Here is a 57671-nt window from a genome sequence, read left to right as displayed (position 1 = left end):
AGTCGACGACATCGACCTCTGGATTGGTGGCCTCGCCGAGGTGACGACGCCGTTCGGCGGTCTGCTGGGAACCACGTTCAACTACGTGTTCGAGAACCAGCTCACCGAACTGCAGAACGGTGACCGCCTGTACTACCTGGCGCGCACACCCGGCATGAATCTGCGCACCCAACTCGAGGGCAACTCGTTCGCCGAGATGGTCATGCGCAACTCTCCCGCCCACACACTGAAGGCGGATGCGTTTGCGACGGCCGACTGCAAGTTCGAGCTGAAGAACCTGGCTGGAACGGCCACGGGCTACGCAACATTCGGAAACACGGTCGCAGATGACGTGGATTCCGACTGTAACGAAACGGCTCTGTTGATTCGCATGCCCGACGGCACGATCAAGTACCGCGCTCGCAACAGCATCGACCCGGCCGGCATCAATGGCCAGAGCGTGTACAACGGTGCTCTCGGAGTCAACCGCATGTTCGGCGGCAACGACAACGACACCTTCTGGGGTGGTGCTGGCAACGACATCATCGAGGGTGGTGGTGGTGCCGATGTCGCACTCGGCGGTGAAGGCAACGACATCCTCACCGACCTTGGTGGTGACGACGTGTCCAAGGGCGGTCCCGGCAACGACGCGATCGATGCCGGCCCGGGTCTGGACATCATCATGGGTGGCGAGGGCAAAGACTTCACCAACGGTGGAGCCAATGCCAACGTAACCTTCGGTGGAGCCGGTGACGACTTCATCATTCTGGGTCAGGGCATCGATGAAGCCCTCGGTGACAGTGGCGACGACTGGTTGGAGGGCGGCGACCAGCCTGACCTATTGATCGGAGACAGCAGCAACCTGTTCTTCCTGGATAACTCGCAGAGGCCCGGTTCCGATATTTTCATCGGCCAGGGTGGCGACGACGACTACGACATGGAGGGCGGCGATGACATCGGTCTTGCTGGCCCCGGTATCGAAAAGGTCGCCGGCGGTTCTGGGTATGACTGGGAGATCGGGCTCGGGGACCCGCAGCCACAGGACGCGGACCTCGCGCTCCCGTTCCCGGCTCTCGGCATCCTTCAGATTGGAGTCCGCGACAAGTTCAATGAGGTGGAGGCGCTCTCCGGTGCCGGCCTCAATGACATCCTGCGTGGTGACAACATTGTTCCCAGTGCCGTCGGCGGCGGCGGCTTCATCGGCTGTGACGCGCTGGATCAGGACAGCCTGAACCGGATTGACGGTCTGGATGCACTGGTTCCGCCACTCGCAACTCCGTTGAGCGCGGTCGTCGCGCAGTCGGCATCGAACGACTGCCCGATCCTGACCGGCCCGAACGTCTGGGGCGACGGCAATATCCTCCTCGGCGGTGGCGGCAGCGACCTGATCGAGGGCCGTGGCGCCGATGACATCATTGACGGTGACGCCTATATCAATGTTCGGCTGAGCGTTCGGACCAACCCGAGTGACCCGCTGACAGAGATCGGCAGTGCCAGCGTCAACAATGCGGGGCAGACCGCCATGGCGAGCCAGTACCTGCGCGATGGTGCCGGTAATCTCACCGGGCAGACGCTGCAGGAAGCGGTCTTCGCTGGAGTTGTCGACCCCGGCAATATCGTGGCAGTTCGCGGGATCCTCTACGGAACGGGCGGCATCGACTCCGCGATGTTCTCGGGTCTGGCGAGTGACTACCAGGTCACCACGACCGGCGGCGACGGCACTCTCGGTTCGGCGGGATCGGTCACCACGGTTCTCGATAACCGCGGTACCGACGGCACAGACACCCTGCGCAACATCGAACGCCTGCAGTTCAGCGACACCGTGGCTCCGGGAACTCCGGTGATCGGTGCGGCTGTCGCCGGCAACGCCACCGCAACGGTCGCCTGGACCCCGTCCGCAACCGGCATCGTCACCAGCTTCGCGGTGAAGGTGCTCGATTCGGCCGGCGCCCAGGTGGGCGCGCTGCGCACCGCCCCCGGCACCGCAGTCAACCTGGTGGTCACCGGGTTGACCAACGGTTCCAGCTACACCTTCCAGGTGTCGGCGACCAACGCGGAGGGCACGAGCGCATTCTCCGCTTCGTCCAACGCGGTGACCCCGGCGGCTCCGGTGGTGCAGGTGGTTGGGGGAGCTCCGGTAATCGGAACCTCGGTCGCCGGTAACGCGCAAGTCACCGTCAACTGGGCCGCCCCGGCACCGGTCGCCAATGCGGCACCGATCACGGGCTACTCGGTTCGCACCTTCATCGGTGCGGGCACGACGCCCACGGGCACCACGACGGTGGCTAATGTCACCAGCGCGGTGATCGGGTCGCTGACGAATGGCACCGGGTACACCTTTGATGTCGCCGCGATCAACGCGGTCGGCACCGGAGCATTCTCGGCCCGGTCGGTGGCGGTCACACCGACCGCCCCCGTGGTGCAGGTGGTCGCCGGAGCGCCCGTGATCGGAACCTCGGTCGCCGGGAACGCGTCGGCGACCGTGAACTGGGCCGCCCCGGCCCCGGACGCCGCTGCGGCACCCATCACGGGCTACTCGGTGCGCACCTTCATTGGTGCGGGCGCGACGGCCACGGGCACCACGACGGTGGCTAATGTCACCAGCGCGGTGATCGGGTCGCTGACGAACCGAACCGGGTACACCTTTGATGTCGCCGCGATCAACGCGGTCGGCACCGGAGCATTCTCGGCCCGGTCGGTGGCAGTGACTCCGCGTGCGGAGTTCGTGCTCCCGACGGTGACCGCTCGGACCCCGGCATCGGGTGCTCGTTCGGTCAGCCAGACGAACAACCTGTCGGCAACGTTCAGCGAAGCGGTCACGGGAGTCAGCGGCACGACGTTCGTGCTCCGGCTCGGTACCACTGTAATTCCGGCAGTGGTCACCTACAACGCTACGACCCGGGTTGCGACACTGAACCCGAACGCAACGCTGCTCGCCGACCGCACGTACACGGCGACGCTCTCGGGCATTCGTGACGTGGCCGGCAACACGATGGTGTCCAGCTCCTGGAGCTTCATCACCGGCCCGGCTCCGACGATCACCACGAGGACTCCCGCTTCGGGAGCCACCGCGGTGGCCCGAAATGCCAACGTGACCGCGCTGTTCAGTGAGGACATCACCGGTGTCAGCGCGGCCACGGTTCAGATCACTCGGGTCTCCACCGGGGCGGTAGTCACATCGGTGGCGGCGTTCAATGCCACCACCAACGTTCTGACGATCAACCCCTCGGTGACCCTGAGCTCGAACGTTCAGTATCGGGTGACCATCACCGGTGGCAACACGAGCGTTCGAGATCTGATCGGGAACCCGCTGGTGACGAGTACGTGGACCTTCACGACCGGAACCGTGCTCTAACAGCGCCACCTGTTCCATCGCGGTAGTTCTCTCGCACTGGAGCCGGCCAGCGACTCACCTTGAGTCGCCGGCCGGTTCTCCCGTCAGACCGTCGTCGATAACGCCGGGTCCGGGCTGGCTCTGTTTCACGCTCGAGGTCGCCCAAGTTTTTCACAAGGACGCGTTGCTTCCATAGGAGGCATACCGCCCGTCGAATTGGAAGAGTGAGGGAAGTCATGAAATCATCGAAACTTGCCCTGGTGCCAGCCCTAGCGCCTGCCGTGGCTTGCCCCACTGAGTCTCGCCGCCACCGGCCATCCGCACGACGGAGCCGCCTCGGCCCCGTCGCCGGAGCTGCGATCACGGCGATCGTGGCCAGTGCCTTGGCGTTTGGGGCTGCGACCCCTGCATCCGCCGCGACACCCCCGGTTTTTCCGGACAACATCACCATCTTCCCCAATCGTGACTTCGTGTCGTTCTCGGGGTACGAGCTGAGCAAAGCGGGGCAGACGGCCACGGTCACAGTCACCCGCGGCGGCGTCCTCACCGGACAGGCGCAGGCCACGGTCGGCAGCGCGGACCCGGCATTTGAGGTCAACCACCCCGGCGGGGTCTGCTGGGGCACTGGCCCCGGCGCCCCGAACGTGACGCCGGACATCAAGGCCGGTGACGTCGTAGCAGTCGCCTTCAGCGGCGGCGGCAGCGACTCGGCCGTCACTCTGAATCCGACGGTGACCAGCTTCACCCACACGGCCGGCACGACCGAGGTGGTCGTCAATGGCACTCTGGACGCCGCGACTGCTGCATCCGGTCAGATGGAACAACGCATTATCGCCCCGGCACTGATCACCACAGACGTGGGTCGCCGCGATGTGCGTGCTGTCCCTGGGCCGCTCACCCCGGCCGTGACGGGGGGCTACTCGTCCAGCCTGTCGACCACCTCCACCACTTTCACCGCAACCTACGTTTTCGCCTCCGCGGGAAGCGCAGACATTGCGGCCGCCGGTGAGATGCGGGCGATGTCCTGGATGTCCGCGGACCTCGCCGGCAACCGGCAGGGACTGACGATCTCCGAGTTTGACCTGACCGGCGGCCCCGGTATGGGCGGCTGCCCACAGGGCCCGGCGAACACGGCGCCCAACGCCCCCGCCAACGTCAGTGGGATCCCGGGCGACGCCTCCCTCACCGCAACGTGGGACGCCGCGACCACCATCCCCGATGGCTCTCCCGTGACCGGCTACGTCGTGGAGGTTCAGACGGCGGGCGACCCCAACGCCGCCATCTTCCGGCGCACCGTCGGGACGGCTGCCACCTCGGTGGCCGTCAGTGGCCTGACCAACGGCACCCCGTACTCCATCCAGGTGTTCGCCACCAGCGCTGCGGGGCAAGGCCCTGCGGGCACCGGAGGCCCGGTTACCCCGTCCGCGGTTCCGACTACAGCGCCCGGCGCGCCGACCATTGGCGCTGCCACCGCAGGCGACGCATCCGCGACCGTGCGGTGGGCCGCGCCGACCGGTCCGGTGCCGAACAGCTACACGGTCGAGGTCAGTACGGGAACCACAGTGGCCAGCACGGTCACCTTGATTCCCGGTACGGCGACCAGCACCGTGGTTACCGGGCTCACCAATGGCACCTCGTACACCTTCCGGGTGGCCGCGGTGAATGTGGTCGGCACGGGTGCCTTCTCGGCACTGTCCAATGTGGTGACACCGGTTGCCCCGCCGGTCGCCGTTGTGGCCGGGGCGCCGACGATTGGAACCGCCACCGCTGGCAACGCCTCTGCGACCGTGAACTGGGCCGCCCCGGCCCCGGACGCCGCTGCGGCACCCATCACGGGCTACTCGGTTCGCACCTTCATTGGTGCGGGCGCGACGGCCACGGGCACCACGACGGTGGCTAATGTCACCAGCGCGGTGATCGGGTCGCTGACGAACCGAACCGGGTACACCTTTGATGTCGCCGCGATCAACGCGGTCGGCACCGGAGCATTCTCGGCCCGGTCGGTGGCAGTGACTCCGCGTGCGGAGTTCGTGCTCCCGACGGTGACCGCTCGGACCCCGGCATCGGGTGCTCGTTCGGTCAGCCAGACGAACAACCTGTCGGCAACGTTCAGCGAAGCGGTCACGGGAGTCAGCGGCACGACGTTCGTGCTCCGGCTCGGTACCACTGTAATTCCGGCAGTGGTCACCTACAACGCTACGACCCGGGTTGCGACACTGAACCCGAACGCAACGCTGCTCGCCGACCGCACGTACACGGCGACGCTCTCGGGCATTCGTGACGTGGCCGGCAACACGATGGTGTCCAGCTCCTGGAGCTTCATCACCGGCCCGGCTCCGACGATCACCACGAGGACTCCCGCTTCGGGAGCCACCGCGGTGCGCCGGGCCGCCAACGTGACGGCCACCTTCAGCGAAGACATCACCGGAGTCAGCACAACCACAGTGCGGATCACCCGGGTCTCGACCGGGGTCACGTTCAGCTCGGCGGCGGCATTCAACGCCACCACCAATGTGCTGACGATCGACCCCACGGGCAGTCTTCTCTCCAACACTCAATACCGGGTGACCATCACCGGCGGCAACACGAGCGTTCGAGACCTGGCCGGTAACGCGCTGGTGACGAGCACGTGGACATTCACAACCGGAACATTGTTCTAAGAGAAGTCTGATCGGCTTTCCCGGCCGGCGACTGGATTTCAGTCGCTGGCCGGTCCCCCACATCGCAACAGCTCACAGCCTTTGAGGAAGAAATGACATCACGCAGGGAAGTTCTCCAGTTGGGCGCCTTCGGAGCGCTCGGCGTCATCGGAATGAGTGGAGCCGATGACCCTCCGGTCTCGACCGTCCCGCTCATGACTCAAAGTCAACTCGCCCCGCAGAACATGCCGGTTCCGTACGCCGGCGTGTTCCGGCGGCCCCCGGAGCTCATGCCGTACCAGACGGGCTTCGATGATGGCGACCCGTCGCGCCCCTACGCCCGTTACGCGCTTACTCAGAAACTCGGCCAGGCACCGTTCGTCCCCGGGCTGCTCACCACGGTCGCCGGCTACAACGGTATCTTCCCCGGTCCGACCATCCGGCTCAACCGGGGCACCCGGAGCGAAGTGCGCATTCGCAACGCACTGCCGGCCTCCGGCCTGCTTCACTCGAGTGCGTTTCGCACCGTCACCCACCTGCACGGCTCGGCGTCGCTCCCGCAGTACGACGGGTACGCCAATGACTTCACCGCCGTTGGTAAGGTCAAGAACTATCAGTACCCGAACTGGCAGGCGGCGCGAACACTGTGGTACCACGACCACAATATGCATCTAACCGCGCAGAATGTGTACTCGGGCTTGGCGGGCATTTATCCTCTGCACGACCCATTCGAACGAGCTCAGCTGCCCCAGGGTGAGTTCGACGTGCCGCTCATGATCTCCGACGCTATGTTCAAGGTTGACGGCTCTCTCGGCTACAACGACAACGAGCAGAAGGGGCTGTGGGGTGACATCATCATGGTCAACGGGGTGCCGTGGCCCACGATGAAGGTCAAGCCCCGCATCTACCGCTTTCGGGTGCTGGTCGCCTCTATTTCACGCTCCTACCGGCCCACTCTCTCGACCGGCGAGCCGATCTACATCGTCGGCACCGATGGCGGCATGACGCCCACCGTTCAGGCGGTGCGTTCGTGGCGCCACAGCACGGCTGAGCGCTACGAGATTCTGATTGACTTCCGCAAATACCAGCCGGGGCAAGAGGTGGAGCTGCGCAACCTGAGCAACAAGAACAACGTGAACTTCACCCACACCAACAAGATAATGAAATTTCAGGTGGTGGCAGATTCCGGCTCGAATGCGGGGTCGATCTCGGCCATCCCCACCACCCTCGACGACGGCGGTGCGCCCCATCCCGATCTGGGCGGCCTCGCCACCATGGGACTCACGCCCGAGATGGCCAAGGTGAAGCGCCGCCTGGTGGTGGACCGAGGCAACGGACTGTGGAGAATCAACGGAATGACCTGGGCTGACGTGGAGAATTCGAATTTCACCAAACTGTTCGCCAATCCGCAACCCTACGACATTGAGCAGTGGACAATCATCAACGCCTCGGGCGGGTGGTTCCACCCGGTGCACATCCACCTCGTTGACGGCAAGATCATTGGGCGCAATACCAATGGAGGAAAACCGTTCGCCTGGGAGAAAGGTCCCAAGGACGTGTTCTATGTCGGTGAGAGCGAATCCGTCACGGTATTGATGCAGTTCGATACCCGGAAGGAGGCTGGCGGTCGCTATATGATCCACTGCCACAACCTCGTGCACGAGGACCACGACATGATGATTCAGTTCGCCGTGGGCGACTACCGGGTGAACGACCCGATCACCGCCGACGTTCCCGCGGTCGACAACACACCGATGGGGTCCTTCCCGCCGATCTACGGCCCGGGATTCCCGGCGGGAACATAGTGATCCAGGTGAAGCGCCTGGCCCCGGCGGTGCTGCTCGTTTTCCTTCTCAGCGGCTGCACCAACGAGGTCACGGCCCCTCCTTCTTCTCCGGAATCGATCGTCGCGATTGAGCCCGGCGCCGACCTTGGCAACGACAGGCCCGTTGTGACTTTTGACGGCCTCATGGTGCGTCGGAGAGTGGCGCTCGCGGTGCGGGCCGAGCAAAACGTCGACCTCCCGGCCCTGCGCGCCGAACTCGAGCGACGGGCAACGGATGCCAGCCTCACGTTGTCCGACATCCCCCCCGACGTACTCCCGGCAGGCCTGCTCGATCAGGCCGTGCCCGCGCTGACGATGTTGCTGCCCGACGGCACGACGACCACTCAAACGCGCGCTGTGATCGGGCCGGAAGCATCTCTCCCATCAGTATCGGCGAGCCGGGACTCGACCTTCTTCGTGGTCGATGTGCTCGTGCACGATCTTCGATTCGAGGTCCTGGCGGCTGACCCGGCGGCGGCAGCCGATGCGATCGCGACAGAGGGCATAGTATCTGACGCCCTCGGCAACTACAGCACCACCCTGGGCGCGGGACTCCTCCGGCTGAATTACCTTGGACCCCTGCTCAGCGATGACTTGGTCGAATCCGTGCGGGTCGGGATCGCCCGCGGCGCCGGCACCGACCACGTCGACGTTGCCGTCTGGCCAGAGTCGCTGACCGGAGTCGGGGTCGATATGGCCATAGAGCCCGAGCCGGCTCCCGCCGTCATCGCGAAAAGTATGGTGGAACACACAGCAGATCGCGCGGAGGAGATACCCACGCCGTTGCTAGGAACCTGGGCCATGTATGGGATCGGTCTTACGGTGCTGCTGGGCGTGACCGTAGCGATCGTGCTGGGCAGCGTTCCTCAGCGACGGCGTCGGTCGGCGGCTACCGGGCATGAACGGGTGCAACCCGATCCAAGGTCGCCATGACCGAGGTGCCACCACCCCTCCAGGAGCGCACCTCCAGGGAGCCGCCCGCGACCTGGATGGTGTCGCGCATGATGCGCAGACCAAGGTGATTCTCGGGTGCATCGGCCGACATGTCGAAGCCGCATCCATTGTCATGGATGAGCAAAATGGTGCGGTCCTGGTCCTGCATGAGCGACAGTTCCAACACGCCGGCCCGAGCATGCTTCGCGGTATTGGCGAGAACCTCTCTGGCCACCCGATAGAACATCGCCGCTCTTTCCCGATCGAGATCACAGTCGGCAGGAATATGTAGTTTGACCGCGATGCCGTGCTCGAGGAGAGGGGCCGTCAGACGGGTGAGAGCAGCGGGGAGGCCGAGTTCAGCCAGGTCGGGCGGGTACAGTTCGGTGGTCATGGCCCGCAGCGTGCGCACGTTCTTCTGCAGGATTTCTTTTGCCTGAGCGAACAACGCCCGGTTCTCCGGCGTGGAGTGCCGTTCTTCGGCCTCGAGGGCATACGAGAGCCCAGCGAGATCCTGGATGACGTCGTCGTGCAGGTCGCGGGCGATGCGCTGGCGCTCCAGGTCGGACGCATCGATGGCGTGCTGCAGCAGTTGGCGCTTCATTGATTGGTGGCCCTGGATGCGACGGGCCAACTTGACCGCCGGAAACAGCTGGGCCAGTTGCAAGGCGCCCAGGGACAGCAGGAAGGCGGGGATGAGGCCGACAACAAGGGCGCTCTGTTCCTCGCGTACGGCATCGTCGTTGAAATAGGCCTCGAAGATGAGTGGGTCACCGCTCACCGATGTGGCACGAACGTACACCTCGACCAGCTCGCCAGCCTCGGTTTCGCTTTCGTCACCGGGATCGTCGTGAAGCTCCAGGGTGGCCCGTCCCTTTCCTCCGGCCAGCAGCTCGGACGTCCAGGTCGGAAGGGTGAAGACCTGGCCGATCAACGTGGAGAGGTCGGAGTAGACAATGCGGCCCTCGGGAGTCCAGACCTTGACGCGCACGATTGATCCGTCAGAGAGGCGGGGGGCCAACCGTTCGTCCAGCCGTCGGGTCGACCCGGCCTCACCCGCTATGACCGCGTCGGTGAGAAGTGGCCCCACGGAGTAAGCGGCGAGGCGTTGGGTGTGCTGGATGGCATTGTCCATGGCGTTGCGCTCGGACAGTTCACGCACCCAGATCGCAGCCGGCACGGCGACGATGATCATCGCGATGATGCCGATGGCGAGAAAACGACCCACCGCCATTCTCACCTCGAAGCGTTCTGCCGACCGGGTTCGATCGAGGCTACTGGGTGGTGACTGCGCCGCTGACAGCCTAGACATGCTGAGCCGGCACCAGACCGAGTCGGGTCGCAATAACAACCGCCTCAAGCTGCGAGTGCGCCCCCAGCTTGCCCAGGATCGCCTTGACATACCCGCGGCAGGTGTTCTCAGAAATGCCCAGAACCTTGGCGTTGGCTCGCACGTCGGAGCCCTCGCCCATGAGTCGGAGCACAGCGAGCTCACGTTTGGTGAGATCGGGAAACGGGATCTCCTCGCTGTGCTGCCGACGTCGAGCGCTCAGCAGGCTCACGAGTGACGGGTGCACGATGAACCCGCCGATGCGCGCGTGTCGGAGAGTGTCGAGCACCGTCGCGAGGGAGCCGTCCTTGGGCAGGAACGCACACACCCCGATCGCGGCCGCCTGCTCGAGGGCTTCCAACGCCGGGTCGCCGGTGAGAATCACAATGCGGGTATTGGGGGCGCGGGCCAGGATCGCGGCGGCGGCTGCGAGTCCGCTACCGTCGGGCAGGTGGTAGTCCATCACGACGACGTCGGGGACCAGTGCGAGGCAGGCGGCGATGCCGCTGGCCACGCTGTTGGCCGAGCCGATGGCGCACAGGTCGGGCTCGCGATTGAGGGAACCGGTGAGCAATTCGGCAAAGGTGGTGTGGTCGTCGACGATGAGAATACGAATCTGCTCTGCCATGGTGGCACCGGAGAGTGACGTGATTGCGGTTATCCCCTGCATGCCGGGATCAATGGGGGACATCTGTGCGCTCATTTTCTGCGACCTCTCTGCCCGTTCTTGAGCCTCGCTGCTGACGGGGGGGGGGAGTACTGCACTATCCCGATCGACGAGACCATAATCAGGACAATCTGAGTTTCTGTCGAGTACTTTCGTTTTTGTCCCCCATATGGTAGGTCGGTCGGTGGCCGGACGGTCAACTCAGGCGCGAGCGACGGCGCGTCGCAGAAATTTCGTGACAACATCGGTAGCCTCCCGGAACGAATCCGCTACCGGCTCTGGCCGCGGAGTAGTGGTGGTCGCCCCGGTGGCAGGGCGAAAAGTTGGCCCGCTGGCGGGCAACACGCGCAGTTGGTCATGCAACACGAGCAGAGCAGAGAGCACGTCGGCCAGATCGCCGTCACCGTCGGCCGTCGCGTGCAAGAGGCGAAGCTGGGCGGAACGCAGAATCGTGCCCGGAGCGCAGCCCAGCTCTCTCTGCAGCGCGTGGCGACACCGGTCGTAGGCCTGCAGGCCCTCGGCGTGGCGGCCGCTCGTTTCCAGCCCGAGGATGAGGGCGGCCCAGGCTCGCTCATTGAGTGGCTCGTCGGCCAGTGCCAGGTTCGCGAATTCGAGGGCGTCGTCGATGTGGTGCAGTGCTGCGGCGGTTTCCGAGGCGAGAATGCGGGCGCTGGTGAGGCGGGCGGCGTGCAGTTCGCGGGCTTCCGATGCCCAGGCCGGCACGAGTTCGTCGCCGAGCAGTGGTGCAGTGGCGAGGCCGAGGGCGCGCAACAGCAGGGGGTAGGCGAGGCCAGGAACAGTCTTGTGGGCTCGTTGCAGCAGAACGTCAAATTGATCGAGGTCGACGTCGACCAGGTCGCGGTCGAGGACGTAGCCGCCGGTCGTGGTTTGGAGCGGGCCGAACTTTCCCTCGCCGGGCTGCAGGTGTCGACGCAAGACACTCACGTAGCTTTCGAGAGTGGGCAGAGCCTCGACCGGAGCGCTCGCGCCCCAGAGCATCTCTATCAGGCGATCCTTGGAGACCGGCAGCCCGAGGTGTACGAGCAGGATTTCGAGGATCTGGCGGGGCTTGGGGCCGCCCAGTTGGTGGGCGTGGAGTACGACCGATCCGCGTCGAACGGTCAGTTTTCCAAACAGGTGCACGTTTACATGGGCCATGGCTGTCGCGGCGGGCTGTTCTCGAGTGTCGAATCCGGTAGTCATGACGACCTCCACTGTTGGCATGCGACCATGGTGCCCGGGTGCTGCTGGCCGGGGTAGCCGCGTATGGAGTAGGTGAATACCCCCAATTTCGGGGACAGGTCAGGGCGCGGTGTGGTGTCCGGTCCCGAGTGATAGATGCGCCCCCTCCGGGCCGTCGAGAACCAGGGCGATGGCCTGATTGGGAATCTCGAAGACCAAGGTCGCGAGAATGGATGTTCCGGTACCTGCCTTCTGCCGGATCGGGTCGACCCAGAGCGCGATGGCACTCGATCCGATGCCGGACAGGGAGTAGTCGGCGGCGTCGAAATCCAGGCCGGCGGCATCCGCTGCGGTGAGCTCGAGCAGGATGCGCACGCGGTGAGCTCCGGGCGGTACGGGGCCGACGAGACGGTCGGCCGCGCTCGGTGGCACCCACCCGTCGGATTCGAGCGGGATGACCGCGCTGATGCGGGCCTGACCGCCCGGAACGGTGGCCGTGTCACCGAACGGAGTGCTCGGTTTCGTGCCGGTGAGAAGCAGTACGCAGGCCAACGCCGCCATCACGAGCCAGACAATGGCCAGCGAGATCACGATCGTGCGGCGCCGCCGGAACAGCGTTGGTGTGTGGCGTGGCCGCGTGTGCCTCGTGGTCTCGGGGTGTTTCTCGCCGTCGTCGGGGCGAACCAAGCGCAGCAGTGCATTTGCGGGAGTCATGGCGGAATCTTGGTGCCGGCACCATGGGAAAACCCTGCTGTGTGGGGGTGGGGTGTTCCGGGCCCGGGCCGGATTGTGCGGGGGTTAGGATGTGGAACACAGCGCGCGAGCGATCACTGGAGGGGCATCGTGGCCAAAGCATCGACCGTGTACGACGTGGCGGCCCACGCCGGGGTGTCTATCGCGACCGTCTCCCGGGTGCTTCGTCGTCCGGCGGATGTACGCGCATCCACACGGGAGAAGGTGCTCGCTTCGGTCTCGGAACTCGGCTACGTTCCCAGTGCGAACGCCCGCGGACTGGCGGCGCGACGTACCGGCGTTCTGGGGCTGTACTTTCCGAGCCTGGACGCCATGGAAGAGCTCGAAGACGCCGAGTTTCTCGGTTCGAGCCTGGTCGAAGTGGTGCGGGACATGCCCGACTCGGGCTTCGTTCGGCCGCCCAACCTGTACTTCGACGAGGTGCTGCGTGGGAGCGAGCTCGAGGCGTGGCGCCAGGGGTTCGCGCTCATGGTGGGCGTTGGCCGCGGGGCGTTTCCGGTCGATATGGTCAATGACATTGCCGGTCGGGTCGACGGCATGGCGGTGTTGGCGCAGAGCGTGCCCGACTCCGTGCTGGAGCACGTGTCACGGCGCATTCCGATCGTGCTGATCGCCGGTCCGCGCCGCGGTGACGATTACGACCACGTCAGCGTGAGCAATGCCGCGGGCATGAACGCCCTGACGACGCACCTGCTCGACGGGTTAGGGGTCACCGATTTTGCCTACCTGGCTGGCCCGGAGGATTCCCCCGACGGGGCCGAGCGGTTGAACGGGTTTCGGCAGGCGCTCGAGGCCCGCGGGCTGGACCCCGACGTGAGCCCTGTCTTGCGCGGAGGATTCGCCCGCCAGCGCGGGCGCGAGGTGACGACGGAGCTTCTCGACACCGGCATGCTGCCGCGGGCGCTGGTCTGCGCGAACGACCAGATGGCACTCGGCGCGCTCGATGTGCTGCGCGCCCACGGCGTCGGCGTGCCGAATGATGTCATCGTGACCGGATTCGACGGCATCGAGGCGGGCCGCACCGCGTCGCCGCGCCTGACGACCGTGCGCCAGCCCATGGTCGATCTCGGCCGGGCGGCCATGCGGGCGATGCTGAGCCGACTGGAAGATCCCCAGCAGCCGCCCATCTCACTGCGGCTGCCGGTCAAGGTGCTGCTGCGCGAAAGCTCCGAGGGGCCGACGGGCTCGTCGAGCTGAGCGTCTGACGGGGGCTGGCCTCTGTATAAATTCCTTGCCTCCTGATCTGTATGCGCTTACACTGGGGGTTCGAGGCGCGTGCTGGCCGGTGGAGAGGTATCCACTGCCCGCGCCCAGGCGAAGCTACCGAAGGTCAACGACGACACGAAGGATATTGCTGTGAAACGAAACTCGAAGATACTGGCGCTCGCGGCCGCGCTGATGACGGGCGCGGTTGTGACGGGCACGCTGCTCGCTGCGCCGAACGCGATCGCGGCCCCCGGCGGCAATGGCGGCCCGACAGGCGACGACAAGGTACTGCGGGGTTACGCCGCCGACACCTGGAAGTCCCTCGCGGCACTGACCGACAGGAAGACCGGCCTGCCCGCCGACAAGCTTTCCGGCGATCTCACGGTGGCGAGCGAAAACACCAGCCCCACCAACATCGGCGGCTATCTCTGGTCGACGGTTTCGGCTCGTGACATCGGGATCATCAGCAACGACGACGCCTACCAGCGTATGAAGACCACCCTGAAAACCCTCTCGACGATCGAGCGGCACGAGCCGAGCGGCATGTACTACAACTGGTACTCGCCGCTCGACGGGCACAAACTCACCACCTGGCCGGGCAGCGCCGACCCGGTCGACCCGTTTCTCAGCACGGTTGACAACGGATGGCTCGCCGCGGCTTTTCGCATCGTGGCCGAGGCCGAACCCCGGCTCGCCCACTCGGCAAACGCCCTGTACGACAGCATGGACTTCGGCTTCTTCCACAACCTCGACGCCCGGCCCGGAGTCGGTTTGAACCGCGGCGGATTCTGGGTGGTGCCACCGCCCGGCTGCAACGTTCCCGGTAATTACGGCAACGACGGACCCAACGTGTACTACACCTGCCACCACTACGACACGACGGTGAGTGAGGCGCGGATCGCGACCTACCTCGGCATCAGCAAGGGCGAGATTCCGCCGGAGGCCTACTACGGCACCCTGCGCACGATGCCCGACCAGGGCTGCGACTACGCCTGGCAGGAACAGAAGCCCACCGGCGTCACCCGCGAATACCTCGGCGTGCCGGTCTACGAGGGTGTCTATCAGTACCGCGAAATGTCGCTCGTTCCGGCCTGGGGCGGCAGCATGTTCGAGGCGCTCATGCCCGACCTGCTCGTGCCCGAAGCGCAATGGGGGCCGCGGTCCTGGGGCGTGAACCATCCCGCCTCCGTGCGCGCGCAGGTCGAACACGGCCTCGACGAAGCCCAGTACGGATACTGGGGCTTCTCCCCGGCGAGTGACCCGTTCGGTGAGTACGCCGAATACGGCGTCGAGGGCATCGGTATGTCGACCGACGGCTACGCCTCCGACAGGGAGCGCACCAACGTTGATGCCGGCTACGACGGATGCCGCGAGGCAACCAACCCGACACCGGTCTACGGTGACGGCGTGGTCACCCCGCACGCTTCGTTCCTCGCCCTCGCCTATGACAAGAAGGCGGTGCTGACGAACCTCGCGAACCTGAAGTCGGACTTCAATTCGTATGGTCCCGGCGGATTCTACGACGCCATCGCGACCCAGAGCGGCACCGTGGCCGACCGCTACCTGTCACTCGACCAGTCGATGATCATGGCGGCGATCGCCAACAACCTGCTGAAGGACCGCCTCAAGGATTACTTCGTCGACCCGCAGTTCGAAACCGCAGTGCGGCCGCTCGTGGCCGCGCAGATCTTCGGATCGAGCCTGGGGTAGGAGCGCTCTTGCCATTGTGTCGTTCCGGGCCCGGGCCCGGAACGACACGGGGGGCGCGGCGGGCGGCATCCGCTTGAGGAAAAGAAAATACTTGCACGCGTAGCATGTATGCGCTTACAGTAGAGTGCATGCTCTTGGCCCTCGATCGGGGGCGAGGGCGCGGGGTCAACGACGACACGAAGGACAACACTGCAATGAAGCATCTGAGAGTGCGCAGCACCCGAACGGCCCTGGCCGTGGTCGGCATTATCGCCGTGCTGGCGACGAGCGCCTGCAGCATCAACACCGCGAACAAGTCCGGAGCGGGCTCGGCCGACGGCTCCATGCTCGTCGCGGCCGACAACGGCTCGCCTACATTCGAGCGGAACTTCAACCCGTTCTCCACGAGCAAGCGGGTGACGGCCACGTATATGTACGAGCCGCTGCAGGTCATCAACACCCTCGATGGCAAGGCCACTCCGTTTCTCGCCACCGGGTACACGCAGCCTGACGCGAAGACCGTCATCTACACGATCCGCACGGGCGTGAAATGGTCCGACGGCGAGGCTTTCACCCCCGCCGACGTGGCCTTCACCTTCAACCTGATCAAGGAGACCCCCGCCCTCGACAACAAGGGTATGTGGCAGCACATCGAGAGCCTCGAGGTCGACGGCGACACCGTCGTGTTCCACCTGAGCTCACAAGACGTTCCGGCCGCCTCGATCATCGACCAGCAGCTCATCGTTCCGGAGCACATCTGGAAAGACGTCGAAGATCCGCTGACCTTCCCCAACGAAGACCCGATAGCGACCGGCCCGTACGTGCTCGACACGTTCACGCCGAACGAGTACACGCTGAAGAAGAACGAGAGCTACTGGCAGGCCGACAAGGTCGCCGTGGAGAAGCTCGTACTTCCGGCCGCGAATAGCCAGCTCGACGTTGTCAAGAACGGCTACGACTGGGCCTACGCCTTCATTACGGACGTCGACGGCACCTGGGTCAAGGCCGACGAACAGCACAACAAGTATTGGTTCCCGCCGGGCGGCACCATCGCGCTCGTGCCCAACCTCACCAAGGCTCCGTACAACGACGTGAACTTTCGGCACGGCCTGAGCCTCGCGCTCGACCGCGGCAAGATCGCAACGGATGCCGAACAGGGGTACGTCGAGGCGGCTGGCCAGTCCGGCCTACTGCTGCCAAACCAGGAGGCCTGGCTCAGCTCCGACCTGCCGAACGGCGGCGAGGTTGCGCAAGACGCAGATGCCTCGCTGGCCGCCTTCGAAAAGGCCGGATACACGATGGACGGCGACAAGCTCGTCGACGCGAGCGGCACCCAGGCATCGATCAACATCATGACGGCGAACGGCTACACCGACTGGCTGCAGGGGCTGCAGACCGTGCAGTCGCAACTCGGCGCGATCGGCATCGACGTGAAAATCAGCCAGCCACAGCCGGCGGCGTACTACGAATCGCTCGGCAACGGCGACTTCGACATGGCCATGACCGGCTTCGGCGGAACGGGAAGCGTCTTTCAAGACATGAACCTGCTGCTCAACAGTGAGTTCGCCACACCGCTCGGCACGACCACGACCGGCAACTTCGGCCGGTTCAGCAACGCCGAGACCGACGCGCTGCTGGCCCGGTTCAAGGCCTCGACCGATGAGGCCGAGCAGAAGACGATCGCCGCCGAGCTCGAGCAGACGGTGTATGACCAGCTGCCCGTGATCAGCATGTTCTACGGCGGGCTCTGGGGTCTGTACAGCGACGCAAACTACACCGGCTGGCCGAGCGCCGACGACCCGTACGCACCGCCGAACACGTACAACTCGACACCGCTGCTCATTCTGACCAACCTCGAAAAGGCCAAGTAGCAGCCGCCTGATTGCCGAGACCGCCATCGAACCGGCGGAGGCTGTCAAGGAAACACCGGCAGATAGCATCTGAAGAATGTGACCGACAGCGGTTGGAAAGGGAAAGACCGTGCGTTTTCTGCTCACGAAGGTTGGCCTGCTGGCGCTCACATTGTGGGCGGCCATCACGCTGAACTTCCTGCTGCCGCGCCTCATGCCGGGATCCCCGGCCGACGCCGCGATAGCCAAACTGGCCCAGAACGGTCCGGTCAGCTCCGCCACACGAGCCTCGATCGAGGCCCAGCTGGGCGTGCCGACCGGCAGCATGTTCGACCAGTACCTGCAATACCTCGGCAACGTGGCCCGCTTCGACTTCGGCGTCTCGTACACGTTCTTTCCGCAGAGCGTCGCCGGTCTGGTCGGCGCGGCCCTGCCCTGGACCCTTGTGCTCGTCGGCCTCGTCACGATCATCGCGTTCATTGCCGGCACCCTGCTCGGCGTTCTCGCCGCCTGGAAACGCGGCACCTGGCTCGACACCCTTCCGACCGTCGGAGGCACCTTCGCAAGCGCGTTTCCCTACTTCTGGACCGCCTTGCTCCTGTTGTTCTTTCTCGGCTACGTGGCCGGCTGGTTTCCCACCAGCGGAGCCTACGGCCGCGGCACCAGCCCTGAATTCTCGGCCGTTTTTCTGCTCGACGCGCTCTACCATTCCATTCTGCCGGCGACCACGATTCTCATCACCTCACTCGGTGGCTGGATTCTCGGCATGCGTAGCACCATGATCAACACGCTCGGCGATGACTACGTGACCTTTGCGGAAGCCAACGGTCTGCGGCCCCGCACCGTGGCCATCCGCTATGCCGCTCGCAACGCGATTTTGCCGAACCTGACCAGTTTCGGGCTCGCGCTCGGCGGCGTGGTCGGCGGGTCGCTGCTCGTGGAACGGGTGTTCAACTACCCCGGCGTCGGCTACCTGCTCTACACCGCGGTGGTGAACCAGGACTTTCCGCTCATGCAGGGCCTGTTTCTCATCATCACCATCAGCGTGCTGATGGCCAACTTCATTGTCGACATTCTGTATGGCATCCTGGATCCGAGGACGAGGCGATGACTGTTCCTGACCCCGCTGACCGTGGCACGCACGCCGTGATGGTGGCCCGCAAACAAGCGGATGCTCCCGCCATGACGAGCCCGCTGGGGGTCGTCTGGCGGGCGGTCGCCACGATCTGGAGCGTTCCCAAGGCGCGCGTCGGTGTGGCCCTGCTCGGCTTCTTCGTGCTGCTCGCCGTGTTCGCGCCGCTCATCGCCCCGTACGATCCGAGCGACAACGGCTTCGGTCGCAGCGAGGATTTCAGCGCCGCGCACTGGATGGGCACGACCGCCGCCGGGCAGGACGTGCTCTCGCAGATCATTCACGGCGCGAGCACGTCGGTGTTCGTCGGCTTCGTGGCCGGCCTGCTCTCGACCATCATCGCCGTCACGATCGGCCTCACCTGGGGCTATCTGCGCAGCATTACCGGCGACGTGATCAACTTTGTGGTCAACCTGTTCCTGGTCATTCCGGCCCTGCCACTCATGATCGTGATCGCCGCCTACCTGCAAAACGGCGGCATCGGCATGATCATCTTCGTGGTCGTCATCACCGGCTGGGCCTGGGGCGCCCGGGTGCTGCGCTCGCAGACCCAGTCGCTGCGCAGCCGCGACTTCGTGACGGCGGCCGTATTCAGCGGCGACAGCCCGGCCCGCATCGTGTTCCGCGAGATTCTACCGAACATGACCTCGCTCATCGTCGGCAGCTTCTTCGGAGCCGCGACGGCCGCGATCCTCGCCGAAGCGGGCCTGGAGTTTCTTGGCCTCGGCGACTCCACGACCATCAGCTGGGGCACCATGCTGTTCTGGGCGCAGAACAGCAACGCCCTGCTCACCGGCCAGTGGATTCTGCTGTTCGCTCCGGGCCTGTGTATCTCCCTGCTCGCGACCTCGCTGAGCCTGATCAACTTCGGCGTCGACGGCCTCAGCAATCCGCGCCTGCGCGAAGGAGCGAACCGATGAGCCTGTTGAGTGTGCGCGACCTCTCGGTCGTCTACGAGCCGCGCGGCGGCGAACCGGTTCCGGCCGTCACCGGCGCAAACTTTGAACTACAGCAGGGTGACTTCGTCGGGCTGGTCGGGGAGTCCGGGTCGGGCAAGTCGACCCTCGGGTTCGCGCTGACCGGACTGTCGAAACCGCCCGCGCGGGTCAGTGCCGGCAGCATCCTCTTTGATGGGGTCGATATTGCAAACCTGAGCCTGGCCGACCTGCGGGTGCAGCGGCACGGCGGCTTTGCCATGGTGCTGCAGTCGGGGATGAACGCGCTCAACCCGGTGCGCAGCATCCGCGACCACTTCTACGACATTTTCGCCGCGCACGGGCATGTCTCCCGGATCGACCGGGAAGACCGCGCGGTGGAACTGGTCGGCAAGGTCGAACTTCCCTCGAGCGTGCTCGACCGGTTCTCCGGCGAACTGTCCGGCGGCATGCGGCAACGCGTGTCGATCGCGCTCGCTCTCTCGCTCGAACCCAAGCTCATGATCTTCGACGAGCCGACCACCGCGCTTGACGTGCTCGTGCAGCACGCGGTGATGAACACGATTCGCGAGCTGCAGGCCTCGGAGCGGTTCACCGCGGTGCTGATCAGCCACGACCTCGGCATGGTGCTTGAGGTGACCGAACGGGTCATGGTGATGCACGAGGGCCTCATCGTCGAGGACAACACGGCGGCAGCGATTCTGGCCGCGCCGCAGCATCCGTATACGCAGATGCTGCTGAGCCACTACGGCGACCCGCGCGCCGAGGTGGTCGAGGTGCCCGGGCTCGCCGTGCGCGGAACCGCGCGGGCGGTGTCGAGCGACGTGCCCGGCCGTGAGGGGCGCGCGGCGCGCGAGGCCATCGTCGTCCGCGGCGTCAGTAAGATCTACCCGCCACCGCGGCGCGGGGAGAAGCCCGTGCGCGCCGTGAGCGACGTGTCGTTCAGGCTCGAACCGGGCGCGTCGATGGCGCTCGTCGGGGCGAGCGGCAGCGGCAAGAGCACGATCGCCAAGATGATCACCGGCGTCGAACGGCCCACGAGCGGCACGATCAGCTTCGGCGACCTGCAGGTCGACACGATCAAACGGCGCTCGCTCAAACGTTTGCACACTGAGGTGCAGATGGTCTTTCAAGACCCGTATTCGGCGCTGAACCCGCTGCACACGGTCGAGTACATTCTCACCCGACCCATTCTGAACTTCTCGAAGCGGCGTGGTCAGGACGCCCGGCGGCGCGTGCTCGAGCTGCTCGATACCGTGGGGCTGACCCCGGCCCCGCAGTTCGCCGCCCGGCTGCCGCACCAGCTCTCGGGCGGGCAACGCCAGCGCGTGGTGATCGCCCGGGCGCTCGCGTGCGAACCGCAGGTGATCATCGCCGATGAACCGGTGTCGATGCTCGACGTGTCGCTGCGGGCCGGGGTACTCGCGCTGCTCAACAGCCTGCGCGAAACCTGGGGCGTGAGCATGCTCTACATCACCCATGATTTGCTCAGCGCCCGTTTGGTCACCGACCAGATCATGGTGCTGAACCAGGGGGCCGTCGTCGAGGAGGGGGGCACGGCATCCGTTCTACAAAACCCACAGGACGACTACACGATTCGACTGCTCGAGGCGATTCCGCACCCGCAGGTCGGTCGCTAAATTTTCGTATCACTAGCTAGGAGCACCATGCTGACTTTTCCCGACGGTTTTCTCTGGGGCGCCGCAACGGCCGCACACCAGGTGGAGGGCAACAACACGAACAATGACTGGTGGGTCAAGGAACACGCCGCCGGCACGAGCATCGTCGAGCCGAGCGGCGACGCGACGGACAGCTATCACCGCTACCGCGAAGATATGCGGCTGCTCGCCGACGCCGGCCTCGGGTCGTACCGGTTCAGCGTGGAATGGAGCCGCATCGAACCCGAGCGCGGCTTCGTCTCGCGCGCCGAGATCGACCACTACCGGCGGATGGTCGACACCGCCCTCGAGTTCGGCCTCAACCCGGTCGTGTCACTGCTGCACTTCACCGTTCCGCAGTGGATGTTCGCCCAGGGTTTCTGGCGCAACCCCGACGCCCCCGACCTGTTCGCGCGCTTCACCGAGGCGGCGCTGCCGATCGTGGCCGACGTGGACTACGTCTGCACCATCAACGAACCCAATATCGCCGCGATGCTCGCCGGCGGCGAGACCGCCGCAAATCTCGTCGCGTTCGGCCTGCCCCGACCCGATTTAGAGGTAGCGGATGCCCTGCTCGCCTCCCATAAAGCCTCGCGTGAGGTGCTGTCTTCCATCTCGGGGCTGAAGAGCGGCTGGACGGTCGCCACCCAGGCGTTCCACTCCACCGGGGAACCCGGCGCCGACGAGAAACTGCGCGAGTACGCCTACCCGAGCGACGACTGGTACCTCGAGAACGCCCGGGGCGACGACTTTATCGGGGTGCAGGCCTACACACGCACCTTCATCGGGCCCAACGGCCCGATTCCGGTGCGCGACGACGTGGAGACGACGCTCACCGGCTGGGAGTACTTTCCGCCCGCGCTCGAACTCGGCGTGCGTGCCGCGTGGGAGCTGACCGAGCACGTGCCGGTGTTCGTGACCGAGAACGGCATCGCGACCGCCGACGACACCCGCCGCATTGCCTACACGGACGCCGCGTTGCGCGGCCTGCACGCCGCGATCGAGGACGGCATCGAGGTGCTCGGCTACGAGCACTGGAGCGCCCTCGACAACTACGAATGGGCGAGTGGCTTTCGGCCGACGTTCGGGCTCATCGCGGTGGACCGTGAGACGTTCGTGCGCACGCCGAAGCCGAGCCTGGCCTGGCTGGGCGGGGTCGCCCGGGCGAACGCGCTCGTCTAGGTCGCCTGAAACGAACAATTCCTGTGGAAGATTCTCCAGCACGGAGTGCAGCTTCGATTTGGGCGGCCTCAACAAGACCAAGAACGGTGTCCGACCCGTGCCGGCCTTCTTTTTCCCGAACTCCCAGATCGTGGCGCCCGTTACGGGTGACCGCGCCAGTTGCCGGTCACCGCGCCACCTATAGGTGGCGCGACCACCGGCAACTGGCGCGGTGAATGGGCGCGGCGCATCCGTTCAGCGCATCGGCCGGACGGGGAGGCTCAGCGAGCGAGGGAGGCCAGCTCTGCGCGGGTCGAGGCACCGACCTTGCGCAGCAGGTTGGCCACGTGAAACTTCACCGTGTTCTCGCTGATCGTGAGCGTTTCGGCGATCGCCTTGTTGCGGGCGCCCGAGGCCACGAGTTCGAGTACACCGCGCTCGCGCGGGCTGAGGCCCCAGGCGGCAGCGCCCGTGACGGGGGCCGGCGGTGCGTCGAGCGGCAGCGACACGGCCATCTCGGATCCCCAACCGGCGGTCGCCTCCACGTTGAGCGTTCCGCTGAGGGCGACGACACGGGCGGCCAGCTGGCGCACGCTCGGCACCTCAGCGTCGAGGTCACCCGGTCCGTCGTCGCGAATGCGAATGAGCAGGTTGCTCCCGTCACAGTCCCACTGCACGCGCACCCGCGCGACACCGGTCTGCTCGACCAGGGCGAGCACGGCGCCGCGTACGATGGCCCGGGCCTCGTGGGCGACCTCGCCGGGCAGCGCGCGGCCGTTGACCGGCGGCTCGATGAACTGCACGTCGAGGTCGCCGAAGCGCACGAGCGGACGCAGGTCGTCGCGCAGGCGTTCGAAGGCCCGGGCCACCGGCTCCTCGGTGAGGCTGCGATCGAGGTCGCTCACCGCGCGCAGCGCGACCATCGCGGCGGCGGCGAGCTCGGTCGCCTTCTGGCGGGCAGCGGTGTCGCTCGTGCTGCTCGAGCGCAGCACGGCGAGTAGGGATTCCAGTGTGGTCGCGTGCGCGTCAGTGAGGTCGGCGATGAGTTTGGAGCGTTCGGCGGCCGCGGTGCGCGCGGTCTGCACGGTCTGCACGGTCTGCACGGTCTGCACGGTGGAGTCCGGCTGCTTCGTGCGCTCGGGGGCCGCAGCGCGCGCAGGTGAAGAAGTGGAAAGCGTCATGCCCCCAGCCTATCCGAACCATCCCGGCGGCCTGTCCACAGCCATTCGTTCGGGTAGGAAAACTGTCCTTTTGACGGGCCGCGGTCCCGCTCGAAGGAGTGGAGTATTGACCTATGACCGAAACGACCACCACCCCAACAGCAGCGGATGCCCTCGGCCTCATTGTCGCCGAGAACAGCCGCGTCGTCGACGCGTTGCGGTCGGCATCCGCCTCAGTGCTGGATGACGCGGCGTCCCTGCTCGCGGCGGCGCCGCGGGTGTTCGTGCTGGGGGCGGGTCGCTCCGGGCTGGCGCTGAAAATGACGGCGATGCGGCTCATGCACCTCGGTCTCACGGTGCACGTTGTCGGTGAGGTGACGAGCCCGGCAATCGCGGCGGGTGATGTGCTGCTGGCCGCGAGCGGATCCGGCACGACGGACGCCATTGTGCGCGCCGCCGAAAAGGCTCACAGCGTCGATGCGAGCATCGTCGCGCTCACCACGGCGCCCGAGTCGCCGCTCGGGCAGGTCGCGGCGGTGACCGTGGTCATTCCGGCGGCTGCCAAACAGGACCACGCCGGGCAGGTCTCGGCCCAGTATTCGGGTGGCCTGTTCGAGCAGGCCGTGCTGCTCGTGGGCGACGCCCTGTTTCACACCCTCTGGCAAGCGAGCGGGGCCACGGCCGACCAGCTCTGGCCGCGCCACGCAAACCTCGAATAATACCCTCCGGGCCCGGGCCCGGCCGCAAAAACCACTGAACCCAACAGACTGAACCCAATAGAAAGTAGAACCCCATGAAGCTTCAGGTAGCAATGGACGTACTGACCACCGAAGCAGCTCTCGCGCTCGCCGCGCAGGTTGCCCCGCACGTTGACATCATCGAGCTCGGCACGCCACTGATCAAGGCCGAGGGCCTGAGCGCCGTCACCGCGATCAAGGCGGCCCACCCCGACAAGATCGTCTTCGCCGACCTCAAGACGATGGATGCCGGCGAGCTCGAAGCCGGCATCGCCTTCGCAGCCGGCGCGGACCTCGTGACCGTGCTCGGTACGGCCGGGGACAGCACCATCATCGGTGCCGTCGCCGCCGCGACCAAGCACGACAAGGGCATCGTCGTCGACCTGATCGGGGTCGCCGACAAGGTTACTCGCGCCCGCGAGGTCATCGCACTCGGCGCCCAGTTCGTGGAGATGCACGCCGGGCTCGACGAGCAGGCCGAGCCCGGATTCTCGTTCGAGAAGCTACTGAGCCAGGGCGAAACCGCCAAGGTTCCCTTCTCGCTCGCCGGTGGCGTGAGCATCGCGACCATCAAGTCGGTGCAGCGCGCCGGGGCATCCGTTGCCGTCGCCGGCGGAGCAATCTACGGCGCCGAGGACCCGGCTGCCGCCGCTGCCGCTCTGCGCGCCGCAATCATCTGATCTCAGGCATTTTCTGGTGCCGTCCCGCTCGTGCGGGGCGGCACTTCTGTGCGGGCGGGGGGCGCAGCAGCAGAGCGGATGCCTGTGCAGCGTCGGTGGCCGCCGCTCTCGGGCAACCTCGACTGCGACCTCGCGATCGTCGGCGGCGGCTACCTCGGCCTGTGGAGCGCGGTGTTGGCCAAGCAGCAGAATCCGGCCGCCCGGGTGGTGCTGCTGGAGGCCCGCACGGTCGGTTGGGTGGCATCCGGTCGAAATGGCGGCTTCTGCGAGGCCAGCCTGACCCACAACGAAGAGAATGGGCGCAGTCGTTGCCCCCAGGAGATCGATCGGTTGACAGAGCTCGGCCACGAAAACCTCGACGAGATTGAGCGGGCCGTGGTCGGCCTCGGCCTCGACCGCGATTTCGAGCGCACCGGCGCCAGTGACCTCGCCATCGAAGAACACCAGATTGAGTGGCTGCGCGAGGAGACGACCGACGAGGACACCGTGTTTCTCGATGCTGCGGCCGTGCGCGCCGAGGTTGCCTCACCGACCTGTTTGGCGGGCGTCTGGCATCGGCGTAACAACGCCCTCGTGCATCCGGGCAAACTCGCCGCCGAGTTGGCACGCGTGGCCACCGAGCCGGGTGTCGAGATCTTCGAGCACTCGCTCGTGCAGAACCTCGACACTTCGGGACTCACCGCAGCCCAGGGTACAAAGGTCGTGAGCACGGGCGGCACCGTGACCGCCCAGCGAACAGCCCTCGCCACGAACGTCTTTCCCTCCCTGCTCAAGCGCAACAAACTCGCCACCGTGCCGGTCTATGACTACGTGCTGATGACCGAACCGCTCGATGCGAGCCAGCTCGCCGCGATCGGCTGGCGAAACCGGCAGGGCCTCGCCGACCTGGCCAGCCAGTTTCATTACTACCGACTGAGCGCCGACAACCGAATTCTGTTCGGCGGCTATGACGCCGTGTACCACTACGGCCGCAAGGTGCGCAGCGGCTACGAGAACCGGCCGGAGACCTTCGAGAAGCTCGCGAGCCACTTCTTCACGACGTTTCCGCAGCTGGCCGGGGCGCGTTTCAGCCACAAGTGGGCCGGCGCCATCGACACCTCGACCCAGTTCTGCGCATTCTTTGGCCAGGCCCGCAGCGGACGCATCAGCTACGCCGCCGGATTCACCGGCCTCGGCGTGGGCGCGACCCACTTCGCGGCCCACGTCATGCTCGACCAGCTGGCCGGCCGTACCACGGAGCGCACTGAACTGGCCATGGTGCGGGGCCGTCCGCTGCCGTTCCTGCCGGAACCGATCGCATCCGCTGGAATTCAGGCGACTCGTTGGGCGCTCAATCGTGCCGACCACAACCGGGGTCACCGCAACGTTTTGCTGAAATCCCTCGACGCCCTGGGCCTCGGCTTCGACTCCTAGGGCCTTCTGCTCTAATCGCCGGGAGCCGCCCTGAGCCGCCGGGTGACTACGTGCGCGGCCGCGACAAGGGCGGCGGCGTCATCGACACCTAGCTTGCCCTCGGTGGAGCGTTCCCAAGCGGCGATGATCTCCCGCACCCGAACCAACCGTTGGGTTCCGTGGTCGGACAAATGCACCGTAATTCGTCTCCGGTCGGAAACGGTCGGCAGCCGAAAGGCAGAGGCCGCGTCTTCCAACGAATCGACCGTACGGCTCAGGGTAGCGTTGGCCATGCCGGATACCTCGGCTAGGTCACCCATGGTGGGTGAATCGAGCCGCGCAAGGGCTTCCATAATGCGCCACTGGTCGAGCGTGGTGTTCTCTTCGGAGAGGGCAAGGTTCAACCCCTGGGTGAGTTGCCGTTCGAGGTCGGTCAAAGCGCCGATGAGCCCCGCCAGGGGTGCCGAGAACCCCTCCTGCAGGCTTCCATTCCCCACTGCCTGGGTCATACGTATCCTCCCGTCGCAGTCACAGTATCGCCGATCACGCATACTGGACACGTGATGACGACCGTTAGCCTATTACTCTCGGGTGAAATGTTTCTGCGCGGCCCCGTACCGCGGACGTTCAGCGTCGCCCTCCTCGCTCCCTTGTCGGGTGTCATGGGAATCGTTGGACCGGCGATCATCAATTGCGCCCTCCTCGCGGCCGAAGAGGTGAGCGCGCGCAGCAACGCAGCCGTGGAGCTCGTGCTCGTTGACGCGGGCGCGACCCCGGCCGCAGTGGCTCGTGAAGTCGACCTGCTCGTGGGGGCAGGGCTCATCGCTGGGCTGGTCGGAACGCACACCTCCAATATTCGAACCGCCGTCGGTTCTCGTGTGGCCGATCGCGTTCCCTACATTTTCACCCCGCCACACGAATTCAGCGGTGCGCGCTCGGGATCCATCTTTCTTGGCAGCAATCCCAATGGGCAGCTTCGCCAACCGATGGCCTGGCTGGCTCGTAATCGTAAGATTACGCGCTGGGCGCTCATCGGAAGTGACTATGTCTGGCCGAGGCAGGTGCATGCCGCGGCCTCTCGAATGCTGCACGACCTCGGGCACCGTGTCGTGCTGAATCGACTTGTGCCGCTGGGACACGTCGACGTGGAGGAACTCGTCGAGGCGGCGCGGCGCGGTGGCGCCGACGCAATTTTGGTCTCCCTCGTTGGCCGTGACGGCATCGTGTTTCATCGCGGGATCACCGAACTGGATGTCGGGGATGCTTTTGTGCGACTATCGACGGCGCTCGACGAAAACTGTCTGGTAGCCGCTGGTGGGGACAACAGCGGCGAACTCTATTCCGTGATGCCATCGTTCATCCGTCAGGATGACGATCGGCATCAGCGCCTGCTGGAGTCCTACGTCGCACGGTTCGGTCACACCGCGCCACTGCCCGGTTCCTATGCCGAGGGTTCTTACGATGGTGTGCACCTGCTGGCCGCCCTGTGCGGCGGCGCCGGCGGGGGCGCTCGCCCCTTTTTTGAAAAAGCCGAGCGCTTGCTTTCCGACGGCGCTGCTCCTGTTCCCCCGCCGATGATTCACGGGCAGGGTCTGCAACGACAGCCGATGAGATTGGCGCGCGCCGTGGGCACCGACTTTGACGTCGTCGGCACGTTCGCGCAGGTGTAGCCTATTGAAAGTTTCCACCTGGAAATAGATTCTCTGTTCAATGACGATTGGATACCGCGTGAGCGCGACGACCGGCCCGGCCAACCCGGAAAGCACCGAAATTTCGGGCATCGAACAATTCGGCTACACCCAGGAGCTCAAACGTACGCTGAAGTTCAGCGACCTCATGATCTACGGGTTGATTTTTATGGTGCCGATCGCACCGTTCGCGATTTTCGGTGGCGTCTTTCACGACTCGGGCGGGATGGCGCCCCTGGCCTACATCATCGCCTTGTTGGCAATGATGTTCTCGGCCAACTCGTACTCGCAAATGGCGCAGGCCTTTCCTATGGCCGGCTCCGTTTACACCTACGCCGGCCGTGGGATCGCCCGGCCGGTGGGTTTCATCGCGGGGTGGATGATCCTGCTGGACTACGTCCTCATTCCCACCCTGTTGTATCTGGCGGCTGCGATCGCGATGAACGGCATCATTCCGCAGGTTCCGCTCTGGGCCTGGCTGGTTGCCTTCATCGTTTTGAACACGGTCATCAACTACCTCGGCATGCAACTCACCGCGCGCGTCAATAAGGTCATGCTGGTGTTAGAACTCGTGGTTCTGGCGATTTTCCTCGTCGTGGGCATTGCCGCGCTCGCCCAGGGAAAAGGCCAGGGCTTTAGCTTTGATGCGTTCTTCAACACCGACACGTTCTCACTGCCGCTGCTTTTCGGCGCTGCGTCGATCGCGGTCCTGTCTTTTCTCGGGTTTGATGGCATTTCTACCCTGGCCGAGGAGAACGCGGGCCCGAGCAAATCGATCGGCCGCTCGATGATTGCCGCGCTGATCGTCGTCGGCGTTCTCTTCGTCGTTCAGACCTGGGTCGCCTCGATGTTGGTGGAAGACCCCGCTGCACTGCTAAAAAACGGCGACCCCACCGGCGTCGCGTTCTATCGCGCCGCCGAGACTGCCGGCGGAACGGTCATGTTCATTCTCACGGCCGCCTCAACGGCTTTAGCTTGGGGTTTCGCTAACGCGCTCGTCGCTCAGGCTGCGACCTCCCGTCTGCTCTACGCCATGGCCCGCGATCGCCAGCTGCCCAAGTTTCTCAGCAAGGTCAGCGCGAGGCACAGCGTGCCGGTGAACGCGACCATTCTGGTGGCTGCGATCTCGCTTATTCTCGGTCTTTACCTGACCGTCCTCCCTGACGGTCTAGGCGCCATTGCGGCGCTGGTTAACTTCGGGGCGCTGACCGCATTCCTGTTACTCAACGTGTCCGTCGTGTGGTGGTTCGTGGTCAAGCAGAAGTCTCGACGGTGGTTCGTGCACCTCATCTTCCCCGTTGTGGGTTTCGCTATCCTGGTCGGCGTGCTCTATAACGCGCGAGCGTCCGCTCAGGTTCTCGGTATCGTCTGGCTGGTCATAGGCATCATTGTGGCCATCGGCGTCTACCGCACGGGACGAATGAAAACTCCCCTGCCTCCGGAGCTGCCCGCATCTATGGAGGCGCGCAGACCGTGACGATTCACTCGCTCAACCCACGGCCCGATCAGTATTCCTACGTTTTTGGCGGTCGGGAGCCCCTACTGAGCGTTCGCCCGGGTGACATCGTTGAGGTGAGCACGGAGGACTGTTTTGGTGGCCGAGTGACGAAACCGCATGACGTTCCCAGTCAGATCGTGCCCTTCGCTGAGCTCAATCCGGTGTCTGGACCGATCGAGGTGCTGGGAGCCGAGCCTGGCGATGTTCTGGCCGTGCATTTCGTCTCGATCATTCCCGCGCGTTCCTATGCCATTTCGAGCACATTTCCGTTTTTCGGTGCGTTGTCGGCGACGCATGAGACGGCGATGCTGCACGAACCGCTCGAAGAGCGTGTCTGGTTCTATGACATCGATCTGAAGGCCTGGACGGCCACTTTTCGGGCTCAGAACTCGGACTTCACGCTGGCCCTACCCCTCGATCCGATGCACGGCACGGTGGGTGTCGCCCCGGCCAGTGGTGAGGTGCGGCTGGTCGTGACTCCCTCGACCCACGGCGGCAACATGGACACTCCCGAAGCGAGGGCGGGTACAACTCTGTACCTTCCTGTGAACGTGGCTGGGGCGATGCTGTCGCTCGGTGACGGCCACGCTCGTCAGGGTGAGGGTGAGGTCTGTGGAACCGGGCTGGAATCCGCAATGAATTCGGTCATTGCGATTGATCTGATCAAGGGGTCAGCGATCCCGTGGCCTCGGCTCGAAAGCGATGACTTCATCATGAGTACCGGTTCAGCTCGCCCGTTGGAGGATGCTTTTCGGATCAGCCAGAAGGACCTGGTCGGCTGGACATCGGAGCTGACGGGTCTGGACACTTTGGATGCCTATCAACTGGTGAGTCAGATGGGACTTGCCCCTGCGGCCAATGTCTGCGATCCGAATTATACGATGGTAGCCAAGCTCCCCAAGTGGACCCTGAAGAAGGCCGAGGTCTTCGGAGGCATTCACGACCGGCTGCGTGCTCTGGCGGCGGAATATTCGGCTTCCCAGTAGGCGGTCACGAGATCCCTTGATCGATCCGGTGGCGCTCTGGTGGGCTTCGTCCAGAAGATCGTGACGGTCGTCGGCGCACTGGCTTTGCTGTCAGTGCGCTGGCACGGGCTAGCCGAGCAGCAGCTTGCCGAGTTGGTCGGTCGAGTGCACCACGGCCGTCGCCGCCGCAGCTTCGGCGGGGGAGCCGTAGCCCCACTCCACCAGAATCGCCGGAATGCCGTTGGCCTCGGCGCCGATGGCGTCGTAGCTGCGGTCGCCGACCATGACGGCACCGCTCGTGTCGACGCCGGTCGCGGCGAGGCGGGCCAGGGCTTCGGCGACGATGTCGGACTTGCTGCTGCGGGTGTCATCAGCGGAGGCGCCGACGGTGGCCGTGAAGTACTGGGCGAGATCGAAGTGCGTGAGAATAGCGATCGCGCTCAGCTCAGGCTTACTGGTGGCGAGGGCGAGCGGAATTCCCGCCGCGTGGATGCGCTCGAGGAGGCCCGCGATGCCCGGAAAAACGGCCGTGTCCAGCGCGGCGGCGCCGTGGTACTCGGCACGGTAGACGGTGATGGCCTCCACGGCTTCGTCGGGGGTCATGCCCGCGTATTCCTGAAAGGCATCGAGCATCGGCGGGCCGACATAGGCGAGCAGCTCGGCAGCCGAGGGAACGGGGCGGCCGAGCAGTGCAAAGGTGCGGGTCAACGAGCTAATGATCGCCGGGGCGGAATCGGTGATGGTTCCGTCGAGGTCGAAGAGGATGGCGCTCCAGTTGCGCGTCAATGTTGCGTTCATTCGGCACAGCCTAGGCTGTCGGCAGGAAATATACCCCATTTGCCCATTTTTCCTCAGCTTTTGCACGGCTTGGCCGCCAATGCCGCCAATGGGACCGATGGGACCGATGGGGCTTAGAAGAGTTTCGAGGCCGTGTCGTCAAGGCCGCGCATTGCGTCGTAGTCGAGCAGCAGGCAGCGGATGCCGCGATCCTCGGCCAGCGTGCGGGCCTGTGGCTTGATCGTCTGCGCGGCGAAAACCCCGCTGACCGGCGCCACATGCGGGTCGCGGTTCATCAGTTCGAGGTAGCGGGTGAGCTGTTCGACGCCGTCGATATCGCCGTTGCGCTTGAGTTCGACCGCGACGGATTGGCCGGCGGCATCGTGTGCGAGGATGTCGACCGGCCCGATGGCCGTCATGTATTCGCGGCGCACGAAGGTGAATCCCTCACCGAGCAAGTGGATGTGCTCGGCCAGTAACTTTTGCAGGTGCGACTCGGCGCCATCCTTGATCAGGCCGGGGTCGATGCCGAGCTCGTGCGCGGAGTCGTGTTGCACGTCGTAGACGCTGATTACGAGCTGGTCGGCGGTTTTGGCGTGGGTGACCGTCCAGAGGGCGGTGATGCCAGCATCCGCTTGATCGCTGTCGGGCGCGGAGATGGTGACCGAGCAGGGTGGGCTCATCCAGTTGAGCGGCTTGTAGGAGCCGCCGTCGGAGTGCACGAGCACACTCCCGTCGGACTTGATCATCAGTAGGCGGGTGGCGAGCGGCAGATGCGCGCTGAGCCTTCCGGCATAGTCAACGGAGCATTTCGCAATTACAAGGCGCACTGGTCGAGTTTAACCGGCTGAGCGCCGGCCCCGCGAACCGCGGGGCCGTATCGGCATCGGCACCGGTTTCGGGCCCGAGCCCGGCGCATGTTCGTGGACGTATGAACGGATGCACCGGACCGGGGTCAGAGCGCCCCGACTCCGGCGAAGATCATGCCGTGGCCCGGGTCGGGCAAATCAGAAGACGCGCATGGCGATCTCCGCCGGAGCGGCGAGCAGGGTCTCGATCTCGTCGTCGAGCCGCACCAGGGTGATCGAGGCTCCGGCCATGTCCAGGGAGGTGCAGTACTCGCCGACATAGTTGCGGCCGATGGTCATTCCGAGCGCGGTCAGGCGCTTGTGGATGATCCCGTAGAGGATGTACAACTCGCTGATCGGGGTGCCGCCCAGACCGTTCACCATCACGGCGACACGGTCTCCGCTGACGAACGGAAGATCGGGAACGATGGCGCCCAGCAACTCGTCCACGATTTCGTCGGCGGGCATCCACTTGGCCCGGCGCCGTCCGGGTTCGCCGTGGATGCCGACACCGATCTCGATCTCGTCGACGCCGAGCTGAAACAGCGGTTCGCCACGGGCGGGCGGGGTGCACGCTGTCAGTGCGACGCCCATGGTGCGCGTGACCGAGTTGACCTTCTCACCGATGCGCACCAGCTCGGCGAGGTCGGCCCCGGTCTCCGCGGCGGCTCCGACGGCCTTCATCACGAAGAAGTTGCCGGCCACCCCGCGGCGGCCGACGGTGTAGGTGGAGTCCTGCACCGACACGTCATCGTCGATGAACAGCGTGCGCACGGTGATGCCGTCTGCGCTGGACACTTCCTCTGCCATCTCGAACGCCATCCGGTCGCCGGTGTAGTTGTTGACCAGGAGCAGCACCCCCTTGTCGGAGGCGAGGAGCTTGGTGGACTCGATGATGTAGTCGATCGGCGGAGCGGCGAAGACGTCCCCGGGGCACGCGCCATCAAGCATTCCCTTGCCGACCGTCATCACGTGGGCCGGCTCGTGGCCGGAGCCCGAGCCCTGGATGATGGTGACCTTGTCGTGGTTGGGGGCATCGGCTCGATGGATGAGGTGGTACTCCGGAACATAGCGCAGGGTGTCGGGGTTCGCGAGCGCGATGCCCTCGAGCATCTCAGGGACGAACTGCTGGGGGTCGTTGATGAACTTTTTCATGGTGTCTCCACGTCATTGTCGGATCGGATGGTTGGGCGTAACGGGTCAGCTCCGCCAGGTTCGGGCGAGGCGCTCGGCCAGCACGGCGACGGCAATGGCGCCGGCGTCGGGTGAACCGATGCTGCGCTCGCCGGTGTAACTCGCGCGGCCGCGCCGTGCCTGGAGGCTGCTGGTGGCCTCGGCGGCTTCCCGGGCGGCGTACGCCATCTTGTCGAGCGCCGTCTTCGCGTCGTCCCCGGCCGCGAGCGCAACCTCGAGCGCGTCCACCGCGGGAACGAGCGCGTCGAGGAGGGTCTTGTCGCCGACATCGGACCTGCCGCGATACTTGATGCCTTCGATGGCCGCGCGCAGGGCAGCAACGGTGTTCACCGAGGTGATCTCGTTCAGGCCTTTCAGCTGCGTCCCGGCTCTGAGGAACGCCGTGCCCCACAATGGACCGGAGGTGCCGCCGATGGTGCTGGTGATGACCATCGCGATCCTGCTCAGGAAGACTCCGGGGTCGGAGCGGTCGACGTCGTCCCAGCCGGACAGCACGACCTCGAACCCGCGGGCCAGGGAGTACCCGAAGTCCCCGTCGCCCACGACCGAGTCGAGTTCACCGAAGTACTTCTCGTTCTCGAGTGCTTCTTCCGCGATGCTGCGCACGACGAATTCCGTTGTGTCCTGAGAGGTGGTCATGATTCTTCCTCCTGATTGGGGGAGCGCAGTATGGACAAGACGTCGTCCAGCGTCACGAACCCGTGCGGCACCACGCCGGCGCGCGAGCGCAGCACGATCGCAGATTCGCCGTCCGGGTCGCCGAGCGAGGAAACCACGAGGGCGGCAGGCTCGAAGTCCTCATCGGCTGTGTAGCTGCTCACGGTGACGACGGTGCGCAGGCCAGCGGCGCAGGAGGCACGCAGTCCGTTGTTGCTGTCCTCGATGACGATGGCCTCATCCTCGGTCAGGCCGAGGTTCTCGAGGGCGTAGACGTAGATGTCGGGGGCGGGCTTCTTGGCGGCCACGATGTCCCCCGCGAAAACCTGGAACTGTGCGGCCAGCGACGGGCCGACGGCATGTTGCAGCACCGCCCGCACGGAGGGTTCGGCCGAGGTCGAGGCGACCGCGAGCATCCACCCGGCGGTAGCAGCTTCGTCGACGATCCGGGCGATACCCGGGCGGGCCGGCAGCGTTCCGGAGGCGATGAGGTCGGTGTAGATCTGCGTCTTGCGCCGGTGCCAGGAGGCGACCGCCTCTCGTTGTTCCGCGGGGTCCGTGGGCAGTCCGGCCGCCTGCACGAATTCCGGGGTGAGCAGGCTGGTGAGGCGTTCCTTGCCGCCGCCGATGTGCAGCTTCTCGGCGTACTCCTCTTCGCTCCACTGCACGGGCAAGCCGAATTCCACGAAGGTGGCGTTGAAGGCGGGTAGGTGTCCGTGGCGTTCGGTGTCGGCGAGCACGCCGTCGCAGTCGAAGATGAGCGCCGGCATCACTCACCACGCCCGGCCGGCAGAGCCGAACGTGCGGGCCAGGCCCGAGGTGAGCTCCACGACGTCGCCACTCACGGCGCGGAAGAGTGTCGGTGGGTCCCACTTGTCGGCCTGTTCGGCAAGCCGCAGGTTGGACAGGGTGGACTGGAGGTAGGTCATCTTGAGCGCGGTGGAGATGTTCACCTTGGAACAGCCGCGCTGGATCAGATCGTGGAATTGCGCATCCGTCATTCCGCTGCCGCCGTGCAGGGCGATGGGCAGCGGATGCGCCGCCACCAGGTCGCTCACCCGGTCGAAGTCCAGCGTCGGCTCGGATTTGTACACGCCGTGGGCGTTGCCGATCGACGGAGCGAACACGTCGACACCGGTCGCCTCGATGAAAGCGAGAGAGACGTCGAGGGTCTGCCGCGCCGCCGCCTGCTCGGAACCGACGCCGTCCTCGACACCGGTAATGGATTCGATCTCGCCCTCGACATGGGCGCCGTAGCCCCGGGCCTCCTTGACCACCTCGATGGTCTGGCGCTGGTTCTCGGCCACCGGCAGCTCGGACGCGTCGAAGAGCACCGAGTTCCAGCCGATGGCCAGGCACTCGCTGATCACGTCGCGGTCGGGGCAGTGGTCGAGGTGCAGCGCCACAGGAATATCGATGTCGGCGGTCATCGACTCCCACATTGCGAACAGCACCTTCGCGCCGATCGATCGGACGGTCTTGACCGAGGTCTGCACGATGACCGGGGAGCGCACCCCGACCGCCGCATCGAGCACGCCCTGCATGGTGAGGTCGTTGAACACATTGACGGCGGGTACCCCGTAGCGGGAATCGAACGCCCGATCGACGATTTCTTTCAGGGAAACAACTGGCACGACAGCCCCTTTGGCTCGCCATCACGCTAGCCCCGCACCTGTCTGGCGCGCTATCAGGGGTTCTCCTCGCCCGGCTGGGGGGAATCCCCGAGGAACGGGACGCGAGGCACCCGTTCAGGAATCGTGCGGATGGGCCAGCCCGGCCAGCATCGTGCGGTTGGCCGCCCCGGTCTTGCGCAGGATGGTTCCGACGTGATTCTCAACCGTCTTCACCGAGATGCCGAGCTCGACGCCGATCTGCTTGTCTCGGAACCCGCGCTCTACGAGCCGGCGCACCTCACGCTCGCGGGACGTGAGATGGTCGGGATCGGCCGCGGCTTCACCCCAACTATCCACCAGGCAGCCGGAGAGCACGGCGTCCCCGGCGGCGGCTGAGCTGACGGCTCGCACGAGCGACGGCCCGTCGGCGGACCGGTTCAGGAATCCCCGAGCGCCGGAGTGGGCCGCGCGACGTATTCGTACGTCGTGCGGGTCTCCGACCAGGAGAACCACGGCCGTGCCCGGACTGGTGCGGGCCAGCGACTCGATCAGGTCCGTGCCGGGCAGGTCGAGCAGATCGATGTCGGTGACAATGACATCGGGCTGCAGGTGCCCGGCCGCAAACAGCGCCCCCGCCGCATCGCTGGACTCGGCGACCACCTCGATCCCCGCTCCGTCCTGCGTGAGCAGGTGCACCAGACCGGCCCGGATCACCGGTTGCCCATGCAGGACGAGTACCCGATGGGGGCGTGTCGCCCTCAGACTCACGGGCGACACTGGAGACGGGCTGTCGCCTCCCGGCAGACCGAAACCGTGCGTCAGCGCGTTTCGCTCGGTCCGGTGCAGCTCGGCCAGGGTGTTGCTGAGCTCGGCGGCGACCGTGTGTAGACGGAACGTTGCGATAGCGCTGGCCGCCTGGGCGGCGAAGAGTTCGAGCATCCGGGCGTCCTGGCTGGTGAACAGGCGTTCCGAAGAATTCGCGAAAACCACGCAGGCGCCGATGAGACCTGACTCGAGCCGGATCGGCACACCGATGACCGGCCGTTGGTAGCGGGCGTCATCCTGGCCGAGATGACCTCCCGGCACTTCCGAGTACTCGTTGAAGACGACCGCTCCGCCGGCCCGCACGACCGCTCCGGTGACGCCTTCATCGAGCGAGAAGACCTGGCCCACCCGGCACTCGGCGCCGAGGTCCACCTCCTTACGGTAGACCTGAGCGGTCTCATCGATGGTGCAGATCGATCCCATGCCGCACCCGAGCAACTGGGCGGCGCTCAGTAGAATCCGCTCCAGCAGCGGTCCGAGCCCCGCGTCGCCGGCCCGGCCTTCGGCCAGGAACACGGCCAATCCGTCGCCGGGCCGGTCGGGCTGCGGTCGAGGGGCATCGGTCAGTGTGTCGCTCGTGGTCGGCGCGGCGGGAGGGATCGGGGCCATCGATTTCTCGTCTCTGAGTGTGAAAGCAAGACCTGGTTCCGGAAACAAAGCGCATCTTATTGGCCGGTGCTTCGATGTGGCTGGGAACCACCCGCGCTGCCGCCGTTCCGGGCCCGGTGCGGCACAAAGCACCCAGAGCGCCGACTCAGGAGCGCGCCCGCGCCGCCGGCGCGGCCACCCCGGCGAGCACCATCAACACCAGGATCAGCAACAGAGCGTTCAGGATGCCGAACGCCTCGCCCAGCAGGCCGAGCACCGGCGGCCCGACCAGAAAGGCGAAGTAGCCGATGATGGCCACGGCGCTCACCCGCGCGGCGGCGTTCTGGGTGTCGTCGGCGGCCGCCGACATGCCCACCGGAAACCCGAGCGAGGCGCCGAGGCCCCAGAGCACGGTGCCGACGAACACGAGCGGGGTGCTCGGCGCGAGAATGAACAGCACGAGCCCCGCAATGCCGACAACGGCGCAGGCGCGCAGCACAGGCACCCGGCCGAACCGGTCGAGCACGGGCCCACCAATCACGCGGCCCACGGTCATCGCGGCAACGAACACGCCGAACACGATGGCTCCGTCGGTGTTGCTGAGGCCGTGTCCGTCGACCGAGGCGAGGGCCAGCCAGTCGTTGGCTGACCCCTCGGCGAAGGTCATGCCGAGCACAATGACCCCGATCAGCAGCAGTTTGCGGTCCCGCCAGACGGTAAGACTGCCCTGCAGGCGTTCGCGCCAGGCGAGCTGCGGGGCATCCGTTGTTTCACCGGTCGGGGTGGCGGCTGGAATGAACCGCACCGCCACGACGATCGTGCCCAGAACCAGCACCGCCATGACCACCAGGTGCCAGAACACCGAGACCTGCCACGCGGATGCGGCGGCGCCGCCAAGTGCCCCGGCCACCGTGCCGAGGCTGAAGCAAGCGTGCATGAGTGGCATGAGCGTGCGGCCGATGGCGCGTTCGGCCGCCGCGCCCTCGACGTTCATCATGACGTCGAGGGACCCAATGCCGATTCCGAAGATGGCGAGGGACGCGAAAACGAACGGAGCCGCGGGCACGAGGCTGACCCCGGTGCCCATGAGCACGAGCCCGGTGGCCGACAGGGAGACGCTGAACAGCATGGCCCGGCGTGCGCCGAGGCGGGCGAGCAGGCCCGCGGCGATCAGCAAGCCGATAACCGAGCCAGCCGAGAGCCCGAAGATGAGGATACCGACCTGCGCGGTATCGAGGCTGAGGCCGTCGCGCACGGCGGGAACCCGCGACATCCAGCTGGCCAGGCCGAGCCCGGCCACGAAGAACACGGCGAACACGGCGTTGCGCCAACCGATCAGGGCCGAACGGGTGCCGGAGATCGCCGCCGGGGAGATAGGGGAGGTCATCGGGCTCACGGGTTTCTCAGGCGGCGTGCGGCAAGCCGGGGCAGCGGATGGGTGGTGCTTCAACGGTACAACGAATACCGGTCGAGAGCGTGGTGTTCCACCGTTGCCGCCGGTAAGGCCCCACGTGCTGAAGCTGCCCAGCCGCCCCGATTCGCGCCGCGGTGCAGGTTAGCGTAGCCTTACCTTGGTCGGTCACGCCCCACATCTCTGGAGTCCCATGCGAATCCCCCTCTCTGTCGCCGCTCTCGTTGCCGGCGCCACCGTTCTCGCCCTCGCCGGCTGCACGCAGGCCGCCGAGCCCTCGTCAACGGCCGAGGCCACCAGTGACGGCGCGTTCACGTTGTACTCCGGGCGCGACGAAGCGCTCGTGCAGCCGCTCATCGATAAATTCGAGAAATCCAGCGGCATCAACGTCGAGGTGCGCTACGGCAACACCGCCGAACTCGGCGCACTGCTGCTCGAGGAGGGCGACGCCACCCCCGCCCAGGTTTTTCTCGCGCAAGACGCCGGCGCGCTCGGCGCTCTGGCCAACGCCGACTTGTTCGCGACGCTGCCCGCCGGAACGACCGACGCAGTCCCGGCCGGATTCACCTCGACCGATGGCACCTGGGTCGGCGTCACAGGCCGTGCCCGCGTGATCGCCTACGACAGTGAGGCCCTGCAAGCGGCCGATGTGCCTTCACGCGTTGACGCCTTCACCGACCCGGCCTGGGCCGGAAAGTTCGGCATAGCGCCGACCAACGCGAGCTTCCAGGCCTTCGTCACCGCCTATCGGGTGCTCAACGGAGAGGAAGCCGCCGACGCCTGGGTCACGGCCATCGCTGCCAACGACCCGGTCATCTTCGACAACAACCGTGCCATTCTCGCCGCCGTCAACAATGGGGTCATCGAGGCCGGACTCATCAACCACTACTACTGGTTCGCTCAGGCCGCCGAAACCGGAGAGGCCAATATGCGCGCCCAGCTCTCCTACCCCGAGGCTGGCGACGCGGGCTCGATCGTCAACGTCACCGGGGCCGGCCTGCTCGCCGGTGCCGCAGCGGATGCCGACGCGCTCAAGTTCATTGACTACCTCGTGGGCGCCGAGGCACAGCAGTACTTCGTCGACGAGACGTACGAGTACCCGCTGATCGCCGGCATCGAAGCCCCGCTCGGCCTGCCAGCGCTCGACTCCCTCGTCAACCTCGACCTCGACCTCGCCGATCTGGACACCCTCGCAGACACCCAGGCTCTTCTCGGCAAGCACGGCCTGATCTAAGAGTGAATTCACGGGTGCGGGCTCCGGTCGGTAGCCGTGCCCTACCCACCGTCGCTCACCCCTCCTCGGGGCCCCGCACAGCGGATGCCGCGGCCCAGCCACGTTCACCTGCCCGGTTTCGCTTCGGCGCGCCACCCTGGCTTCTGGCGCTCGCCGCGCTGTGCGCCGCGACGGCGGCCATCCCGCTCGTCTATCTCGTGGCCCGCACCAGCGAGGCCGGGCTGACCGAACTGTTCGCGACCCTCGTGCGCCCGCGGGTGCTGCAGCTCACGGTCAACACGGTGCTGCTCGCCGCCGCTGTCACCCTGTCGTGCCTCGTGCTGGGCACGATCTGCGCGTGGATCCTCACTCGCATTCGCCTGCCTTTCCAGCGCACGTTGCTGTTGGTGTCTGCGCTGCCGCTCGCGGTTCCCAGCTACCTCGCCGCGTACGGCTGGCTGGTCTGGTTTCCCAGCCTCAACGGCTTCTGGGCCAGCTGGTTGGTCATGACGATGGTCTGCACCCCCTACGTGACGCTGCCGGTCGCGGCTGCGCTGCGCGGGGCATCCGCTGATCTCGAATCTGTGGCTCGCACGCTCGGCCGCGGTCCGTTGCGCGCCTTCGCGGCCGCCACCTGGCCGCAGATTCGCCCGGCCGCGGTCGCCGGTGCTCTGCTCGTCTGCCTCTACTCGCTGAGCGACTTCGGGCTCGTCTCGATGCTGCGCTTTCAGACGCTCACCTGGGGTATCAATGCCGCCTACGGCGCGAGCTTTGACCGCAACCAGGCCGCCCTGCTCGCGCTCGTGCTCGTCGTGCTCGCTCTCGTGGTTGTGGCGGGGGAACGCCGCACTCGCCGCCAGGTCGACCGTGTTCCCGGTCGCAGCACCATCCCGGCGCGCGCGCCCGGAAAAACGGGTGCCCTCTATCTCGCGGTGCTTCTCGCCGCGCCGCTGGCCGGGGTTGTCGTTCCCGTGGTCGGCCTGCTCAGCCGACTGCTCGCAGCCGAAACCCTGCGTGCCATCGACGTGCCCCGGCTGTTTGAAGCGATCGGCGCGACCCTCGCCCTCGCCCTCACCGCGGCCGTGGTGGCCGTGCTCGTGGCGCTGCCGATAGCCGCCCTCGCGGCCCGCTACCGCGGTCGGCTGGTCGCGGTGATCGAAGCCGTCGGCTTTCTCGGCCACGCCCTGCCCGGCATCGTCGTGGGCCTTTCCCTTGTCTTCTTCGCGCTCGCCGCCGTGCCGATGTTTTACCAAACGTCGGTCGTTCTGGTTTTCGCCTATGTCGTACTGTTCATGCCGCGAGCCATCGGCAGTACGCGCAGCGGTATCGCGGCGGTGCCGGCGAGCCTCGGCGACGTCGCGCGCATGCTCGGCCTGTCGCCGTTTCAGGCCTGGTGGCGGGTGACCGCGCGCCTGGCTCTACCGGGCATCGCGATTGGGGCACTGCTCGTGGCCATCTCCGCCATGAAAGAATTGCCAGCGACGCTGTTGCTGCGGCCGACGGGCGTGTCGACGCTCGCGACCGAGTTGTGGAGTCGCACGGCCATGTTCGAGTTCGGCGCAGCGGCGCCCTACGCGGCGGCGCTCGTGCTCGTGGCGATGGTGCCCGCGGTGCTGCTCTCGGGCATCCGCGGTACGGCAAGGGAGAACTAGTGGGTTGGGTTGCGATCGAGGGGCTCCGCGTTGCCTATGGCGAGACGCGGGTGCTCAATGGCGTCAGTCTGCACATTCCGCGCGGCTGCCTCGTGGCGGTTCTCGGCCCCAGTGGATGCGGCAAGACCACCCTCCTGCGCGCGGTCGCGGGCCTGTTGCCGGTCACCGCCGGTACGATCACGGTCGGCGGACGCCTCGTCACCGGCCCCGGCCTGCAGCGCGCACCGGAGAAACGCGGAATGGGTTGGGTTCCACAAGACGCCTCCCTCTTTCCGCACCTCACCGTCGGTGAGAACATCGGCTTTGGGCTGCCGCGCACGAAGCCGAGCGACGATCTGTACTGCGAACCCGGCAAAGCTCTCGGGCCAGTGGCCGGTCTGCTCGCCGGCCTCACGCGCCGTGGGCGGGTATCCCGCACCCGCCCCGCCGCGTTACGGACTGGTGCGCCAGCGCCCACCAGCCCCCTCGCCGCGGCGACGGTGAGCCCCAGCAACGACCGCCAGAACAGCCGCGCGGGCCGCATCATGGAGCTCGCCACCCTGGTCGGCCTGGCCGAACTCGTCGATCGCGCCCCCGCGCAGCTCTCGGGCGGCCAGGCGCAACGGGTATCGCTGGCCCGCGCGCTCGCCCCGCGCCCCGACCTGATTCTGCTCGATGAACCCTTCGCTGCCCTCGACCCCCTGCTACGTTCGGCGCTGCGCACCGAGGTGGCAGCCCTGCTGCGCGGCCAGCACAACACGAGCCTGCTCGTCACGCACGACCAGGAAGAGGCGCTCTCCCTCGCCGACTTCGTGGCCGTGATGCGCGGTGGCGAGATTTTGCAGTTCGGTACCCCGTCCAACGTGTACGAACGGCCGGTCGACCCGTGGGTGGCCGGCTTCGTCGGCGATACCGTCGAGCTTGATGGCTTCTGGCGAGACGGCCGCGTCGACTGCGCCCTCGGCTCGCTCGCGGCGGACTGGATGGGCGCTCCGGCGGCGCCCGCCGCCGGAGCGCCCATCCGGGTGTTGCTGCGACCGGAATGGCTGACCCTGGCCGAGGGGCGAACCCCGGCTGTAGCCACGTCTATCGCCTACGCCGGCCACGACGCCCTGGTCAGCTTCGCCCTCGCTGACACAGCGAAGACCCCGGTGCGCGCTCGCATCGCCGCACCCGCCCTGCCGCAGCTCGGCGCCCACGTGACGCTCGGGGTGCGCCAGAACGCCCTCGCCTACCCACTCGGGTAGCGGCAACCGCCCAGCAGCCAGAATCGGCGATCAGTAGGGGTGACCGGGCTCGACCAGCACAGTCAACGCGCGCCGATCAGCATCCACTTCGCGCTGCGGGCGCGCAGGCTCAGGGTCACGGCGCGGGCGCCGAGGTAGCCGAGGGCGAACGCGGCCATCAGCCAGGCGAGTCCGCCCTCGCCCGCCGGCGCCCAGACCAGCACCGCGGCGGCCAGCGGCACGAACACGGTGAGGTTGACCAGCCCGGTCAGCGCGAGATAGCGGGCGTCGCCGGCTCCGATGAGCACGCCGTCGAGCACGAACACGACCGCGCCGAGAGGAACGGATGCCCCCAGCACGATCAGCGTCAGCGGCAGCAGCGAGGTGACAGCCTCGGCACTGGTGAACGCGTGCCCGAGCACCCCGCTCGTGCCGATCACGACGGCGGCGAGTGCGAGGCCGGCGAGCACGCCCCACTCAAGGCAGCGGCGCAACACGGCGCGCACTCCCTCGACATCTCCGGCGCCGAGGCCGCGACCGACGAGGGCCTGGGCGGCGATCGCGAGGGCGTCGAGGGCGAAGGCGAGCGTCGCGAACAGGGTCATTGCGATCTGAAAGGCGGCGAGCTCGGGCGAGCCCTGCTGCGCGGCCGTGAACACGGCGAGCAGTATGGCGGCGCGCAGGCTGAGCGTACGCAGGAACAACCAGCCGCCGCTGCGGGCGCCGAGCAGCAGCCCGGCCCGGTGCGGGCGCAGCGGAGCGCTGTGGCGCCTGGCATGTGTGGCAACCACGACGAGGTAGACCGCAACCATGCCCCACTGCGCAACGACGGTGCCCACAGCCGACCCGGCGATTCCCCAGCCGAGTAGGTAGATGAACACGTAGTTGAGCGCGACGTTCGCGCCGAATCCGATCCCGGCCACGTAGAGCGGGGTGCGGGTGTCTTGCAGGCCGCGCAGCAGTCCGGTGGCGGCGAACACCAGCAGCATGGCGGGCAGGCCGAACATGGAGATGCCGAGGTAGGTGGCGGCATCCGCTGTAACCGCGGCCTCAGCGCCAAACGCGCCGACCAGCGCCGGAGTGGCGAGCAGGCCGCCGGCAGCAAGTACGACGCCCAGGCCCACGGCGAGCCAGAGGCCGTCGATGCCGACCGACACCGCCCTTCTCGTGTCGCCGGCGCCGAGCCAGCGGGCCACGGCCGGGGTGGTGCTGTAGGCGAGAAAAACCATGAGGCCGATGATGGTCTGCAGCACGGCGCTCGCCAGGCCGAGCCCGGCCAGCGGGGTGGTGCCGAGGTGCCCGACCATCGCCGAATCTGCCAGCAGAAACATCGGCTCGGCCACGAGGGCCCCGAGTGCGGGTACGGCAAGCCGCAGAATGTCCCGGTCGATGGGCTGTGCCCGCAGAATGTTAATGGTTCGACTCTACGGCGGCCCCTTGTGCGCCGTCGCCGCGTGGGCGGCGAGTCGCCCTGCGCCGTCGCCGCGTGGGCGGCGAGTCGCCCTGCGCCGTCGCCGCGTGGGCGGCGAGTCGCCCTGCGCCGTCGCCGCGCCAGCTGCGGGTCGCCGCGCCACCTCTAGCTGGCGCGCTCACCCATACCGGGCGCGCTCACCCGGTCGACCGCGCTGGAGCGGCTGAACGGATTGAAGAAGATATGCGCGCGGGCGTCGCGCGCGGCGTTCGCGCGACCCGTTTACAGAGCGAATTCTCGTGGCGAGCGAATAGGCTGGGGGCATGACTGAGCTGGCGACTGAATCCGGAATCAACCAGAACGAACTTGACTCAAAGGTGCGCCCGCAAGACGACCTCTTTCGGCACGTGAACGGCAAATGGATCGCACGCAGCGAGATTCCCGCCGACAAGGCCCGCTGGGGCTCCTTCATGATGCTCGCTGAAGACGCCGAGAAGGCCGTACGCGAGATTATCGTTGAAGCGCAGACCGCGCCGACGGGTAGCCTCGAGCGCAAGTTCGGCGACCTCTATACGAGCTTTCTCGACGAAGAACGCATCGAAGCGCTCGGCGCCACCCCGCTCACGAGCGACCTGGCCGCGGTCGACGCCGTCACCACCATCTCCGAACTGCTCGCCACCCTCGGACGCCTCGAACGCGGCGGAGTCGCCGGAGCGTTCCACCTCTACGTCGACAACGACCCGGGCAACCCCGAACGCTACCTCGTCTTCATCGCGCAGGGCGGCATCGGCCTCCCCGACGAGTCCTATTACCGCGAAGAGAAGTTCGCCGAAATTCGCACCAAATACCGCGAGTTCCTTGAGCGGATGTTCACCCTCGCCGGTTTCGCAGACGCCGCCGCACGCGCCGGGCGCGTGCTCGACCTCGAAACCGAACTCGCCTCGCACCACTGGGACAAGGTGGCCACGCGCGACAGCGAGAAGACCTACAACCTGCGCACCTGGGGCCAGGTCTCCGCGCTCGCCGCCGGTGCCGACGTCGACCTCTGGCTCGACGGCCTCGACGCCCCGGCCGGCGCCCTCGAGGAGGTCGTCGTGCGCGAACCGAGCTACATCGCCGGCCTCGCGGCCACCCTCACCGACGACCGCCTTGAATCGTGGCAGGACTGGCTGCGGTGGCAGGTCATCCGCTCGAGTGCTGCATATCTGTCGAGCGATTTCGTCGAGTCGAACTTCGATTTCTACGGTCGTACCCTGAGTGGCACCCCGCAGCTGCGCGACCGGTGGAAGCGCGGCGTCTCGCTTGTCGAGGGCGCACTCGGCGAGGCCGTCGGCCGCATCTACGTGGAGCGCCACTTCAAGCCGAGCGCCAAGGCGAGCATGGATGTGCTCGTGGCCAACCTCGTTGCGGCCTACGAAAACAGCATCACCACCCTCGACTGGATGACCGAGGAGACCCGCGGTCGCGCGCTCGAAAAGCTCAGTAAGTTCACCCCGAAGATCGGTTATCCGGTGACGTGGCGCGATTATTCAAGCCTCGAAATCACCGCCGGCGACCTCATCAGCAACGTCAGAGCCGCGGGGGAGTTCGAGTTTCAACGGGAGCTCGGCAAGATCGGCAAGCCGCTCGACCGCGACGAATGGTTCATGACGCCCCAGACCATCAACGCCTACTACAACCCCGGGTTCAACGAAATCGTCTTTCCGGCCGCCATTTTGCAGTTTCCGTTCTTCGACGACGCGCGCGACCCGGCCGCCAACTACGGCGCGATCGGCGCGGTCATCGGCCACGAGATCGGCCACGGATTCGACGACCAGGGCTCGAAGTACGACGGCGACGGCCGCCTCATCGACTGGTGGACCGCCGACGATAAGACCGCGTTCGAGCTGCGCACGACCGCGCTCATCGCGCAATTCGAGGGCCTGGAACCGCAGGCCATCCCGGGCAACACCGTGAACGGTGCGCTCACGATCGGTGAGAACATCGGCGACCTGGGCGGGCTCTCCATCGCCTGGAAGGCCTACCTGCTCTCGCTGAACGGCGCAGAAAGCCCGGTCATCGACGGACTCACCGGGCAAAAGCGCTTCTTCCTCTCCTGGGCCCAGGCCTGGCAAATGAAGCTACGCGACGCTGAGGCCATCCGCTTGCTGGCTATCGACCCGCACTCGCCGAACGAGTATCGCTGCAACCAGATCGTCAGCAATATCCCCGCGTTCTACGAGGCGTTCCAAGTGGGCGAAGCGGACGCCCTCTGGCTCGCCCCCGAGAAGCGTGTCACCATCTGGTAGCGTTTCTGTTCCCCGTCGAGGGTTAGTCTTGAGCAGGCTCCTCTGAGCCGGGGATGAGGCAGGCCCGGGGTCGCCGCCGGAGAGAGGATCGACAGTGGTCTTTCGCGGTCGCGACGCCGACGGCACGAGTGGTCACCTGAATCCTGCTTCCAACCAAGCGGATGGCGGCGGCTCCGTTCGTTCCCGCCACGCCGCTGCGCCCGGTGGCAAACACCGTATAACGGACGCCCCCGAGAACTTTGCCCGCGGCTTTGCCTCCCTGGGCGAACTCGCTCTCAACGGGGTGCAGGTCTCAGCCCGCGCAACCGATCTTTCGACCGGGCGGGTACTGTTTTCGGTCGACGACCACGTGTCGATGCCGACGGCCAGCGTGGGCAAGGTGTTGCTGCTGATCGAGGTTGCCGCGCGCTTGAACGACGCCGAATTCGGTCTGGCCACGATGCTCGAGCGTTCGAGTGCGGATGCCGTGAGTGATTCCGGCGTCTGGCAGCACCTGCAGATCGCCCGGCTCGGCGTCGCCGACCTTGCCGCCCTCGTCGGCGCGACGAGTGACAACCTCGCGACGAACGTGCTCATTCGCACCGTCGGGCTGCACTCGGTGCGTGCCCGCACCGAGCAACTAGGCCTTAGCCGCACCGCACTGCTCGACCTGGTGCGCGACAAACGCGGCCCGGATGACGCGCCGCAGCTGTCGGTGGGCAGCGCCAAGGAACTCACCTGGCTGTTCACGGCGCTTGCTCGCGGTGAGATCGTGGATGCTGAAACGAGCGCGCGGGTCATTGGCTGGCTGTCGCTCAACACCGACCTGTCGCTCGTGGCCAGTGCGTTCGGGCTGGATCCGCTCGCACACCGGGAGAGCGACCACGGTCTGCTCATGGTCAACAAGACGGGAACGACCGCGGGTGTGCGCAGTGAGGTGGGTATTCTCCGCGGTCCGCGGGCCGGCGTGACCTACGCGGTCTCGATGCTGTTCGACGACACCCAGCTGATGACACGGCTCGCGGTGCTCAACGGGATGCGCGCGGTCGGGGAGGATCTGCTGGGGTACGTGCACTAGGAGCCGACAAGTTGTGCCATCGTGGAGGGGACGGGCATAGACGCCCGCCACCGACGCGAAGGAGCTATGCCATGGCGGTCATCGGATGGATTGGGCTGGGCCACATGGGCGGCCCCATGACGGCAAATCTGGTCAAGGCCGGGCACAGCGTGCGCGGCTTCGACCTCAACACCGATGCCCTCGACGCGGCGGTGGCTGTCGGCGTCACCCGCACAACGAGTATTGCGGAGGCCGTGGCGGGTGCCGACGTCGTCTTCACGATGCTGCCCAAGGGCGAGCATGCCCGTGCGGTGTACTTCGGCGACGAGGGCGTGCTGGCCCACGCCGACACGTCGACCCTGCTGGTGGATTCCTCGACGATCGACATTGAATCGGCCCAAGCGCTGCACGATGCCGCCGCCGCGGCAGGCTTTCGCTTCGTTGACGCCCCGGTCTCGGGCGGAATCACCGGTGCCGAGGCCGGCACCCTCACCTTCATGATCGGCGGTGAAGCGGATGCCGTCACCACCGCCACCGCGTATATCCAGCCGATGGCCGCGAACATCATTCCGACCGGTGGCGCGACGACCGGTCAGGCGGCAAAGATCTGCAACAACCTCATGCTGTTCATCAATCTGGCCGCAACGTCGGAGGGTGCCGTTCTGGCCGAGCGGCTGGGACTGGACAAGCGGGTGTTCTGGAATATCGCATCCGTTTCATCGGGCGACAGCTGGGCGCTGCGCACCTGGTATCCGATTGCGGGGGTCGTGCCGTCGGCGGCCGTGAATCGCGACTTCACGCCGACGTTCACGGCCGAGCTCGCCCACAAGGACATGGGCCTCGCGGTCGCGGCCGCGGCGGCCACCGACACTCCGCTGGAGATCGGAAAGCACGTGCAGCAGCTGTTCCAGCGGCTGATCGACCAGGGCCAGGGCGGCAAGGACTGCTCGATGATCGTGAAACTGGTGGATGGCACCCTGGCTCGGAGCGGCACCGAACTCGAGTAGGCAGTCTGACTAACCAGTCAGACCATGTAGTCATGCAACTCACACCCTGGCCAGTCGATTGGATGCGCGCCGCCCTCGGCCTCGGCGTGCTCGCACGCTCGCGCCCGGCGCGGCCTACGGCTGCAAGATCGCCGCCGACTGGCAACTCTTCTCCACCACCGTGCACCACCAATTGCAGAACGGGCAATTGCAGAACGGGCAATTGCAGAACGGGCAATTGCAGAACGGGCCGGCCGAATCGTGGCCAGTGACCCGCGATGTGGACAGCGGTGTGTCAGACAGCGTTGACTCGCATGGCGGCCCTATCGCATCCTCTCAGATGAGGCCGCGCGCGGGCCGAAAACGCCGCCTGGCTCGACGATCTCACGATCGAACTGCGTTTGCGTGACAGTGGTGGTCCTGTCGATCGTTATCTGGCTGATCGTTCCCGTCGGCGAGCCGCTCGCGGGCCAGCGATCCCGGCCTTATTTTTCGGCCGGAACCTCAACGTAGCGCGGGCTCTTCGGGTTCATGAGGGAGTTTCGGCGGCCGTAGGCGAAGTAAATCACCAAGCCGATCACGAGCCATATGACGAAGCGCAGCCACGTTTCCCAGTGCAGTTGGGTGATCAGAAAGAAAGATGCCAGCACGCCGAACGCAGGCACGATCGGCATGAACGGCAGCCTGAAGGTGCGTGGAACATCGGGGCGCGTGCGGCGCAACACGATGACGGCAATGCAGACCACAACGAAGGCGGCGAGGATACCGATGTTGGTTAGGTCGGCGATAAGCCGAATCGGGAAGATCCCCGCCAGAATCGCAGAGGCGATGCCCGCAATCCACGTGACGCGTTGCGGGGTGCCCTTCTTGTCGGTGCCCGAGAACCATTTGGGCAGCAGGCCGTCACGGCTCATCGAGAACCAGACCCGGCTGACGCCGAGCAGAAAGGTGAGCATCACAGTGAGAATGGACACAACGGCAAAGGCCGAGAGGATAGTGGCGATCACCGGCAGGCCGACCGATTGGAAGGCCACGGCGAACGCGGCCGTCGGGTCGATGTCCTGCCAGTTCTGCATGCCGGTGAGCACCAGGGTGGCCAGCACGTAGAGCACCATCGCAATGGCCAGGGAGAGCAGAATCGCCTTCGGCATGTGCTTCTTGCCGTCTTTGGCCTCCTCGGCCGCGGTGCTCATGGCGTCGTAGCCGAACACCGCAAAGAACACCGTGGCCGCGCCCGTGAAGACGGCGCCGAATCCATTGGGTAGGAACGGGATGTAGTTCTGCGTGTTGATGTAGAAAAAGCCGAGCACGATGATGCCCAGGATCAGCAGCACCTTCAGGCCAACGGCGACCAGTTCGAAGCGGCCGAAGGTCTGAGTGCCGCGGCTGAGGATGAATGTCACGAGCAGACAGACGATGATCGCCGGCAGGTTGATCACCCCGCCGTCGAGGGCGTCGGCCGTGCCCTGCATCCAAATCGGCACCTGCACGCCAATGCCGGACATGAATTCGGTGAAATAGCCGGAGATGCCGATGGCAACCACGGCCACAATGGCAATGTATTCCAGCAAGAGGTCCCACCCGATGAACCAGCCGACGATTTCACCGAGGGCGACATAACCGTACGTGTAGGCCGACCCAGCACGCGGGATCATTCCGGCGAACTCGGCATAGGACAGGGCGGCGGCTGCGCTGGCAAGACCGGCGATGAGGAACGAGATGAGCACGGCCGGGCCGGCGCCCTCGCCGTCGGGGCCGCCGTTGGCGACAAGGCCGGCAAGGGTGAAGATGCCGATGCCGATGATGCCACCGACACCGATCGCAGTGAGCTGCCAGAGCCCAAGGCTTTTGAACAGTCCGTTCTTCTTGGATTCATCGCCGACATCGTCGATGGGCTTTCGCCGCAAGACAGAGTTGGGATTCTGAGCGGACATGACGCCTCCATTGGCCGGTGCTGTCTACCCTCCGTGCGAGGGGTACGTAGAAACCCTATACCGTCTGATTTTGCATGATTCATAATCAAATCGGTCAAGATCGGCGCTTATCGCGGCGAAACGACCCGGCCCTGACCGGCAGTCAGACGATCGCGAGTTCCGGCCCGGCAGCACTCAGTTTGCGGGCCTTTGGCCGGCGTGCCCGTTTTGCGTGTGGGTTCACTCGAAACGGTCGCGTCGTGAGCTCCGCGAGCCTGGTGCACGGAATTGTCCTTGACGACTACAAGACGCAGCTCAGTGAGCGCTCTGCTCATTAAAGCGAACCAGCCCGCTCGATTAGGCTGGCCCCAGAAACTGGATTTCACAGGAGATGCCGTTGGCACTGAATCGTCCTGTTGTTGTCGGAGTCGATCCATCGACCCAGAGTCGCAAGGTCGTGAGTGTCGATGCCGACACGCCCGTGCACGACGCCCTGCTCTGGAATGACGTGCGCAGCGCCCCGCAGGCGGCCGCGCTCACCGAGAAGTACGGCGCGTCGATGTGGGCCGGGGAGGTCGGTGTCGTACCGGTCGCTCCATTCACCATCACGAAGTTGGCCTGGCTACCCGAAAACCGGCCGGAACTCGCGGCGCGCGTTGAGCGGGTGCTGCTTCCGCACGACTGGCTCACCTGGAACATTCTCGGGCGGGCCGCCGAGGCCACGACCGACCGCAGTGACGCGTCGGGAACGGGATATTTCTCGGTGCCGAAGAAGGTGACGTGGTCGTCTCGATCGGCAGGAGCGGCACCGTGTTCGCCGACGCCGCCGGCGGCCAGCTTGCCCTCATCGCAACCATCAACGGTGCCCGCACCCTCGTGGCCACGGCCCGCATGATCGACGCCGACGGGCTGCTCATGCTGCCCTACCTCGACGGCGAACGCACTCCGAATCTACCGGGTGCCACCGGCTCGCTCACCGGCAAGCGCCGGGCCAACATGAACCCCGAAAACCTGGCCCAGGCATCCGTTCTCGGTGTGGTCTGCAGCCTCGCCGACGCGCTCGACTCGCTGCGCAGCCAGGGCGTGCCCGTGCGCCAGGCCGCGTGGGCGCTCGACGGTGGCAGCAATTTTCCGCACTGGAAGCGAGAGATCGCGACCGAACTCGAGCCCTCGGCCGCACGCGACTGGGCCGTCGACGTGCGAGCGCGCTACGCCGAGCAGCGTGGCACGATCTACGGGGTCTGAGCCCGGGGTCTGAGCCCGGGTGTGGGGGTCACGGGTAGCCGATGAACCAGAGCAGCACGATGGCCACCGGCTGCAGGGCGATGCCCGCGCCGAGCAGGCTGCGACGCAGCGCCTTCGACCGGGAGATCGCCGGGTCACCGAGCAGCGGCGCGAGCGGCAGTAGCAGCCGAAACAGGCTCTGCTGCGGCAGAAACACGGCCACGAGATAGAGGCCGTAGCTTGCCGAATACGCCACGATTTCCGGCCGAAGCGGATGCAGCAAGCGTCGCGACAACCACCATCCAAACCCCGACGCGAGCGCGAGTACGAGTACGATTCCGACCACGCCAAGGTACTTTCCGGCCATCAGGAACCACGGCGTGAGCGGCACGAATTCGACCCGGCCGACGAAGCCGGTCCACCAGGACAACTCCGTCATGAGGTAGGCGTCGTGCACTCCCGTGACAGCGTCGGCCACGAGCGGCCAAGACAGGCCAGCCGCCGCAATGACCAGTCCTGCGGCTAAGATGGCCCATCGTTCCGCGCGAGCGGATCGCCCGCGTTCCCGCCAGCGCAGTACCAGAATAATGAGGAGCGCCAGCGACAGCGCGAGCACCCCCGGCCGGGTGAACGCGGCCAGCACGGCGAACGGAATCATCAGCAGGTAACGCCGCGACACCATCATCGCGAGGCTCGTGAAAACCAGGAACAGAAACAGGCTCTCGGCGTAAGCCACCTGCAGAATAAATGACAGCGGCCCGAAACAGAACAGGGTGACCGCCCACAGCGCCGAGTTCGCGCCGACTCGGGAGGCCAACAGGTGGTAGAGCCCGAGTGCGGCCCCGGCGCCGAACAGGATCGCCACGAGCATGCCGGCGACGTAGAATTCGAGGCCGGTCAGCGCCGCGACAACGCGCACGAGCCACGGAAAGACCGGCAGGAAGGCCCAAGCGTTCGGCTCAACGTTGCCGGCGGTATCGGTCGGCAGTACAGCCGGGTAGCCGGAGAGCGCGATCTGCCGGTAGAACGAGCTATCCCACGACCCCGAGAAGGTGAAGAAATTCGGGTCGCTCCGGTAGCTCGCGAAGTTCCAGCCGGCGCGAGTGGCGACGGCGAACAGGGTGCCGAGCAGTGCCGTGGTGAGCAGCCGTGATGCTGCCCAGATCAGCAGCACGAGACCCCATGGCGGCAGGCCGCTGAGGCGAGAGCGGAGCGCGCTGAGGCGCTGCACCCCGCCCCCGCTCGTCATCGCCCCAGGCCAGCGCGGCCCTCGCTCTAGCAGCAGCGCCCCTGCGGGTTCTTGTCCTGCCGGTCAGTCTGGTCCCGCCAGAACTCCCGTTCGGTCATGATCGGATGCGCCGCATTGGTTTCGCAACTCGCGTGGTGTGTCGCGTACTTGTCATAGGCGTCTTCGCCCATGAGGGCACGAACCCACCAGACCACGCGGCGGGCGCCCGCGCGAACAACCACCGAAACCGTCATGAGTGACCGGTCTTCTTCGGGCGCTTCGCCACCGGCGCGGCATCCCACTGGGCCTGCAGCACCTTTTCGGGCGGGGTCATCATGAGCCCGGCCGGAGCGAAGACCTGCGACTGCACCGCGTCATCTTCGCTCGTCGCATTCGAGTGGTTGCGGTAGGCGCGAATGGTGGCCTGAATCGTAGTGATGATCACGATGATGGTCAGCACCACGAACACGATCGACAGCACGCCCTGCACCATCGTGTTGCGTACGACGGCCTCCATGGCCTCGACCGTTGGAGCGCTGCCGAAGCTGGTCTGCCCGTCGGCCAGGGCCGCCGAGAACGCCCGGTTCTGCGCGAAGTAGCCAATGCCGGGAACGGTCGAGAAGATCTTGAGGAAGGAGGCATAGATCGTGATGATGGCCGCGAAACCGAGCGGCACCGCCACGATCCACAGGTATTTGAACAGCCCGCGCTTGGCGATGATCGCCATGCACACTGCGAGGGCGATGGCCGCGAGCAGCTGGTTGGCAATACCGAACAGCGGGAACAGCGTGTTGATGCCGCCGAGCGGGTCCGTCACCCCCATCACCAGCACGGCTCCCCAGGCGGCGACCATGATCGCGGTGGCCACCCAGGCCCCCGGACGCCACGACGTCTCTTTGAACTTCGGAAAGAAGTTTCCGAGGCTGTCCTGCATCATAAAACGCGCGACGCGGGTGCCGGCATCCACTGCGGTGAGAATGAAGAGGGCTTCGAACATGATGGCGAAGTGGTACCAGAAACTCATCATGGCGGTGCCGCCGACAAGTTGCTGCATAATGTGCGCGAGCCCGACCGCGAGTGTCGGGGCGCCTCCGGTGCGCGAGACAATGGATGCTTCGCCAACATCCTTTGCCGTCTGGGCGAGCAGGTCGGCGTTCACGTTGACGCCGGTCATGCCGAGGCCGTTGACGAAGGCGACCGCTCCCTCGATGGTGCCGCCGGTCAGGGCAGCGGGGGAGTTCATGGCGAAGTACAGGCCGCGGTCAATCGACAGTGCGGCGACGAGCGCCATGATCGCCACGAACGACTCCATGAGCATTCCGCCGTAGCCGATGAAGCGGGTTTGGCGCTCTTTTTGAATGAGCTTCGGTGTGGTACCCGAGGCAATCAGCGCGTGGAACCCGCTCAGGGCGCCACAGGCGATCGTGACAAAGAGGAACGGGAACAGGTTTCCGCTGACGACCGGGCCGGCACCGCTTGTGGCGAATTCGCTCACGGCCGGGGCGGTGATCTCGGGGCGAATGATGATGATCGCGACCGCGAGCATGCCGATGGTACCGATCTTCATGAAGGTCGAGAGGTAGTCGCGCGGCGCGAGCAGCAGCCAGACCGGCAGCACAGCGGCGATGAAACCGTAGATGATGATGCCCCAGGCGATGGTGACCTTATCGAGGGTGAACAGGGCCGTGCCCCACTCGGTGCTGGCAACGGCGCCACCGCCGATGATCGCGGCGAGCAGCAGCACGAAACCGATGATTGAGATCTCGGTGATCTTGCCTGGCCGGAAGAACCGCAGGTAGCAGCCCATAAACAGGGCGATCGGAATGGTCATGCCGACCGAGAAGACACCCCACGGGCTTTCCGCGAGAGCGTTGGTGACCACGAGGGCCAGAATGGCCACGATGATGACCATGATGACGAGGGTGGCGATGAGGGCAGCGGTGCCACCGATCAGGCCGAGCTCGTCGCGTGCCATCTGGCCGAGCGAACGGCCGCCGCGGCGCATCGAGAAATAGAGCACCAGGTAGTCCTGCACGGCACCGGCGAAGACGACTCCGACGATGATCCAGATGGTGCCGGGCAGAAAGCCCATCTGCGCGGCCAGAACCGGGCCGACGAGGGGGCCGGCGCCGGCGATCGCGGCGAAGTGGTGGCCGAACAGAACACGACGGTCGGTCGCCGCAAAGTCCTTGCCGTCTGCCTTGTATTCGGCGGGGGTGGCGCGGCGATCATCGGGCTTGAGCAGGTGCTTCTCGATGTAGTTCGAGTAGAACCGGTAGCCGATGAGATAGGTGCAGATCGCGGCGAACACGAACCAGATGGCGTTGACGGTCTCACCGCGCACGACGGCGAGCATGACCCAGCTGAGGCCACCGAGCAGTGAAATAGCCGACCAGATCGCGATCTTCATCGGCGTCCATTTGCGGTCGTGGGCCTCGATCTCGTCGGTGTCGACGGCCACGGCCAGGTCGTGAGGAACCCGTTGCAGGGCTCCCGGGTCATAAGAAGTGCCCTTGCTCGTACTGGACGTGGCGCCCATGTCTCTCCCTTGAGAAGCTTGCTTTGGCAGGAATCCGCCTCTTTACGTTACCTCCACACGGTGACGAACGGGCAACGGGTGAGATTTCACGCCGAGGGGAACGCGTAAAATGAGACCTCCGGGCATTCGCCCTCCTTCCTGCGCCTTCGACCATTGGAGCCACCGTGGCCGCACCCACTCATCTTGATGCCGTTATCGCCCTCGCCCGCCACCGCGGTTTTGTTTTTCAAGCCGGTGAGATCTACGGCGGTTCCCGCTCCGCCTGGGACTACGGCCCCCTCGGCGTCGAGCTCAAGGAAAACATCAAGAAGCAGTGGTGGCGTTCGATGGTCACGAGCCGCGATGATGTCGTCGGCCTCGACTCGTCGGTGATTTTGCCTCGCCAGGTCTGGGAGGCCTCCGGTCACGTCGAGGTTTTCAGCGACCCGCTGATCGAGTGCACGAGCTGCCACAAGCGTTTTCGTGCCGACCACCTCGAAGAGCAATACGAGGAGAAGAAGGGCCGTGCGCCTGAGAACGGCCTCGATGACATCGCCTGTCCCAACTGCGGCAACCGTCATATTTGGACCGAGCCGCGCGCCTTCTCCGGCCTGCTCAAGACTTACCTCGGCCCGGTCGATGACGAAGCCGGCATGCATTACCTGCGTCCCGAAACCGCGCAGGGCATCTTCGTGAACTTCGCCAACGTGCTGCAGGCGTCGCGCTCAAAGCCGCCGTTCGGCATCGGCCAGATCGGCAAGAGCTTTCGCAATGAGATCACGCCGGGCAACTTCATCTTTCGCACCCGTGAGTTCGAGCAGATGGAGATGGAATTCTTCGTCGAGCCCGGCACCGACGAGACCTGGCACCAGTACTGGATCGACACCCGCACGAAGTGGTACACCGACCTCGGCATCAACCCCGATAACCTGCGCCTGTTCGAGCACCCGAAAGAGAAGCTCTCGCACTATTCCAAGCGCACCGTCGACATTGAGTACCGCTTCGGGTTCACCGGCACCGAGTTCGGCGAGCTGGAGGGCGTGGCGAACCGTGGCGACTTCGACCTGTCGACGCACGCCAAGGCATCCGGTAAGGACCTGTCGTACTTCGACCAGACCAAGAACGAGCGTTGGACGCCCTGGGTGATTGAACCGGCTGCCGGCCTGACCCGCTCGCTCATGGCCTTTCTGGTCGACGCCTACGTCGAAGAAGAGGTTCCGAACGCGAAGGGCGGCGTCGACAAGCGCACCGTGCTCAAGCTCGACCCGCGCCTGTCGCCGGTGAAGGCCGCGATTCTGCCACTGTCGCGCAATGAGCGTCTCTCGCCGATGGCACGGGAGCTCGCCGCGAGCCTGCGCCAGCTCTGGAACGTGGACTTCGACGACGCCGGAGCGATCGGCCGTCGCTACCGCCGCCAGGACGAGATTGGCACGCCGTACTGCATCACGGTCGACTTCGACTCGCCGGGCGACCAGGCCGTCACCGTGCGCGACCGCGACACGATGGCGCAGGAGCGGGTGCCGCTGGCCGAGCTCGAGGCCTACCTGGCCGTGCGTCTGCGTGGGGCGTAGCCGATAAGACGGATGCTTGGGCATCCGTCGGGCAGACTGAGACCATGAAAGCCGTTTATTTCGAAGAGTTCGGTGTGCTTCCGGTGCTGCGCGAGGTGCCCGAGCCGCGGTTGAGCGCGGCCGGCGTGATCGTGCGGGTCGAGGCCACCGGACTGTGCCGCAGCGACTGGCACGGCTGGCTTGGCCACGACGCGGACATCGCCCTGCCGCACGTTCCCGGACACGAGCTGGTCGGAGTGGTCGACGCGGTCGGGCCGCTCGTGCGTCGGTTTCGGGTGGGCCAGCGGGTGACCGTACCGTTCGTCTGCGCCTGTGGCGAGTGCCCGGAGTGTGATGCGGGCAACGGCCAGGTCTGCCGCAACCAGACCCAGCCCGGCTTCACCGACTGGGGCTCCTACGCGGAGCGGGTCGTCCTGCACAACGCCGACGTGAACCTCATCGCCATTCCGGACGACCTCGACGCCGGCGCGGCCGCGTTGCTCGGCTGCCGGTTTGCCACCTCGTATCGCGGCCTCGTGCACCAGGCCGCCCTCCAGGCGGGCGAAACCCTGGTGGTGGTGGGCTGCGGTGGAGTCGGCCTCAGCGCGGTCATGATCGGGCAGGCGCTCGGCGCCACCGTGATCGCCGTCGACATCAGTTCTGACGCGCTTGAAGCGGCCACCCGGGTCGGAGCCGCGCACGTGGTCAACTCGGCCGGGCTGGATGACGCCGAGGTGGTGCGGCGCATCGTCGCCGTCACTCCCGACGGCTCCGGCGCCCAGGTGAGTCTCGAAGCGCTCGGCCGCGAGAACACCGTGGCCATTGGCATCCGTTCTCTGGCCACCCGCGGGCGGCACGTGCAGATCGGCCTGCTGGCCGACGATCCGCGCCTGCCGCTCGGCACGGTGATCGCTCGCGAACTCACTGTTCTGGGCAGCCACGGCATGCCCGCTCGGGACTATCCGGCGCTGCTTGACCTCGTCCTGACCGGTCGACTGCGCCCGAACGACCTGATCAGCACACGAATCACCCTGGCCGAAACGCCCGCAGCGCTCGCCGCCATGTCGACGCCCGGTGCGCCAGCCGGAGTCACCCTGATCGAACTAGGACGCGAGGGAACCGGTACCGGCGGCCTCCGCTG

47 protein-coding genes (3 of these 47 cut by a window edge) are annotated in these 57671 nt (G+C 66.0%); 27 read left to right on the top strand and 20 right to left on the bottom strand.

Translation table 11 applies throughout. From position 1 onward, the window contains the following. From IWX77_RS02360 to IWX77_RS02345, 4 genes are all read left to right on the top strand, one after another. Positions 1 to 3334 carry the 3' portion of a peroxidase family protein gene (locus tag IWX77_RS02360; protein ID WP_327012093.1) on the top strand. Its footprint begins 2540 nt before the window's first position, so 3334 of the gene's 5874 nt are visible here — the last part of the coding sequence; the start codon falls outside the window, past its left edge; the stop codon is at positions 3332 to 3334. Positions 3335 to 3549: 215 nt separating this feature from the next. Continuing rightward, a complete protein-coding gene (locus IWX77_RS02355) occupies positions 3550 to 5973 on the top strand; it encodes a fibronectin type III domain-containing protein (RefSeq protein ID WP_196842900.1) in 2424 nt (807 codons plus the stop codon). A 92-nt stretch (positions 5974 to 6065) separates the two neighbouring features. After that, positions 6066 to 7757 carry a multicopper oxidase family protein gene (locus IWX77_RS02350; protein WP_196842899.1) on the top strand — a complete coding sequence of 564 codons (1692 nt, stop codon included), beginning with the start codon at positions 6066 to 6068 and terminating at the stop codon, positions 7755 to 7757. 8 nt (positions 7758 to 7765) lie between these two features. After that, positions 7766 to 8710: a hypothetical protein gene (locus IWX77_RS02345; RefSeq protein WP_327012092.1), complete on the top strand. Its 945-nt coding sequence runs from the start codon at positions 7766 to 7768 to the stop codon at positions 8708 to 8710. Here the strand turns inward: IWX77_RS02345 and IWX77_RS02340 are convergent. The 4 genes from IWX77_RS02340 to IWX77_RS16930 form a co-directional block, all read right to left on the bottom strand. Beyond that, on the bottom strand, positions 8667 to 9944 hold the full coding sequence (locus IWX77_RS02340; protein WP_196842897.1) for a sensor histidine kinase: 1278 nt from the start codon (positions 9942 to 9944) through the stop codon (positions 8667 to 8669). The genes IWX77_RS02345 and IWX77_RS02340 overlap by 44 nt on opposite strands. 70 nt (positions 9945 to 10014) lie before the next feature. After that, positions 10015 to 10731, bottom strand: a complete 717-nt coding sequence (locus tag IWX77_RS02335; protein WP_196842896.1) for a response regulator transcription factor — start codon at positions 10729 to 10731, stop codon at positions 10015 to 10017. Positions 10732 to 10908: 177 nt separating this feature from the next. Next, entirely contained in the window at positions 10909 to 11910 is a 1002-nt protein-coding gene (locus IWX77_RS02330) for an AfsR/SARP family transcriptional regulator (RefSeq protein WP_196842895.1), read from the bottom strand. A gap of 99 nt (positions 11911 to 12009) precedes the next feature. Continuing rightward, the gene (locus IWX77_RS16930; protein ID WP_327012091.1) at positions 12010 to 12603 is read right to left on the bottom strand and encodes a hypothetical protein; all 594 of its coding nucleotides are present in this window, start codon (positions 12601 to 12603) and stop codon (positions 12010 to 12012) included. Between the two features lie 129 nt (positions 12604 to 12732). Between IWX77_RS16930 and IWX77_RS16925 the strand changes: the two genes are divergently transcribed. The 7 genes from IWX77_RS16925 (at position 12733) to IWX77_RS02295 (ending at position 22294) form a co-directional block, all read left to right on the top strand. Next, complete coding sequence (locus tag IWX77_RS16925; RefSeq protein ID WP_297414487.1) at positions 12733 to 13839, top strand: LacI family DNA-binding transcriptional regulator; 1107 nt, start codon at positions 12733 to 12735, stop codon at positions 13837 to 13839. A 201-nt stretch (positions 13840 to 14040) separates the two neighbouring features. Further along, positions 14041 to 15558 (top strand): glucoamylase family protein, encoded by a 1518-nt coding sequence (locus IWX77_RS02320; protein ID WP_196843055.1) that lies wholly within the window; start codon positions 14041 to 14043, stop codon positions 15556 to 15558. 194 nt (positions 15559 to 15752) lie between these two features. Next, a complete protein-coding gene (locus tag IWX77_RS02315) occupies positions 15753 to 17408 on the top strand; it encodes an ABC transporter substrate-binding protein (RefSeq protein WP_196842893.1) in 1656 nt (551 codons plus the stop codon). Positions 17409 to 17517: 109 nt separating this feature from the next. Continuing rightward, a complete protein-coding gene (locus IWX77_RS02310; RefSeq protein WP_196842892.1) occupies positions 17518 to 18498 on the top strand; it encodes an ABC transporter permease in 981 nt (326 codons plus the stop codon). Between the two features lie 38 nt (positions 18499 to 18536). Further along, positions 18537 to 19439: an ABC transporter permease gene (locus tag IWX77_RS02305; protein WP_196843053.1), complete on the top strand. Its 903-nt coding sequence runs from the start codon at positions 18537 to 18539 to the stop codon at positions 19437 to 19439. Next, positions 19436 to 21094 carry an ABC transporter ATP-binding protein gene (locus IWX77_RS02300; RefSeq protein WP_196842891.1) on the top strand — a complete coding sequence of 553 codons (1659 nt, stop codon included), beginning with the start codon at positions 19436 to 19438 and terminating at the stop codon, positions 21092 to 21094. The genes IWX77_RS02305 and IWX77_RS02300 overlap by 4 nt, the downstream gene beginning before the upstream one ends. 27 nt (positions 21095 to 21121) lie before the next feature. Next, positions 21122 to 22294: a glycoside hydrolase family 1 protein gene (locus IWX77_RS02295; protein WP_196842890.1), complete on the top strand. Its 1173-nt coding sequence runs from the start codon at positions 21122 to 21124 to the stop codon at positions 22292 to 22294. A 260-nt stretch (positions 22295 to 22554) separates the two neighbouring features. Here the strand turns inward: IWX77_RS02295 and IWX77_RS02290 are convergent, their stop codons facing one another. Beyond that, positions 22555 to 23454: a response regulator transcription factor gene (locus IWX77_RS02290; RefSeq protein WP_196842889.1), complete on the bottom strand. Its 900-nt coding sequence runs from the start codon at positions 23452 to 23454 to the stop codon at positions 22555 to 22557. Between the two features lie 113 nt (positions 23455 to 23567). Here IWX77_RS02290 and hxlB point away from each other — a divergent pair, with 113 nt between their 5' ends. The 3 genes from hxlB (at position 23568) to IWX77_RS02275 (ending at position 26263) form a co-directional block, all read left to right on the top strand. Further along, entirely contained in the window at positions 23568 to 24152 is a 585-nt protein-coding gene (gene hxlB / locus IWX77_RS02285; protein WP_196842888.1) for a 6-phospho-3-hexuloisomerase, read from the top strand. 74 nt (positions 24153 to 24226) lie between these two features. Next, on the top strand, positions 24227 to 24850 hold the full coding sequence (gene hxlA / locus IWX77_RS02280; protein WP_196842887.1) for a 3-hexulose-6-phosphate synthase: 624 nt from the start codon (positions 24227 to 24229) through the stop codon (positions 24848 to 24850). Positions 24851 to 24928: 78 nt separating this feature from the next. Continuing rightward, entirely contained in the window at positions 24929 to 26263 is a 1335-nt protein-coding gene (locus tag IWX77_RS02275; protein WP_196842886.1) for an NAD(P)/FAD-dependent oxidoreductase, read from the top strand. An 11-nt stretch (positions 26264 to 26274) separates the two neighbouring features. Here IWX77_RS02275 and IWX77_RS02270 read toward each other — a convergent pair whose 3' ends face one another. Next, the gene (locus IWX77_RS02270) at positions 26275 to 26751 is read right to left on the bottom strand and encodes a MarR family winged helix-turn-helix transcriptional regulator (protein ID WP_196842885.1); all 477 of its coding nucleotides are present in this window, start codon (positions 26749 to 26751) and stop codon (positions 26275 to 26277) included. 54 nt (positions 26752 to 26805) lie between these two features. Here IWX77_RS02270 and IWX77_RS02265 point away from each other — a divergent pair, with 54 nt between their 5' ends. From IWX77_RS02265 to IWX77_RS02255, 3 genes are read left to right on the top strand one after another with little or no spacing between them, the layout of a single operon-like run. Further along, the gene (locus IWX77_RS02265) at positions 26806 to 27912 is read left to right on the top strand and encodes an ABC transporter substrate-binding protein (protein ID WP_297412830.1); all 1107 of its coding nucleotides are present in this window, start codon (positions 26806 to 26808) and stop codon (positions 27910 to 27912) included. A gap of 40 nt (positions 27913 to 27952) precedes the next feature. Further along, positions 27953 to 29407, top strand: a complete 1455-nt coding sequence (locus tag IWX77_RS02260) for an APC family permease (RefSeq protein WP_196842883.1) — start codon at positions 27953 to 27955, stop codon at positions 29405 to 29407. Next, complete coding sequence (locus IWX77_RS02255) at positions 29404 to 30414, top strand: acetamidase/formamidase family protein (protein WP_196842882.1); 1011 nt, start codon at positions 29404 to 29406, stop codon at positions 30412 to 30414. Before IWX77_RS02260 ends, IWX77_RS02255 begins: the two co-directional genes overlap by 4 nt. A gap of 108 nt (positions 30415 to 30522) precedes the next feature. On the opposite strand, the gene IWX77_RS02250 is transcribed toward IWX77_RS02255, so the two are convergent. The 8 genes from IWX77_RS02250 to IWX77_RS02215 all read right to left on the bottom strand — a co-directional run bounded on the left by IWX77_RS02250 (position 30523) and on the right by IWX77_RS02215 (position 38282). Then, on the bottom strand, positions 30523 to 31191 hold the full coding sequence (locus IWX77_RS02250; RefSeq protein ID WP_196842881.1) for an HAD hydrolase-like protein: 669 nt from the start codon (positions 31189 to 31191) through the stop codon (positions 30523 to 30525). 113 nt (positions 31192 to 31304) lie between these two features. Next, positions 31305 to 32000: an endonuclease NucS gene (nucS, locus tag IWX77_RS02245; RefSeq protein ID WP_196842880.1), complete on the bottom strand. Its 696-nt coding sequence runs from the start codon at positions 31998 to 32000 to the stop codon at positions 31305 to 31307. A 177-nt stretch (positions 32001 to 32177) separates the two neighbouring features. Then, a complete protein-coding gene (gene dhaK / locus IWX77_RS02240; RefSeq protein WP_196842879.1) occupies positions 32178 to 33173 on the bottom strand; it encodes a dihydroxyacetone kinase subunit DhaK in 996 nt (331 codons plus the stop codon). A 45-nt stretch (positions 33174 to 33218) separates the two neighbouring features. Beyond that, on the bottom strand, positions 33219 to 33851 hold the full coding sequence (dhaL, locus tag IWX77_RS02235; protein ID WP_196842878.1) for a dihydroxyacetone kinase subunit DhaL: 633 nt from the start codon (positions 33849 to 33851) through the stop codon (positions 33219 to 33221). Beyond that, positions 33848 to 34639 (bottom strand): HAD-IA family hydrolase, encoded by a 792-nt coding sequence (locus IWX77_RS02230; RefSeq protein ID WP_196843052.1) that lies wholly within the window; start codon positions 34637 to 34639, stop codon positions 33848 to 33850. The genes dhaL and IWX77_RS02230 overlap by 4 nt, the downstream gene beginning before the upstream one ends. A 3-nt stretch (positions 34640 to 34642) precedes the next feature. Then, positions 34643 to 35503, bottom strand: coding sequence for a class II fructose-bisphosphate aldolase (locus IWX77_RS02225; RefSeq protein WP_196842877.1), 861 nt, complete (start codon positions 35501 to 35503; stop codon positions 34643 to 34645). Between the two features lie 114 nt (positions 35504 to 35617). Then, positions 35618 to 36916, bottom strand: coding sequence for a GAF domain-containing protein (locus IWX77_RS02220; protein ID WP_196842876.1), 1299 nt, complete (start codon positions 36914 to 36916; stop codon positions 35618 to 35620). Between the two features lie 145 nt (positions 36917 to 37061). Then, complete coding sequence (locus tag IWX77_RS02215) at positions 37062 to 38282, bottom strand: MFS transporter (protein ID WP_196842875.1); 1221 nt, start codon at positions 38280 to 38282, stop codon at positions 37062 to 37064. A gap of 217 nt (positions 38283 to 38499) precedes the next feature. Between IWX77_RS02215 and IWX77_RS02210 the strand changes: the two genes are divergently transcribed. From IWX77_RS02210 to IWX77_RS02200, 3 genes are read left to right on the top strand one after another with little or no spacing between them, the layout of a single operon-like run. Further along, positions 38500 to 39540: an extracellular solute-binding protein gene (locus IWX77_RS02210; RefSeq protein WP_196842874.1), complete on the top strand. Its 1041-nt coding sequence runs from the start codon at positions 38500 to 38502 to the stop codon at positions 39538 to 39540. A gap of 2 nt (positions 39541 to 39542) precedes the next feature. After that, positions 39543 to 41171: an ABC transporter permease gene (locus IWX77_RS02205; protein ID WP_196842873.1), complete on the top strand. Its 1629-nt coding sequence runs from the start codon at positions 39543 to 39545 to the stop codon at positions 41169 to 41171. Then, a complete protein-coding gene (locus IWX77_RS02200) occupies positions 41171 to 42397 on the top strand; it encodes an ABC transporter ATP-binding protein (RefSeq protein ID WP_196842872.1) in 1227 nt (408 codons plus the stop codon). The genes IWX77_RS02205 and IWX77_RS02200 overlap by 1 nt, the downstream gene beginning before the upstream one ends. 62 nt (positions 42398 to 42459) lie before the next feature. Here the strand turns inward: IWX77_RS02200 and IWX77_RS02195 are convergent, their stop codons facing one another. Next, entirely contained in the window at positions 42460 to 43782 is a 1323-nt protein-coding gene (locus tag IWX77_RS02195) for an MATE family efflux transporter (protein ID WP_196843051.1), read from the bottom strand. A gap of 328 nt (positions 43783 to 44110) precedes the next feature. On the opposite strand from IWX77_RS02195, the gene IWX77_RS02190 reads away from it, so the two are divergent. The 3 genes from IWX77_RS02190 to mmsB all read left to right on the top strand — a co-directional run bounded on the left by IWX77_RS02190 (position 44111) and on the right by mmsB (position 48118). Then, a complete protein-coding gene (locus IWX77_RS02190) occupies positions 44111 to 46075 on the top strand; it encodes a M13 family metallopeptidase (RefSeq protein WP_196842871.1) in 1965 nt (654 codons plus the stop codon). A 94-nt stretch (positions 46076 to 46169) separates the two neighbouring features. Further along, positions 46170 to 47132: a serine hydrolase gene (locus tag IWX77_RS02185; protein WP_297412965.1), complete on the top strand. Its 963-nt coding sequence runs from the start codon at positions 46170 to 46172 to the stop codon at positions 47130 to 47132. 71 nt (positions 47133 to 47203) lie between these two features. Then, the gene (gene mmsB, locus IWX77_RS02180) at positions 47204 to 48118 is read left to right on the top strand and encodes a 3-hydroxyisobutyrate dehydrogenase (protein WP_196842870.1); all 915 of its coding nucleotides are present in this window, start codon (positions 47204 to 47206) and stop codon (positions 48116 to 48118) included. Positions 48119 to 48582: 464 nt separating this feature from the next. Here mmsB and IWX77_RS02175 read toward each other — a convergent pair whose 3' ends face one another. After that, on the bottom strand, positions 48583 to 50031 hold the full coding sequence (locus tag IWX77_RS02175; RefSeq protein ID WP_196842869.1) for an amino acid permease: 1449 nt from the start codon (positions 50029 to 50031) through the stop codon (positions 48583 to 48585). A 436-nt stretch (positions 50032 to 50467) separates the two neighbouring features. On the opposite strand from IWX77_RS02175, the gene IWX77_RS16920 reads away from it, so the two are divergent. Both IWX77_RS16920 and IWX77_RS16915 read left to right on the top strand, forming a co-directional pair. Then, on the top strand, positions 50468 to 50905 hold the full coding sequence (locus IWX77_RS16920; protein ID WP_297412964.1) for an FGGY family carbohydrate kinase: 438 nt from the start codon (positions 50468 to 50470) through the stop codon (positions 50903 to 50905). Continuing rightward, positions 50821 to 51255, top strand: a complete 435-nt coding sequence (locus IWX77_RS16915; protein WP_297412963.1) for an FGGY-family carbohydrate kinase — start codon at positions 50821 to 50823, stop codon at positions 51253 to 51255. Before IWX77_RS16920 ends, IWX77_RS16915 begins: the two co-directional genes overlap by 85 nt. Before the next feature lie 28 nt (positions 51256 to 51283). On the opposite strand, the gene IWX77_RS02165 is transcribed toward IWX77_RS16915, so the two are convergent. The 3 genes from IWX77_RS02165 to IWX77_RS02155 are packed head-to-tail and all read right to left on the bottom strand — an operon-like array spanning position 51284 to position 55001. After that, positions 51284 to 52483 (bottom strand): hypothetical protein, encoded by a 1200-nt coding sequence (locus tag IWX77_RS02165; RefSeq protein ID WP_196842868.1) that lies wholly within the window; start codon positions 52481 to 52483, stop codon positions 51284 to 51286. 26 nt (positions 52484 to 52509) lie between these two features. Continuing rightward, positions 52510 to 52716, bottom strand: coding sequence for a YbdD/YjiX family protein (locus IWX77_RS02160; RefSeq protein ID WP_196842867.1), 207 nt, complete (start codon positions 52714 to 52716; stop codon positions 52510 to 52512). Then, positions 52713 to 55001 carry a carbon starvation CstA family protein gene (locus IWX77_RS02155; RefSeq protein ID WP_196842866.1) on the bottom strand — a complete coding sequence of 763 codons (2289 nt, stop codon included), beginning with the start codon at positions 54999 to 55001 and terminating at the stop codon, positions 52713 to 52715. The genes IWX77_RS02160 and IWX77_RS02155 overlap by 4 nt, the downstream gene beginning before the upstream one ends. Before the next feature lie 164 nt (positions 55002 to 55165). Here IWX77_RS02155 and IWX77_RS02150 point away from each other — a divergent pair, with 164 nt between their 5' ends. Together IWX77_RS02150 and IWX77_RS02145 are read left to right on the top strand one after the other, a co-directional pair. Beyond that, positions 55166 to 56551 carry a glycine--tRNA ligase gene (locus tag IWX77_RS02150; RefSeq protein ID WP_196842865.1) on the top strand — a complete coding sequence of 462 codons (1386 nt, stop codon included), beginning with the start codon at positions 55166 to 55168 and terminating at the stop codon, positions 56549 to 56551. A gap of 44 nt (positions 56552 to 56595) precedes the next feature. Continuing rightward, on the top strand, positions 56596 to 57671 hold the 5' portion of the coding sequence (locus tag IWX77_RS02145; protein ID WP_196842864.1) for an alcohol dehydrogenase catalytic domain-containing protein. The gene runs 1 nt beyond the window's last position; the window shows 1076 of its 1077 coding nt (coding positions 1-1076); the start codon lies at positions 56596 to 56598; its stop codon straddles the right edge of the window (only 2 of its three bases are visible, at positions 57670 to 57671). After that, positions 57634 to 57671: the 3' portion of a glutamyl-tRNA reductase gene (locus IWX77_RS02140; RefSeq protein WP_196842863.1), read on the bottom strand. The gene runs 1336 nt beyond the window's last position; 38 of the gene's 1374 nt are visible here — the last part of the coding sequence; its start codon lies off the right edge, out of view; it ends in the stop codon at positions 57634 to 57636. The genes IWX77_RS02145 and IWX77_RS02140 overlap by 39 nt on opposite strands.

Origin of the sequence: Cryobacterium sp. CAN_C2, from assembly GCF_015751745.1 — a bacterium.
Lineage (GTDB): Bacteria > Actinomycetota > Actinomycetes > Actinomycetales > Microbacteriaceae > Cryobacterium.
The sequence above is the reverse complement of the archived record's forward strand: the minus strand, read 5'-3'. Positions and strand labels throughout refer to the sequence as shown.

What these genes read in the sequence shown, in the direction of transcription:
- IWX77_RS02340 (WP_196842897.1), bottom strand. Translation starts at nt 9,944, where the DNA reads ATGGCGGTGGGTCGTTTTCTCGCCATCGGCATCATCGCGATGATCATC.
- IWX77_RS02330 (WP_196842895.1), bottom strand. Translation starts at nt 11,910, where the DNA reads ATGACTACCGGATTCGACACTCGAGAACAGCCCGCCGCGACAGCCATG.
- IWX77_RS02290 (WP_196842889.1), bottom strand. Translation starts at nt 23,454, where the DNA reads ATGACGCTTTCCACTTCTTCACCTGCGCGCGCTGCGGCCCCCGAGCGC.
- IWX77_RS02275 (WP_196842886.1), top strand. Translation starts at nt 24,929, where the DNA reads ATGCCTGTGCAGCGTCGGTGGCCGCCGCTCTCGGGCAACCTCGACTGC.
- IWX77_RS02300 (WP_196842891.1), top strand. Translation starts at nt 19,436, where the DNA reads ATGAGCCTGTTGAGTGTGCGCGACCTCTCGGTCGTCTACGAGCCGCGC.
- IWX77_RS02165 (WP_196842868.1), bottom strand. Translation starts at nt 52,483, where the DNA reads ATGACGAGCGGGGGCGGGGTGCAGCGCCTCAGCGCGCTCCGCTCTCGC.
- IWX77_RS02270 (WP_196842885.1), bottom strand. Translation starts at nt 26,751, where the DNA reads ATGACCCAGGCAGTGGGGAATGGAAGCCTGCAGGAGGGGTTCTCGGCA.
- IWX77_RS02305 (WP_196843053.1), top strand. Translation starts at nt 18,537, where the DNA reads ATGGTGGCCCGCAAACAAGCGGATGCTCCCGCCATGACGAGCCCGCTG.
- IWX77_RS02175 (WP_196842869.1), bottom strand. Translation starts at nt 50,031, where the DNA reads ATGTCCGCTCAGAATCCCAACTCTGTCTTGCGGCGAAAGCCCATCGAC.
- IWX77_RS16930 (WP_327012091.1), bottom strand. Translation starts at nt 12,603, where the DNA reads ATGACTCCCGCAAATGCACTGCTGCGCTTGGTTCGCCCCGACGACGGC.
- IWX77_RS02160 (WP_196842867.1), bottom strand. Translation starts at nt 52,716, where the DNA reads ATGACGGTTTCGGTGGTTGTTCGCGCGGGCGCCCGCCGCGTGGTCTGG.
- IWX77_RS02190 (WP_196842871.1), top strand. Translation starts at nt 44,111, where the DNA reads ATGACTGAGCTGGCGACTGAATCCGGAATCAACCAGAACGAACTTGAC.
- IWX77_RS02355 (WP_196842900.1), top strand. Translation starts at nt 3,550, where the DNA reads ATGAAATCATCGAAACTTGCCCTGGTGCCAGCCCTAGCGCCTGCCGTG.
- IWX77_RS02295 (WP_196842890.1), top strand. Translation starts at nt 21,122, where the DNA reads ATGCTGACTTTTCCCGACGGTTTTCTCTGGGGCGCCGCAACGGCCGCA.
- hxlB (WP_196842888.1), top strand. Translation starts at nt 23,568, where the DNA reads ATGACCGAAACGACCACCACCCCAACAGCAGCGGATGCCCTCGGCCTC.
- IWX77_RS02210 (WP_196842874.1), top strand. Translation starts at nt 38,500, where the DNA reads ATGCGAATCCCCCTCTCTGTCGCCGCTCTCGTTGCCGGCGCCACCGTT.
- IWX77_RS02335 (WP_196842896.1), bottom strand. Translation starts at nt 10,731, where the DNA reads ATGTCCCCCATTGATCCCGGCATGCAGGGGATAACCGCAATCACGTCA.
- IWX77_RS02265 (WP_297412830.1), top strand. Translation starts at nt 26,806, where the DNA reads ATGACGACCGTTAGCCTATTACTCTCGGGTGAAATGTTTCTGCGCGGC.
- IWX77_RS02215 (WP_196842875.1), bottom strand. Translation starts at nt 38,282, where the DNA reads ATGACCTCCCCTATCTCCCCGGCGGCGATCTCCGGCACCCGTTCGGCC.
- mmsB (WP_196842870.1), top strand. Translation starts at nt 47,204, where the DNA reads ATGGCGGTCATCGGATGGATTGGGCTGGGCCACATGGGCGGCCCCATG.
- dhaK (WP_196842879.1), bottom strand. Translation starts at nt 33,173, where the DNA reads ATGAAAAAGTTCATCAACGACCCCCAGCAGTTCGTCCCTGAGATGCTC.
- IWX77_RS02220 (WP_196842876.1), bottom strand. Translation starts at nt 36,916, where the DNA reads ATGGCCCCGATCCCTCCCGCCGCGCCGACCACGAGCGACACACTGACC.
- IWX77_RS02315 (WP_196842893.1), top strand. Translation starts at nt 15,753, where the DNA reads ATGAAGCATCTGAGAGTGCGCAGCACCCGAACGGCCCTGGCCGTGGTC.
- IWX77_RS02250 (WP_196842881.1), bottom strand. Translation starts at nt 31,191, where the DNA reads ATGAACGCAACATTGACGCGCAACTGGAGCGCCATCCTCTTCGACCTC.
- dhaL (WP_196842878.1), bottom strand. Translation starts at nt 33,851, where the DNA reads ATGACCACCTCTCAGGACACAACGGAATTCGTCGTGCGCAGCATCGCG.
- hxlA (WP_196842887.1), top strand. Translation starts at nt 24,227, where the DNA reads ATGAAGCTTCAGGTAGCAATGGACGTACTGACCACCGAAGCAGCTCTC.
- IWX77_RS02155 (WP_196842866.1), bottom strand. Translation starts at nt 55,001, where the DNA reads ATGGGCGCCACGTCCAGTACGAGCAAGGGCACTTCTTATGACCCGGGA.
- IWX77_RS02230 (WP_196843052.1), bottom strand. Translation starts at nt 34,639, where the DNA reads ATGCCGGCGCTCATCTTCGACTGCGACGGCGTGCTCGCCGACACCGAA.
- IWX77_RS02320 (WP_196843055.1), top strand. Translation starts at nt 14,041, where the DNA reads ATGACGGGCGCGGTTGTGACGGGCACGCTGCTCGCTGCGCCGAACGCG.
- IWX77_RS02350 (WP_196842899.1), top strand. Translation starts at nt 6,066, where the DNA reads ATGACATCACGCAGGGAAGTTCTCCAGTTGGGCGCCTTCGGAGCGCTC.
- IWX77_RS02260 (WP_196842883.1), top strand. Translation starts at nt 27,953, where the DNA reads ATGACGATTGGATACCGCGTGAGCGCGACGACCGGCCCGGCCAACCCG.